Source organism: Streptomyces sp. NPDC003379, from assembly GCF_053589195.1.
This window is the reverse complement of record NZ_JBSFRK010000040.1, coordinates 1-57,671: the sequence shown is the minus strand read 5'-3', so window position 1 is coordinate 57,671 and position 57,671 is coordinate 1. Positions and strand designations below refer to the sequence as shown.

Annotated in this window: 35 protein-coding genes and 1 pseudogene (1 of these 36 running past the window's edge); 15 read left to right on the top strand and 21 right to left on the bottom strand. The window is 73.1% G+C overall.

Translation table 11 applies throughout. The features are described from left to right. A protein-coding gene (locus ACWDVB_RS31020) for a PucR family transcriptional regulator (protein ID WP_451517717.1) crosses the window boundary here: on the top strand, nucleotides 1-237 show its 3' portion. Its footprint begins 1,005 nt before the window's first position; only the last 237 of its 1,242 coding nucleotides appear in the window; its start codon lies beyond the left edge, outside the window; the stop codon is at nucleotides 235-237. Between the two features lie 24 nt (nucleotides 238-261). Here ACWDVB_RS31020 and ACWDVB_RS31015 read toward each other — a convergent pair whose 3' ends face one another. Then, nucleotides 262-1,227 carry a pirin family protein gene (locus ACWDVB_RS31015; RefSeq protein WP_451517718.1) on the bottom strand — a complete coding sequence of 322 codons (966 nt, stop codon included), beginning with the start codon at nucleotides 1,225-1,227 and terminating at the stop codon, nucleotides 262-264. A 150-nt stretch (nucleotides 1,228-1,377) separates the two neighbouring features. Here ACWDVB_RS31015 and ACWDVB_RS31010 point away from each other — a divergent pair, with 150 nt between their 5' ends. Genes ACWDVB_RS31010 through ACWDVB_RS31000 form a run of 3 tightly spaced genes read left to right on the top strand, consistent with a single transcriptional unit; the run spans nucleotide 1,378 to nucleotide 3,030 of the window. Beyond that, nucleotides 1,378-1,725 (top strand): tetratricopeptide repeat protein, encoded by a 348-nt coding sequence (locus tag ACWDVB_RS31010; RefSeq protein ID WP_451517752.1) that lies wholly within the window; start codon nucleotides 1,378-1,380, stop codon nucleotides 1,723-1,725. Beyond that, a complete protein-coding gene (locus ACWDVB_RS31005; protein ID WP_451517719.1) occupies nucleotides 1,722-1,973 on the top strand; it encodes a hypothetical protein in 252 nt (83 codons plus the stop codon). The genes ACWDVB_RS31010 and ACWDVB_RS31005 overlap by 4 nt, the downstream gene beginning before the upstream one ends. Before the next feature lie 28 nt (nucleotides 1,974-2,001). After that, nucleotides 2,002-3,030 carry a glycosyl hydrolase family 18 protein gene (locus ACWDVB_RS31000; protein WP_451517720.1) on the top strand — a complete coding sequence of 343 codons (1,029 nt, stop codon included), beginning with the start codon at nucleotides 2,002-2,004 and terminating at the stop codon, nucleotides 3,028-3,030. On the opposite strand, the gene crcB (ACWDVB_RS30995) is transcribed toward ACWDVB_RS31000, so the two are convergent. The 3 genes from crcB (ACWDVB_RS30995) to ACWDVB_RS30985 all read right to left on the bottom strand — a co-directional run bounded on the left by crcB (ACWDVB_RS30995) (nucleotide 3,025) and on the right by ACWDVB_RS30985 (nucleotide 5,046). Next, the gene (crcB, locus tag ACWDVB_RS30995) at nucleotides 3,025-3,399 is read right to left on the bottom strand and encodes a fluoride efflux transporter CrcB (protein WP_451517721.1); all 375 of its coding nucleotides are present in this window, start codon (nucleotides 3,397-3,399) and stop codon (nucleotides 3,025-3,027) included. The two genes, ACWDVB_RS31000 and crcB (ACWDVB_RS30995), sit on opposite strands and share 6 nt — an antisense overlap. Continuing rightward, complete coding sequence (crcB, locus tag ACWDVB_RS30990; RefSeq protein WP_451517722.1) at nucleotides 3,396-3,935, bottom strand: fluoride efflux transporter CrcB; 540 nt, start codon at nucleotides 3,933-3,935, stop codon at nucleotides 3,396-3,398. The genes crcB (ACWDVB_RS30995) and crcB (ACWDVB_RS30990) overlap by 4 nt, the downstream gene beginning before the upstream one ends. 289 nt (nucleotides 3,936-4,224) lie before the next feature. Further along, nucleotides 4,225-5,046 carry a PAS domain-containing protein gene (locus ACWDVB_RS30985; protein ID WP_451612007.1) on the bottom strand — a complete coding sequence of 274 codons (822 nt, stop codon included), beginning with the start codon at nucleotides 5,044-5,046 and terminating at the stop codon, nucleotides 4,225-4,227. 185 nt (nucleotides 5,047-5,231) lie between these two features. Between ACWDVB_RS30985 and ACWDVB_RS30980 the strand changes: the two genes are divergently transcribed. Beyond that, nucleotides 5,232-8,501 (top strand): bifunctional cytochrome P450/NADPH--P450 reductase, encoded by a 3,270-nt coding sequence (locus ACWDVB_RS30980; RefSeq protein WP_451517724.1) that lies wholly within the window; start codon nucleotides 5,232-5,234, stop codon nucleotides 8,499-8,501. Here ACWDVB_RS30980 and ACWDVB_RS30975 read toward each other — a convergent pair. From ACWDVB_RS30975 to ACWDVB_RS30965, 3 genes are all read right to left on the bottom strand, one after another. Further along, nucleotides 8,486-8,671, bottom strand: a complete 186-nt coding sequence (locus tag ACWDVB_RS30975) for a hypothetical protein (protein ID WP_451517725.1) — start codon at nucleotides 8,669-8,671, stop codon at nucleotides 8,486-8,488. The two genes, ACWDVB_RS30980 and ACWDVB_RS30975, sit on opposite strands and share 16 nt — an antisense overlap. A 242-nt stretch (nucleotides 8,672-8,913) precedes the next feature. Further along, the gene (locus tag ACWDVB_RS30970) at nucleotides 8,914-9,408 is read right to left on the bottom strand and encodes a pyridoxamine 5'-phosphate oxidase family protein (RefSeq protein WP_451517726.1); all 495 of its coding nucleotides are present in this window, start codon (nucleotides 9,406-9,408) and stop codon (nucleotides 8,914-8,916) included. Between the two features lie 395 nt (nucleotides 9,409-9,803). After that, nucleotides 9,804-11,231, bottom strand: coding sequence for a dihydrolipoyl dehydrogenase family protein (locus ACWDVB_RS30965; RefSeq protein ID WP_451517727.1), 1,428 nt, complete (start codon nucleotides 11,229-11,231; stop codon nucleotides 9,804-9,806). A gap of 165 nt (nucleotides 11,232-11,396) precedes the next feature. On the opposite strand from ACWDVB_RS30965, the gene trxA reads away from it, so the two are divergent. Beyond that, the gene (trxA, locus tag ACWDVB_RS30960) at nucleotides 11,397-11,792 is read left to right on the top strand and encodes a thioredoxin (RefSeq protein WP_451517728.1); all 396 of its coding nucleotides are present in this window, start codon (nucleotides 11,397-11,399) and stop codon (nucleotides 11,790-11,792) included. A gap of 25 nt (nucleotides 11,793-11,817) precedes the next feature. Here trxA and ACWDVB_RS30955 read toward each other — a convergent pair whose 3' ends face one another. After that, complete coding sequence (locus ACWDVB_RS30955) at nucleotides 11,818-12,852, bottom strand: LacI family DNA-binding transcriptional regulator (protein WP_451517729.1); 1,035 nt, start codon at nucleotides 12,850-12,852, stop codon at nucleotides 11,818-11,820. A 176-nt stretch (nucleotides 12,853-13,028) separates the two neighbouring features. Here ACWDVB_RS30955 and ACWDVB_RS30950 point away from each other — a divergent pair, with 176 nt between their 5' ends. The 5 genes from ACWDVB_RS30950 to egtD all read left to right on the top strand — a co-directional run bounded on the left by ACWDVB_RS30950 (nucleotide 13,029) and on the right by egtD (nucleotide 19,030). Then, the gene (locus ACWDVB_RS30950) at nucleotides 13,029-14,459 is read left to right on the top strand and encodes an amidase (protein WP_451517730.1); all 1,431 of its coding nucleotides are present in this window, start codon (nucleotides 13,029-13,031) and stop codon (nucleotides 14,457-14,459) included. A gap of 164 nt (nucleotides 14,460-14,623) precedes the next feature. Next, entirely contained in the window at nucleotides 14,624-15,973 is a 1,350-nt protein-coding gene (gene egtA, locus ACWDVB_RS30945; protein WP_451517731.1) for an ergothioneine biosynthesis glutamate--cysteine ligase EgtA, read from the top strand. Next, the gene (gene egtB, locus ACWDVB_RS30940) at nucleotides 15,970-17,316 is read left to right on the top strand and encodes an ergothioneine biosynthesis protein EgtB (protein WP_451517732.1); all 1,347 of its coding nucleotides are present in this window, start codon (nucleotides 15,970-15,972) and stop codon (nucleotides 17,314-17,316) included. Before egtA ends, egtB begins: the two co-directional genes overlap by 4 nt. Continuing rightward, the gene (gene egtC, locus ACWDVB_RS30935; protein ID WP_451517733.1) at nucleotides 17,316-18,071 is read left to right on the top strand and encodes an ergothioneine biosynthesis protein EgtC; all 756 of its coding nucleotides are present in this window, start codon (nucleotides 17,316-17,318) and stop codon (nucleotides 18,069-18,071) included. Before egtB ends, egtC begins: the two co-directional genes overlap by 1 nt. Next, a complete protein-coding gene (egtD, locus tag ACWDVB_RS30930) occupies nucleotides 18,068-19,030 on the top strand; it encodes an L-histidine N(alpha)-methyltransferase (RefSeq protein ID WP_451517734.1) in 963 nt (320 codons plus the stop codon). Before egtC ends, egtD begins: the two co-directional genes overlap by 4 nt. Before the next feature lie 45 nt (nucleotides 19,031-19,075). Here egtD and ACWDVB_RS30925 read toward each other — a convergent pair whose 3' ends face one another. Continuing rightward, entirely contained in the window at nucleotides 19,076-20,326 is a 1,251-nt protein-coding gene (locus tag ACWDVB_RS30925; RefSeq protein ID WP_451517753.1) for an extracellular solute-binding protein, read from the bottom strand. A 279-nt stretch (nucleotides 20,327-20,605) separates the two neighbouring features. Between ACWDVB_RS30925 and ACWDVB_RS30920 the strand changes: the two genes are divergently transcribed. Next, nucleotides 20,606-20,827 (top strand): dodecin, encoded by a 222-nt coding sequence (locus ACWDVB_RS30920; protein ID WP_451517735.1) that lies wholly within the window; start codon nucleotides 20,606-20,608, stop codon nucleotides 20,825-20,827. 25 nt (nucleotides 20,828-20,852) lie between these two features. Here ACWDVB_RS30920 and ACWDVB_RS30915 read toward each other — a convergent pair whose 3' ends face one another. Then, entirely contained in the window at nucleotides 20,853-22,286 is a 1,434-nt protein-coding gene (locus ACWDVB_RS30915) for an aminotransferase-like domain-containing protein (RefSeq protein WP_451517736.1), read from the bottom strand. On the opposite strand from ACWDVB_RS30915, the gene ACWDVB_RS30910 reads away from it, so the two are divergent. Both ACWDVB_RS30910 and ACWDVB_RS30905 read left to right on the top strand, forming a co-directional pair. Continuing rightward, nucleotides 22,285-23,523 (top strand): aminotransferase class V-fold PLP-dependent enzyme, encoded by a 1,239-nt coding sequence (locus ACWDVB_RS30910; protein ID WP_451517737.1) that lies wholly within the window; start codon nucleotides 22,285-22,287, stop codon nucleotides 23,521-23,523. The genes ACWDVB_RS30915 and ACWDVB_RS30910 overlap by 2 nt on opposite strands. Further along, nucleotides 23,520-24,800, top strand: a complete 1,281-nt coding sequence (locus ACWDVB_RS30905) for an MFS transporter (protein WP_451517738.1) — start codon at nucleotides 23,520-23,522, stop codon at nucleotides 24,798-24,800. Before ACWDVB_RS30910 ends, ACWDVB_RS30905 begins: the two co-directional genes overlap by 4 nt. Nucleotides 24,801-24,810: 10 nt before the next feature. On the opposite strand, the gene ACWDVB_RS30900 is transcribed toward ACWDVB_RS30905, so the two are convergent. After that, the gene (locus tag ACWDVB_RS30900; RefSeq protein ID WP_451517739.1) at nucleotides 24,811-25,299 is read right to left on the bottom strand and encodes a phosphatase domain-containing protein; all 489 of its coding nucleotides are present in this window, start codon (nucleotides 25,297-25,299) and stop codon (nucleotides 24,811-24,813) included. A 77-nt stretch (nucleotides 25,300-25,376) separates the two neighbouring features. Between ACWDVB_RS30900 and ACWDVB_RS30895 the strand changes: the two genes are divergently transcribed. Continuing rightward, nucleotides 25,377-26,384, top strand: a complete 1,008-nt coding sequence (locus tag ACWDVB_RS30895; protein WP_451517740.1) for an LLM class flavin-dependent oxidoreductase — start codon at nucleotides 25,377-25,379, stop codon at nucleotides 26,382-26,384. A gap of 100 nt (nucleotides 26,385-26,484) precedes the next feature. Here the strand turns inward: ACWDVB_RS30895 and ACWDVB_RS30890 are convergent, their stop codons facing one another. The 10 genes and pseudogenes from ACWDVB_RS30890 to ACWDVB_RS30845 form a co-directional block, all read right to left on the bottom strand. Further along, complete coding sequence (locus ACWDVB_RS30890; protein ID WP_451517741.1) at nucleotides 26,485-27,735, bottom strand: ABC transporter permease; 1,251 nt, start codon at nucleotides 27,733-27,735, stop codon at nucleotides 26,485-26,487. After that, a complete protein-coding gene (locus ACWDVB_RS30885) occupies nucleotides 27,732-28,457 on the bottom strand; it encodes an ABC transporter ATP-binding protein (RefSeq protein ID WP_451517742.1) in 726 nt (241 codons plus the stop codon). The genes ACWDVB_RS30890 and ACWDVB_RS30885 overlap by 4 nt, the downstream gene beginning before the upstream one ends. 23 nt (nucleotides 28,458-28,480) lie before the next feature. Beyond that, complete coding sequence (locus tag ACWDVB_RS30880) at nucleotides 28,481-29,848, bottom strand: peptidoglycan-binding protein (RefSeq protein WP_451517743.1); 1,368 nt, start codon at nucleotides 29,846-29,848, stop codon at nucleotides 28,481-28,483. Further along, a complete protein-coding gene (locus ACWDVB_RS30875) occupies nucleotides 29,845-30,441 on the bottom strand; it encodes a hypothetical protein (protein WP_451517744.1) in 597 nt (198 codons plus the stop codon). Before ACWDVB_RS30875 ends, ACWDVB_RS30880 begins: the two co-directional genes overlap by 4 nt. A gap of 158 nt (nucleotides 30,442-30,599) precedes the next feature. Further along, nucleotides 30,600-30,818 (bottom strand): ferredoxin, encoded by a 219-nt coding sequence (locus ACWDVB_RS30870; protein WP_451517745.1) that lies wholly within the window; start codon nucleotides 30,816-30,818, stop codon nucleotides 30,600-30,602. A gap of 25 nt (nucleotides 30,819-30,843) precedes the next feature. Further along, nucleotides 30,844-32,046 (bottom strand): cytochrome P450, encoded by a 1,203-nt coding sequence (locus tag ACWDVB_RS30865; RefSeq protein ID WP_451517746.1) that lies wholly within the window; start codon nucleotides 32,044-32,046, stop codon nucleotides 30,844-30,846. Nucleotides 32,047-32,058: 12 nt separating this feature from the next. Continuing rightward, on the bottom strand, nucleotides 32,059-33,171 hold the full coding sequence (locus ACWDVB_RS30860) for a cytochrome P450 (protein ID WP_451517747.1): 1,113 nt from the start codon (nucleotides 33,169-33,171) through the stop codon (nucleotides 32,059-32,061). A gap of 58 nt (nucleotides 33,172-33,229) precedes the next feature. Further along, complete coding sequence (locus ACWDVB_RS30855) at nucleotides 33,230-34,438, bottom strand: cytochrome P450 (RefSeq protein ID WP_451517748.1); 1,209 nt, start codon at nucleotides 34,436-34,438, stop codon at nucleotides 33,230-33,232. Nucleotides 34,439-34,488: 50 nt separating this feature from the next. Beyond that, nucleotides 34,489-45,825: an amino acid adenylation domain-containing protein gene (locus ACWDVB_RS30850; RefSeq protein WP_451517749.1), complete on the bottom strand. Its 11,337-nt coding sequence runs from the start codon at nucleotides 45,823-45,825 to the stop codon at nucleotides 34,489-34,491. Nucleotides 45,826-45,860: 35 nt separating this feature from the next. Then, nucleotides 45,861-57,644 (bottom strand): annotated as a pseudogene (locus ACWDVB_RS30845) (amino acid adenylation domain-containing protein); the annotation flags it as partial. Nucleotides 57,645-57,671: the final 27 nt, after the last annotated feature.

Below are 57,671 nucleotides of genomic sequence, written 5' to 3'. Positions count from 1 at the left end.
GACACCCTGAGGGCGTGGCTCGACACCCGGGGCAACGCCGTACAGATGGCCGAGCTGCTCCATCTGCACCCGCAGACGGTCCGCTACCGGCTGCGCAACCTGGAGAAGGCCTTCGGCGACCTGCTGGCCTCGCCGGACCACCGCTTCGCCATCGAACTGGTCCTGCGCGCCCTGGCGCTGCGCTCCCGCCGCACCGGCACGACGCACCGGCCACGCCTGTCCGCCGTCACGGGCTGACCCCCTCGACCGGCCGCAGCGCCCTCAGAGCACCCGCCCCCGCGGTTTCAGCGCCACCGGCGGCAGCTCCGGCGCGGGCAGCGCGGGGCCGTCGTAGCCCTTCACCTCGCCGAAGCGGTTGCCCTGCGTCCAGTCCCTCCGCGCCTCCTCGATGTCCTCCTGGGAGCGGCCCACGAAGTTCCACCACATCACCAATTCCTCCTCGAACGGTTCGCCGCCCAGGAGCATCAGGGACGCGTCCGACTCGGCGCGCAGCGGGAGGTCGGTGCGGCCGCAGCCCAGGTAGAGCATGGAGCCCGGGAGTACCGGGACGCCGTCGACGTGGGCCTCGCCGGACATGGAGAGGACCGCGTACTCGAAGTCCCGTTCCAGCGGGAGGCTTACGTCCGTGCCGGGGGCCAGGGTGAGGTCCGCGCCGACGATCGGGGTGTACGTCGTGCCGGGCGAGCTCGCCCCGTCCAGGCCGCCCAGGATCAGCGTCGCGGTCAGGCCGGACGCGGTGATCCGGGGCAGCTCCGCGTGGTGCTCGAAGTGCGGCGCCGTGTGGCGGTCGGCGTCGGGCAGGGCGACCCACAGCTGCGCGCCGTGCAGGAGGCGCGCGTGCGGCTTCGGGCTCTCCTCGGAGTGCGAGATGGCCCGGCCCGACGTCATCAGGCCCAGCTCGCGGGGGCGGATGGTCTGGAGGCTGCCGGTGGAGTCGCGGTGCAGGACCTCCCCGTCGTGCAGCCAGCTGACCGTCTGGAGGCCCATGTGCGGGTGGGGCGGCACCTGCATGCCGGGCTCGTCCGCGATGTCGTCGGGGCCGTAGTGGTCGACGAAGCACCAGGCGCCGATCATGCGGCGCCCGAGGTTGGGCAGCAGGCGCCGGACTTCGGTGGACTCGCCGAGCTTGACGCGCCGGGGGCTGAGGAGTTCCCGTACCGGTTCGGCGACGACGAATCCCCGGCCGCCGCACCGGCTCGGAACCGCCTCGCGATCAAGATTGCTCATGCCGCACAACCTAGCCCCGGGGACGCCGCGCGTCAGTCACCCGCCGGTGCCTCGCACGTGGCCGCCCCAGTCCAGCCATTCCATGTAGTGGAATATTGAACCACAGGGGGTCGTTGCAGCGTCCGAAGGAGGCGGACAGTGGAGCAGACAGTGGAAATGACCTATTACGACCACGGAAACGCGGCGGAGCGCTGGGAGCGCGCGCGGCAGTTCTTCGACGCCAAGGAGTACGCCACGGCGGCCAGGATCCTCGCCGCCCTGGCCGACGAGGTGCCCGAGCAGGTCGCCCCGCGCCTGCTGCTCGCCCGCGCCTACTACCACTCGGCCCAACTGCTGCGCGCCGAGGCCGAATTGCGTAAGGTCGTCGAACTCGACCCGGTCGAGGGCTACGCCCGGCTGATGCTGGGGCGCACGCTGGAGCGGCAGGGCAGGGCGGCCGACGCCGCACCGCATCTGCGGATGGCCGCCGCGCTGAGCGGGGACTTCACCCAGGCGTGATCTCCTCCCGAAGCGACACACCGCCCCGACGACGGCCACCGTGCCGCGCCGAACACCGTGAGGACCGCCATGCGAAAGACCATCTGAATGATGTCGATTGGCCGACCGTCTCGCGCACCCTGCGGGAGGCGGACTGGAACATCACCATCCTGCGCGAGGTGGCGCCCGAGGAGATCCTGGCACTCAAGGAGCAGGCGGCGTCGTACAGCTCCGCCACGAGCTCACCGAGTCACCGGCTCACTAACTAATGCGCATTAGCTTCTCCTCACCCTAGCGATGCGCCGCAACGCCCGTAAGAATTGCGGCGACTTCGACCCCAGGGGAGAGATGAGCATGAAGAGGCGCAGCGTTCTGCTCGCGGCACTGGCGTTCACCGCCGCGTCGGGCGGTACGGCGATGGCGGCGAGAAACCCGGCCGCGAAGGGAAAGCGCGTGGTCGTCTATTACCAGACGCAGTACGCGAATGGCACGTATGTGTCACCGCTCGCGCTCACCGAGCACAACACCGGCGTGACGGATGTACTGGTGGCCGCGGTGCACCTCAATGACCTCAACGGCCCTTACGCACCGGTGCATTTGAACGACGATCCGCCGAGCGCGGCCAAGTTCGACCGGATGTGGCGCGACCTGAAGACCCTGCGCGGCCAGGGCGTACACGTGCTCGCGATGGTCGGCGGGGCGGCGCCCGGCAGCTTCACCCGGCTCGACAACGAATTCGACACGTATTACCCGCTGCTGCGGGACTTCATCCGGCGGTACCAGCTCGACGGCGTCGACCTCGATGTCGAGGAGCAGATGTCGCTGGGCGGAATCGAGCGCGTCATCAGCGCGCTGCGCGCCGACTTCGGCGCGGATTTCCTCATTACGCTCGCGCCGGTGGGCAGCGCGCTCAGCGGCAGCGGAAATCTCTCCGGTTTCGACTACGACGACCTTTACCGCAGCCGGGGCGGTGACATCGCGTGGTTCAACGCCCAGTTCTACAACGGCTGGGGCAGTATGGGGTCCACGGCCGATTATGACGAGATCATCGCTCGGGGGCTGATTCCCGCGTCCAAGGTGGTCGCCGGCACGCTCACCTCACCGGCCAACGGCGGCAGCGGCTACGTCGGCATGACCACGCTCAAGTCGACGCTCCGCGCGCTCGCCTCGAAGCATCGGGGCTTCGGCGGGGTGGCCGGCTGGGAGTACTTCAACTCCCGGCCCGGTGGGACGGCGGCGCCCTGGCGGTGGGCGGCCGAGGTCTCCTCCGTACTGAAGCGCCGAAGTACTGAAGCGCCTAAGCCTTCAGCGCGTAAGGCGTCATAGCCAGACGGCCTCGGCGACGGCCACCCCCGCGAAGGCCGCGCCGAGGCCCGCGACGACGCTGCCCAGCGCGTTGGCCACCGCGTAGAACCGCGCCCCCTCTTCAGCGAGCCGCAGCGTCTCGTAGGAGAAGGTCGAGTACGTGGTCAGGGCCCCACACAGCCCTGTGCCGAGGAAGAGCTTCGTGGCGGAGGACGCGGCGCCCGCCGTGACGGCACCGGTGAGCACGCCGAGGATCAGGCAGCCGACGACGTTGACGGTGAAGGTCCCCCAGGGGAAGACCGTGCCATGGCGTGTCTGCACGGCGCGGTCGGTCAGATAGCGCAGCGGCGCGCCGATCATGCCTCCGGCGATCACGAGCAGCCAGTTCACCGGCCCTCCGTACGTCGCGTCATGCGCCGCCTCCACGCCACCAGGCGGCGCGTCGTCCACGCCGCGCTCCACACTGCCGCGAGCGCCGCGAGCAGGGTCAGTGCGAGATACGCGAGGCCCGTGCGGGCGTGGCCGCCGCTCACGAGGCGTTCGATGTCCACCGCGTACGTCGAGAAGGTGGTGAAGCCGCCGAGCACGCCCGTGCCGAAGAACGGCCGCATCAGGCGGTGCGCCGCCCACACCTTGGTGATCAGCACCATGAAGACGCCGATCACCGCGCATCCGACGGCGTTCACCGCCAGCGTCGACCAGGGGAAGCCGTCGGCGGCGACCGGCCAGACGAGGGACGCGCCGTAACGTGCCGCCGCCCCGATGCCGCCGCCCACGGCCACCGCCGCGAGGATCTGCCCCTGGCCGCGCGTCAGCTCACCGCGCCCCGCGGACACGGGCGCGGGCACAGGCGCGGGCGCTGAGAAATCGATGTCGGGGTCCGTGGGTTCGTCGACCGCTTCGGACCGCCGGGGCTTCCTCGGCATGCGCCTCCTACTCGCCGTCGCCTGTCGTGGGCGCGCTCGATCGCAAGTAGGGACCGTTGGCGGCATCCTTCGCCGCGGTTCGGGTACGGCGGGCCCCACCGCCGCGCGGCGCCCGGAGGGCCGGGGAGGCCCGGCGGACCCGGGAAAGATCGCCGCTGACACCAGGCTAACCGCCGGGGCGCGGCCCCGCGTCACCGGGCCGTGCCGGGCCCGCCCGCCCCGAGCTCGCGGCACGGTGGTGGCGGTCTCGCCGCCCTCCGTCGATCGACGTACGGGACCGTCGAACGCCTCACGCTCGACGAGGCCTGGGCGGGCGGACCACCTGGGACATCCGGGATACCTGGGACACCTGGGACACCTGGGAAATCTGGCGTGCGGTGGGCACGGTCACCTCAGGTGGCCACGCCGTCGCGTCGAGGAGGCCCAGTACGTAGGCGCGGGCCACCAGCGCCGTCCGGTTCGGCACCCGTAGTCGACGGCACAGGCGGGTGAGGTGGTAGTTGACGCCGTCGACGCCGATTCCGACGGCGCGGGCCACGACCGCCGTCGTGGCGCCGCCCGCGACGAGCCGCAGGATACGAGCCTCCTGCGCGCTCAGCGCCGGGTGCGCGGACTCCTCGCCCACGTCGTCGGGTCGCGTCGTCGCGGCTCCGGGCCGCGCCCGCTCCTCCTGGGCCACGCGCAACGTCACCAACAGGGGCGGCGTGTCCTCCAGCGGGTCGGTGACCGGCTCGACGGTCAGCTGTCCGTGGTGGGACGTGTCCCCCGCCGTCCAGCTGACTTCGACCGGGTAGCGGGACCGGCGGCCGGAGCGCATGGCCTCGTCGAGTTTGCGGAGCTGCTGCCTGTTGGTGGGCGTGAGCAGGTCGAGCAGCCGCCGGTTCGCGACGCGGCCCGGCCGGAGTCCCAGGGCTCCGGCGAAGGCCGGGTTGGCGACCGCGACCATCCCGTCACTGCTGCTGATGGCGGTCGGCGCCGGTGAGCGGTCGAGCAGGCTCAGGAACCTGCCACGCCAGACGGTAGCGTCCGCCACCTTCGGCCTGTCCGGGCCCGAGCCCGAGCCCGGGCCCGCGCCCGTGGCACTCGGCGGTCCACCCTCCGACCGGGCCACGCCTCCACCTCCTCCGCACCCTCACCCACGTCGTCCCCGCCCGCGCAAGCGACGGCGGGGAAAAGCCTCCTACAAGATTACGTAGTTCTCGCGGCGGGCCGTCGGCCGGGGCGCGCGACGGTGGAGGCGGCGCCCAGCGCACCGGGCGCTCAACTCCCCTGCACCCTTGGGAAGAGGCACTGGACATGAGCGAATCCCCCACCGTCGAGGCCCGCGGTCCCCGGAACCACCCGGACCCCGGACTCCCCACCGTCGATGTCACGGCGACCGGCCTGACGAGCACCCCCGTTCAGCAGGCCGTGGAGCTCGCGCGTCGGCACGGCCCGCTCTACGTCCGCCGCTACCACGGGCGGGACAGCGTCTGGGCGTCCTCCCTGGAGCTGGTCGAGGAGCTCTCCGACGAGACGCGGTTCGCCAAGGGCGTCGGACCGGCCCTGGAGAACGTCCGCGGCATCGCCGGTGACGGTCTGTTCACGGCGTACGACGACGAGCCCAACTGGGCCAAGGCGCACGACATCCTGCTCCCCGCCTTCGCCATGAACTCGATGCGTACGTACCACCCGCACATGCTGCGCGTGGCCCGGCGCCTCATCGCCTCCTGGGACGCCCGGTTCGCGCCGGGCGCGGCCGAGTCCGCGCCGGTGGGCGTCTCGGAGGACATGACCAGGATGACGCTGGACACCATCGGCCTGTCCGGCTTCGGCTACGACTTCCAATCCTTCGGCCGCACCGATCCCCACCCCTTCGTCGATGCGCTCGTACGGTCGCTGGGACACAGTCAGGCGAAGCTGGCGCGGGTGCCCGGCGGGGACTACGCCGCCGAGGACGCGGAGTTCACCGCCGACGCCGCCTTCCTGGCGCGGGTCGTCGACGAGGTGATCGAGACCCGCAAGGCGGCGGGCGACGCCTCCACCGACGATCTGCTCGGCCTGATGCTCAACTCCCCGCACCCGGGCAGCGGAGAGATGCTGGACGAGGCGAACATCCGCAATCAGGTCATCACCTTCCTGATCGCCGGGCACGAGACGACCTCGGGCACGCTCGCCTTCGCCCTCTACCACCTCCTCAAGAACCCGGCGGCCCTGCACCGCGCCCAGGCCGAGGTGGACGCCCTGTGGGGCGACGCCCCGGACCCCGAGCCGTCGTACGAGGACGTGGGCAGGCTGCGTTACGTACGCCAGGTCCTCAACGAAGCGCTGCGGCTGTGGCCCACCGCCCCCGCGTTCCAGCGCCGGGCCCGCGTCGACACGACGATCGGCGGACGCCACCCGGTCAGGGCCGGCGAGTACGTGGTGGTGCTCACCCCGATGCTGCACCGTGATCCGGTGTGGGGCGACAACGTCGAGGAGTTCGACCCGGAACGCTTCGCCCCCGAGGCCGAGGCGGCCCGCTCCCCGCACGCGTACAAGCCGTTCGGCACCGGCGAACGGGCCTGCATCGGCAGGCAGTTCGCGCTGCACGAGGCCACGATGCTGCTCGGCATGCTGGTGCACCGCTACCGGTTCGTCGACCACGCCCGCTACGAGCTGAAGGTCAAGGAGACCCTCACTCTCAAGCCCGACGGGTTCAGCATGACGCTGGCCGCCCGCAGGCCCGAGGACCGCGAACGAAGCCGGTCCGCGCTGCGCGAGCTGACCGCCCTCACGGGCCCGGCCGGTTCCGCGGACGGGGCGGGCGCGGCCGACCGGCCGCGGGACGGTCTGCCGACCCGGGCCCCGGCCGGGACCGCGCTGACCTTGCTGCACGGCTCCAACTTCGGGACCTGCCGCGCGTACGCGGAGCAACTCGGCGAGCAGGCGGCCGACCTCGGCTTCGACGTGCGTGTCGCGCCCCTGGACGAGGCCGCCGGGGCGCTGTCCGCCGACGCGCCGGTGGTGATCGTCGCCGCCTCCTACAACGGCCAACCCACCGACGACGCGCGGGAGTTCGTCTCCTGGCTGACGGAGGCCGGGCCGGGCGCCGCCGCCGGAGTGCGGTACGCGGTCCTCGGTGTCGGCGACCGGAACTGGGCGGCCACCTACCAGCGGGTGCCCACCCTCATCGACGAGGCGCTCGCCGCGGCGGGTGCGCGCCGCCTCCTGGAGCGCGCCGAAGCCGATGCCTCCGGGGACCTGGCCGGTTCGGTGCGGCGCTTCGCCTCGGCGCTGCGGCACACACTGCTGGAGCGGTACGGCGACCCGCGGAGCGTCGGGGCCGCCGACACCGCTCCCCCGGCCGGCACCTACGACGTCGTGGAGGTCACCGGCGGGCCGCTGGACGCGCTGGCCGCCCGGCACGGCACGGTGGCGATGACCGTCGTGGAGAGCGCCGACCTCGTCGACATGACGCACCCGCTCGCCCGCCCGAAGCGGTTCCTGCGCGTCGCGCTCCCCGACGGCGTGACCTACCGGACCGCCGACCACCTGAGCGTCCTCCCGGTCAACGAACCGGAGTCGGTCGAGCGCGCGGCGGCGGTGCTCGGTGTCGACCTGGGCGCGGTCCTGAACATCCGGGCGCACAAGCCCGGACGGACCACCCTGCCGCTGGACCGCCCGGTCGCCGTACGCGAACTCCTCCGCCGATACGTCGAGTTGCGCGACGCGCCGACCGCCGAGCAGGTCGCCCTGCTCGCCGCACACAACGAGTGCCCACCCGAGCGAATCGCTCTGGAGCAACTGGCGGCGGACCAGGCGGCGTTGGCGGCGCGGCCCGGCAGCCTGCTCGACCTGATCGAGGACCATCCGGCGCTGCGGGGGCGGCGGCCCTGGCCCGTGCTGCTCGACCTGCTGCCGCCCATCCGGACCCGCCACTACTCGATCTCGTCGTCGCCCGCCGCCTCGCCGGGCCACGCCGAGCTGATGGTCTCGCTCCTGTCGGCGCCGGACCGCTCCGGCCGCGGGACCTTCCGCGGCACGGGCTCCTCGTACCTCCACCGCGTACGGGCCGGGGACACCCTCCACGCGCGCGTGCAGCCCTGCCGGGACTCCTTCCGCATGCCCGGCGACCCGCGGACGCCGGTCATCATGGTCGGCGCGGGCACGGGCCTCGCCCCCTTCCGCGGAGCGATCGCCGACCGCCTGGAGCTGCTGCGCGGCGGCACCGTACTCGCCCCCGCGCTCTGCTACTTCGGCTGCGACCACCCCGACGTCGACTATCTCCACCGCGCGGAACTGGAGCACGCGGAACGCGCGGGCGCGGTGTCCATGCGCCCCACGTACTCCAGGGCCCCCGAGGGCGAGCTGCTCTTCGTCCAGCACCGGATCGCGGCCGAGGCCGAGGAGGTCTGGCGCCTGCTGGAGGCCGGAGCGGCGGTCCTCGTCTGCGGTGACGGCTCCCGGATGGCCCCCGGCGTGCGCGAGGCGTTCCAGCGCATACGTACGAAGTACGCGGGAGGCGACGCCGAGGCCGCCGAGGACTGGTGGCGGAGCCTGGTCGCCGAAGGGCGCTACGTCGAGGACGTCTACGCGAGCAGCTGACGCGCCCCCGCCCCGCCCTCGGCGCTCACCGTCACCGGCCTGGAACCGAAGGGCGACAACGGCAGTATGACCGGCTCCTGGAGGGCGGCCAGGGTGATCGGGCGCTGGCCCGTGGCCATGACCTGCGCGGCCCTGGTGGGCACGCCGGCCGCGAACTGCTTGCGGAACACTGCCTCGCACGGCCGTGGGTCAGCGGGTGGCCCGGACCGCGTCGAGGATCAGGTCGGCGACGGCGTGGCGAAGCCCCGGCTGGGCGCCACCGCGGCCACCGTGAGCCTGCCTATCCACGTACTTGTGCCGTCCTTTTCGGCATGCGGGATATGACCGAACTGGTCATATGAGGTGGGGCGTGCGGCGCGGGCCGGGACGAGCGGCTGGCCGAGGGAGGTCCAGGCGTCCGCCATACGACACTTCAGCCGGCGGCCGGGGGCCGCTCCAGCCACGTCCCGTCCCGCATGATGACCCTGCCGCGCAGCTCCGGTTCGCCGCGCCAGGCGAGCACGGTCCTCGGCGTCACGCGGATGTACAGATAGGGACTGTGCTCCGCACGCGGGTCCCACCCGAACTTCGCGGTGAACGCCGCCGCGGCGTTCTCCGGCATCTCCCCGGCCGAGAAGCACTCCGCCGTCCCGCGCAGGAGCACCACGTCGAAGGCGTCCGGCAACGCCAGGCGTACACGGGGCTCCTCGCGCACGTTGCGGGCCGTCGCGGAGGTCGCGCCGGTGCACATCCACACGGCCTCCCCGTCCCAACGGAACCAGAGGGGGATCTGGTGCGGGCCGTGGTCGGGGTGAGCTGTCGACACCCAGATGTCCCGCTCGCGGGCGAGCCGTCCGAGAGTGTCGCGCGTGCGCTCCGGTACATCGCGGCGAGCGTTCTGCCGGGCCGGTATTTCCCTGGGCTGCATGGGAGTTGACCCTAATCAGCGGTGCCGGGGCGCGCATGAGGCGATGGTCCTACTCCCCGGGACCGAGGCCGCGCGTCGGCGGCCGCCCCGAAAAGCGTTCTCCCTCAGGCAATGCTCCGTGCATTTCTCGGCAAGCCGTATTTGTCTCCGACTCCGGGGCGTAGCGGCGGGTCAGGAGCCACTGGCCGCCGACCGTCCGCATCCAGCTGCCGACGTTCGAGACGAGGCGGTACTCATGTGGGTGCCTACCGGGGGGAGAGCGCGGGCGCCGAGGCGGACTGTCCCGCCGAGGCCGGAAGCGGCGGCGGGGTCGCACTCGCCCGTCGGCGCACGGGGGCTTGCCTGAGAGTGAACGCCTCGGGGCAGACGTCTCGGGGCAGCCCCCGCCGCCGTGCTCAGCCGCGGTACGTCTCCAGGAGCCGCAGCCACACCTCGCTGATCGTGGGGTAGGCCGGGACCGCGTGCCACAGGCGGTTCAGGGGGATCTCGCCCGCCACCGCCATCGTCGCCGAGTGGATCAGCTCGCCGACGCCCGGGCCGACGAAGGTGACGCCGAGGAGGATCTCGCGGTCCAGGTCGACGACCATGCGGGCGCGGCCGCGGTAGCCGTCGGCGTAGAGGCCCGCGCCCGCGACGCCCGACATGTCGTAGTCGACGGCGCGGACGCGGTGGCCCGCGGCCTCCGCCTCGGCGAGGGTCAGGCCCGCCGAGGCCGCCTCGGGGTCGGTGAAGACGACCTGGGGGACGGCGGCGTGGTCGGCGGTGGCGGAGTGGGCGCCCCAGCGGTCGGTCTCCAGGAGGGGGACGCCCTGGGCGCGGGCGGCGATGGCCGCGCCCGCGACGCGGGCCTGGTACTTGCCCTGGTGGGTGAGGAGCGCGCGGTGGTTGGCGTCGCCGACGGCGTACAGCCAGTCGCTGCCCTTGACCCGCAGGCTCTCGTCGACCGGCAGCCACGAGCCGGGCTCAAGGCCCACCGTCTCCAGGCCGATGTCGTCCGTGCGGGGGGCGCGGCCCGTGGCGAAGAGGATCTCGTCGGCCTGGAGGGCCGAGCCGTCGTCCAGGGTCGCCGTGACGGTGCCGTTCTCGCGTTTCACGGCGGTGACCGAGACTCCGGAGCGGACTTCGGCGCCCGCCTCCGTCAGGGCTTCCTGGACCAGCTCGCCCGCGAAGGGCTCCATACGGGGCAGCAGGCCCCCGTCGCCCCGCACCAGCATGGTCACGCCGGACCCGAGCGCCTGCCAGGCGGTGGCCATCTCCACGGCGACGACGCCGCCGCCGACCACCAGGAGGCGGCCCGGCACGTGGTCGGCGGCGGTCGCCTCACGGCTCGTCCACGGCTTGGCGTCGGCGAGGCCCGGCAGGTCGGGCAGGGCCGCGCGGGTGCCGGTGCAGACGGCGACGGCGTGGCGGGCCTTGAGCAGGCTCTCGGTGCCGTCCGTACCGGTGACGGTGACCTCGCGGGGTCCCGTGATGCGGCCGTGGCCGCGGTACAGGTCGACGCCGACGCCCTCCAGCCAGCCGACCTGGCCATCGTCCTTCCAGTGCGAGGTGTAGTCGTCGCGGTGCGCGAGGACGGCCGCGGTGTCCAGCGGCCCCTGCACGGACGGGCTCAGCCCGGGGACGCGGCGGGCGTCCGCGCGTGCGATGACGGGGCGGAGCAGGGCCTTGCTGGGCATGCACGCCCAATAGGAGCATTCGCCCCCGACGAGTTCACTCTCCACGATCGCGGCGCTCAGGCCCGCCGCGCGGGCCCGGTCCGCGACGTTCTCCCCCACGGGACCTGCACCGATGACTACTACGTCGTACGTCTTGGCATCCGTCATGAGGACAGTCTGTCGGCAGGTGTGCGCGGTGGCCACATGGGTACGCGCGCGGGACACGCCTGTACACGCGGGGAACAGCTCCGTGCGCGTGACGGGCGGAATACGTTCGCACCATCGGCCGTTGTGCACAGCGGCTACGCCCCATAGAGGAAGTAGGGACACACCATGAGCAGCGCGACGCTGGAGCTCACCAAGGAGAACTTCGACCAGACGGTCACGGACAACGAGTTCGTTCTGATCGACTTCTGGGCTTCGTGGTGTGGTCCTTGCCGGCAGTTCGCCCCGGTCTACGAGAACGCCGCCGAGGCAAATCCCGACCTGGTCTTCGCCAAGGTCGACACGGAGGCCCAGCCGGAGCTGGCCGCCGCCTTCGATATCCAGTCCATCCCGACCCTGATGATCGTCCGCGATCAGGTGGCGGTCTTCGCCCAGCCGGGCGCGCTGCCCGAGGCGGCGCTCACCGACGTCATCGGCCAGGCCAGGAAGCTGGACATGGACGAGGTGCGCAGGCAGGTCGCCGAGGAGCAGGCCAAGGAGCAGGGCGGGCAGCAGGAGCAGTGAGCCTGCGGTAGTCAGCCTGCGCCGCTCAGCTGGACTCGCGGTGTACGACGTCCGCTCCGAGCACGTCGTGCACCTCGGGTGCGGCGCCCGGGTCGCGCACCACGCGGTCGACGAGTTCCGCGAGGCCGCGGCCGGACGGCAGCTCGATGCGGACGGTGCTGAGCCGGGGCCTCAGCAGTCTGCCGAGCACCAGGTCGTCGGAGCCGACGACGGCCGCCTCGTCCGGTATCGCGATGCCCTCGTCCTGGAGGGCCCGCATCAGCAGCATCGCGTACTCGTCGTTGTACGCGAAGACGCCGTCCAGGCCCAGTGAGCGCCAGCGCGCCGCGAGCCGGGCGGCGGATTCCTCTTCGTAGGCGAGGGGCAGTTCCGTGACCGAGGCGCCGGCGACGCGCGCGGTGTCGACCGCTTCGCGGAGTCCCTCGACGCGGGGCCGCGAGAAGATCTCCAGGCCGGGCCCGTCGGGGACGATCGCGCCGATCCGGTGCCGCCCGCGGGCCAGCAGGTGCAGGGCCGCGGCCTCTCCCACCCGGCGTCCGTCCATCAGGAGCGCGTGCGCGCCCTCGACGCGGTGCGGTCCGAGCGTGAAGACGGCCTTGGCGCCGGAACGCTTCAGGACCGTCACGCCGCGCGGTCCGAGCGCGGAGGCGTCAGGGGCCAGGACGGCCACGGGCCGCAGCTCGGCCCAGGCCCGTGCGGCGTCCTCGCCGGTCATGCCGAGGCTCGCGTACTGCACGACGGTGTAGTCGAGGCGGCTCAGCGCCCACTGCAGTTCGTTGAAGAACCGGCCGAAGAGCGGGCCCATCGGTATCTCCGACGTGGGCATGAGGACCATGCGGCTGTGTCCGGCGCGCAGGCTGCGGGCGGCGGCGTGCGGGACGTAGCCGAGCTCCCTCGCGGCCTCGTGGACGCGGCGGCGTGTGGGCTCGCTGATCCGCACGGCACTCGTGTTGTTGAGGACGTAACTGACCGTCGCGCGGGAGACGCCCGCCAGGCGAGCGACGTCGGCGCTCGTCGGCACGGGGCGCTGCGCGGGCTGCTGGTTCGGTATCTGCACCATGACATCGGCATCCTCGCAGACGGTGGCGCGGCCCCGGCAGGCGGGCGCCGGAGCGCGGCCGGGCGCTCTTGAACTTCTCTGCTCCTGTTGCGTCTTGACTCATCCGCTGTCGTTCCGCGGCCGCCTACTCGCCGGTTAACGTGCGGGCACGTGTCCTCGACCGAAGGTGCCTCCACATGACTGCCGACCGTGCCGAAGGCCTGGCGCGCACCGCTCGCGCGCTGGCCTCGGGAGAGGTGTCCTCGCGTGCGCTGACCGAGCGGACGCTGGCCGGGATCGAGGCGGCGCAGCCCGTCCTGAACGCGTTCAAGCGGGTGCGGGCCGATGCCGCGCTCGCCGAAGCGGACGCCGCCGACCGGGAGTTGGCGGCGGGCGGGCCTTTCGATGGTCGGCCGCTGCTGGGGGTGCCGCTGGCCGTCAAGGACGACATGGACATCGCGGGTGAGCCGACCGCGTTCGGCTGCCGGGGCGACTTCCCGGCCAAGTCCGAGGACTGCGAGGCGGTGCGGCGGCTGCGGGCGTCCGGCGCCGTGATCGTCGGCAAGACCAACACGTGCGAGCTGGGGCAGTGGCCCTTCACGGAGGGGCCCGGCTTTGGCGACACGCGCAATCCGTGGAACACCGGGCATACGCCGGGCGGTTCGTCGGGCGGCTCGGCGGCCGCGGTCGCCGCGGGCCTGGTCCCCGCCGCGCTCGGCTCGGACGGCGCGGGGTCGGTGCGCATCCCCGCGGCCTGGACGCATCTGGTCGGCATCAAGCCGCAGCGCGGCCGGATATCGACGTGGCCGTGGCCCGAGGCGTTCCAGGGCATCACCGTGAACGGCCCGCTCGCCAGGACCGTCGCCGACGCCGCGCTGCTCCTCGACGCGGCGAGCGGCAGCCACGCGGGCGACCTGCACCGCCCACGCGCCGTGCGCGCCGCCGACGCGGCGACCCGTGACCCGGGGCGGCTGCGGATCGCGCTCTCCCTGCGCATGCCGTTCACGGCGACGTCCAAGCGGCTGCATCCGGTGGTGCGGCAGCGGGTCGTCGCACTGGCGGACCGGCTCGCCGCGCTCGGGCACGACGTGGAGGAGGCCGATCCGGATTACGGCCGGATCGGCCTGGCGTTCGTGCCGCGGGCCACGGCGGGCATCGCGGAGTGGGCACGGCACGTCCCCGACACGGCGCTCCTGGACCGGCGTACGCGCGAGGCGGCGCGCATGGGACGGCTGCTGAGCGGCACACCGCTGCGGCTCGCGCGGCGCTCGGAGGCCGCGCTGCACCGTCGGGTGGGCGCGGTCTTCTCGACGTACGACGTGGTGATCGCGCCGACGACGGCCACTCCCCCGCCCCGGATCGGCACGCTGGCCGCCATGAGCGGCTGGCGCACCGACCAGGCGATGATCGCCGCCTGCCCCTACGCCTGGCCGTGGAACGTCCTCGGCTGGCCGGGCGTCAACGTCCCCGCCGGGCATGTCACGGGCGGCCTCCCCGTCGGCGCGCAACTGCTCGGGCCCGCGGGCAGCGAGCCGCTCCTGGTCTCCCTGGCCGCCCAGTTGGAGGCGGACCAGCGGTGGTACGAGCGGTGGCCCGCGCCGGTCCCGGACGCGCGACCGGCACCGTAGGCGTCACGACAGCGTCAGGGTCCGCCACAGCGCCTACGTGGGGGCCCCGGCCCGTACACGCAACAGAAATTCCCGGTGCGAGAACAGCTTCAAGGGCACTCTTGTGCGAACGCCCTTGAGGGTTTTGGGTGTGACGAGCACTCTCGACTGGAAGGATCCCCCGCATGTCCGAGGGAGACTGTACGCAACACCGCACTCCGCCCGACACGAAGGCACCGGACACGGTGACCGAGGCGGAAGTGGAGGCCCTGGTCCGCGGCATCTGCTTCAAGACAGGACCGCCCCGCATCACCGGTGTCGAACTGGAATGGCTCGTCCACGAGCCCGGACTGGCCCATCTGCCCGTCCCCGCCGCCCGCCTCGAAGCGGCCTACGCCGCACTGCGGGCCCTGCCCCTGAACGCGTCGCTCACCGTCGAACCCGGCGGCCAGCTGGAGCTCAGCTCGCTGCCCGCCGCTTCCCTGACGGAGTGCGTGTCGGCCATGCGAGCCGACCTCGACCTCGTCCGTGACGTGTTGGGCTCCCACCGCCTCACCCTCAGCGGGGTCGGCGCCGACCCGTGGCGCCCGCCGTCGCGGATCCTGCGCGAGCCGCGCTATGACGCGCTGGAGGCCTCCCTCGACCGCGGCGGCCCCGCCGGGCGCCGCATGATGTGCTCGACGGCGTCCGTGCAGGTCTGTCTGGACGCCGGGTACGAGGAGCCGGGCCCGCTCGGCTACGCGCGCCGCTGGCGCCTCGCCCATCTGCTGGGGCCGGTCCTGGTCGCCGCGTTCGCCAACTCCCCGCTCCAGGACGGCCGTCCCACCGGCTGGCGGTCCACCCGGCAGGCCGTGTGGGCGGGCATCGAGCCCGGCAGATCCGGCGCCCCGCCGCTCGACGGGGAAGCGCGCGAGACCTGGACACGGCACGCCCTGGACGCGCCGGTGATGTGTGTCAAGGGCGCGCCGGGCGAGGGCCCTTGGACCGTCCCGGAAGGGCTCACCTTCCGCGCCTGGACCCGTTCGCGCCTGCCCCGGCCGCCGACCCGCGACGATCTCGACTACCACCTCACCACGCTGTTCCCGCCGGTACGCCCGCGCGGCCACCTGGAGCTGCGCATGGTCGACGCCCAGCCGGGCGAGGACGGCTGGATCGTGCCGCTCGCCGTGACGAGCGCGCTGTTCGACGACCCGCAGGCGTCCGAGACCGCCTACCGGGCCGTCAAGCCGCTCGCCGAGCGGGACGGGCAGGACGGGCGGCAGGGTTCCGCCACAGCGCCGCACAGCACGCTCTGGCTGGACGCGGCGCGCCACGGCCCGGCCGACGCCGAGCTGCGCGAGGCCGCCGTCACCTGCTTCGCCGCCGCCGTCGACGCGCTGCCCCGGATGGGCGCGGACGCATCGATGAGGGACGCCGTCGCGACGTACGCCGAGCAGTATGTCGCGCGGGGCCGCTGCCCGGCGGACGACCTGCTGGACGGCCTGGGCGACGCACTTCGACACCAGGACACCACGGGGAAGGACGCCCGCCGATGAACGGCTCCACCACCGACCCGGAAGCCCTGCGCGAGCGCGCGCTCGCCGCGCTCCTCGCCGCCCGGGACCGCACCACCCTGCTCACCACATGTGTCGAGGACGCCGAACTGACGGCGCAGCACTCGCCGTTGATGTCGCCGCTGGTCTGGGACCTCGCGCACATAGGCAACCAGGAGGAGCAGTGGCTGCTGCGCGCGGTCGCGGGCCGCGACGCCATGCGGCCCGAGATCGACTCGCTCTACGACGCCTTCGAGCATCCCCGCGCCGAGCGGCCGAGCCTCCCGCTGCTCGCGCCCGCCGAGGCCCGCGGCTACGCGGCCGAGGTGCGGGGCCGCGCGCTCGACGTGCTGGAGAGGACGCCGCTGCGCGGCAGCGCGCTCACCGACGCCGGTTTCGCGTTCGGGATGATCGCGCAGCACGAGCAGCAGCACGACGAGACCATGCTCATCACGCACCAGCTGCGCTCGGGCCCCGCCGCGCTCACCGCGCCGGACCCGGAGCCCGGCCCGCCCTTCACCGGGCCGGACGAGGTCCTCGTACCGGGCGGCCCGTTCACGATGGGCACCTCCACCGAGCCGTGGGCCCTGGACAACGAACGCCCCGCGCACCGCCGCACGGTCCCACCGTTCCTCATCGACACCACGCCGGTGACGAACGCCGCGTACCAGCGTTTCATCGACGACGGCGGCTATGAGGAGATGCGCTGGTGGGCTCCGGCGGGCTGGGCGACGGTCCGCCAGAACGGGCTCCGCGCCCCGCTGTTCTGGCGTCGCGAGGGCGGGCAGTGGCTGCGGCGTCACTTCGGGACGGTCGAGCCGGTGCCCGCCGACGAGCCGGTGCTGCATGTCAGCTGGTACGAGGCCGACGCGTACGCGCGCTGGGCGGGCCGGCGCCTGCCCAGCGAGGTGGAGTGGGAGAAGGCCGCCCGGCACGATCCGGTGGCCGACCGCTCCACGCGCTACCCGTGGGGCGACGCGGATCCCACGCCCGAGCGGGCGAACCTGGGGCAGCGGCATCTGCGTCCGGCCCCCGCGGGCAGCTATCCGGCGGGCGAGTCACCGTTCGGTGTGCGGCAGTTGATCGGTGACGTGTGGGAGTGGACGTCCAGCGACTTCCTGCCCTACCCCGGCTTCGCCGCCTTCCCCTACCGCGAGTACTCGGACGTCTTCTTCGGCGGCGACTACAAGGTGCTGCGCGGCGGGGCGTTCTCCGTGGACGCGGTGGCCTGCCGGGGCACGTTCCGCAACTGGGACCACCCGGTGCGGCGGCAGATCTTCTCCGGGTTCCGCACGGCGCGGGACGCGGGACCGTCCGAGGCGGTTCCGGCCCCGGAGGCTTCCTGATGTGCCGCCACTTCGCCTATCTCGGCCCGCCGGTGGCGCTGGGAAGCCTTCTCGTGGAGCCCGCGCACGGCCTGTACCGCCAGTCGTGGGCGCCGCGCCGCCAGCGTTACGGCACGGTCAACGCCGACGGCTTCGGAGTGGGCTGGTACGCGGACGGGGACCCCGCTCCCGCCCGCTACCGCCGCACCGGGCCGATCTGGGGCGACCAGTCCTTCGCCGACCTCGCCCGGGTCGTGCGCTCCGGGGCGCTGCTCGCGGCGGTGCGCGACGCCACGCTGGCGGGCGCGGACGGGGAGGCCGCGGCCGCGCCGTTCTCCGCCGGGCCCTGGCTGTTCAGCCACAACGGCGCGGTGACGGGCTGGCCCCGCTCGCTCGCCGCGCTCGCCGAGGGCCTGCCGCCCGCCGAGCTGCTCTCGATGGAGGCGCGCTGCGACTCCGCGCTGGTGTGGGCGCTCGTCCTGCACCGGCTGCGGCGCGGCGACGAGGCCGGGCAGGCCCTGGCCGACACCGTCCTTGAGGTCGCCGAGGCGGCCCCCGCATCGCGCCTGAACCTTCTCCTGACCGACGGCGACACGATCACCGCGACCACCTGGGGCGACACGCTCTGGTATCTCGCGGAGCCCGGCCGCCGCACCGTGGTCGCCTCCGAGCCCTACGACGACGACCCGCACTGGTGCGAGGTGCCCGACCGCACCCTGCTCGCCGCAAGCCACACCGACGTACTGCTGACACCGCTCAAGGAGCCACCCGCGTGAGCCCGTTCCTGCTGACCCGTACCCTGCCCGAGGACGCCACCGGCGCCGCACTGCGCGCCGACGTACTGCACGGCCTGACCCGCACCCCGAAGTCGCTGCCGCCCAAGTGGTTCTACGACGCGCGCGGCAGCGCCCTCTTCGAGGAGATCACCACCCTTCCCGAGTACTACCCGACCCGCGCCGAGCGCGAGATCCTGGTCTCCCGTGCCGCCGAGATCGCCGGGATCACCGGTGCGCGCACCCTGATCGAGCTGGGCTCGGGTTCCTCGGAGAAGACCCGCCACCTGATCGACGCCATGACCACCCTGCACACCTACGTCCCCGTGGACGTCAGCGAGAGCGCGCTGACCGGCGCGGCCAACACCCTGCTCGCTCAGCGGCCCTCGCTCGACGTGCACGCCCTGATCGCCGACTTCACGCGGGGTCTGGCGCTGCCGGGCACGCCGGGGCCGCGCCTGGTCGCGTTCCTCGGCGGCACGATCGGCAATCTGCTGCCCACCGAACGCGCGGCGTTCCTCTCCTCGGTGCGCGACCTCCTCTCCCCCGGTGACGCGCTGCTCCTCGGCACGGACCTGGTGAAGGACGAGTCGGTGCTCGTCTCGGCGTACGACGACGCGTCGGGTGTGACGGCCTCGTTCAACAAGAACGTCCTGTCGGTGATCAACCGCGAGCTGGGCGCGGACTTCGACCCGGCGGCCTTCGAGCATGTCGCTGTCTGGGACCGCGGACGGGAGTGGATCGAGATGCGGCTGCGTTCCACGGCCGACCAGACGGTGAAGGTTCCCGCACTCGATCTGGCCGTCGACTTCGCCGCCGGTGAGGAGACGCGCACGGAGATCTCGGCGAAGTTCAGGCAGGACGGCGTGCGGGCCGAACTGGCGGGCGCCGCTCTGGACCTGACGCACTGGTGGACGGACGAGCGGGGCCGCTTCGCGCTGTCGCTGAGCACGCCGGTGTGAGGCGGGCCCGGCGCCGTACGAACGTGTACGGCGCCGGGCCGTCCGTCACAGCCCGCCGATGCTCAGCGCCTTGGTGATCTCGCGGGAGGCCTTGCGGGCCTCGGTCTCCGGGTCGCCGCCCGTCAGGACCGCGGTCATATAGCCCTTGATGGGGTTGTCGGCCTCGACGGCCGCCCAGCGCGGGGAGTTCGGGGTCGCCCGGCCGTTGGCCGCGCCGACGGCCATCGCCGCGGCGCCCTCCTCGCCCGCGACGGCCGGGGCCAGCTTCGCCTTGTTGGGTACGTAGTTCATGGTCCTGGCCAGATCGGTCTGCCACTTCTCGCCCGCCAGGGCCTCGATCACCTCGACGGCGCCCTCGTGGTCGTCACTGTGCTCGGGCACGACGAGGTCGGAGCCCCCGGTGAAGACGGCGCCGGGCTTGCCCGCCGTTTTGCCGGGGATCGGGAAGTAGCCGAGCTTGCCCTTCAGGTCGGGGTTCTTCTCCTCGATGGCCCGCGCCGCGCCGGGCACCGCGACGATCTGGGCGACGTCACCGCCCGCGAACACGCCGGCCTGCGCCGGATGCTCCTCGTCGGCGTCGCGCGGGCCCTGGCCGAGTGCCTGGAGGCGCTGGTAGAACGCCATGCCGCGCAGCGCCGCCGCCGAATGGAGGCTGCCGCGCCAGTCGCCGGAGGACTCCTTGGTCTCCTTGGCGAGGTCGCCGCCCTCGTCCCAGATGAACCCGGCGAGCGTGTACCAGTCCTGGCCCGCGAGGTAGATGCCCTGGTTCCCGCCGGTGTTGAGCTTCTCGGTGTCCGCCGTCCACTCCTCGCGGGTGCGGGGCGGCCGCTTGATGCCCGCCTTCGCGAAGAGGTCCTTGTTGTAGATGACGACGCGGTTGGCGGCGTACCAGGGGATGCCGTACTGGGCGCCGTTGTAGCGGCCCGGCTCGGCGAGGCCCGGCAGCCAGTCGTCCATGCCGAGGTCGCGCGCGGACTCCAGGGTGAGGTCGTACAGGCCGCCCTCGTCGACGTACTGGGCGACCTGGGTGTTGCCGACCTCGATGACGTCGGGTCCCTCGCCGTCCTTCTCCTTGAGCACCTTCTTGACCTTGGCGCCGATGCCCGTCCACTCCTGGACCCGGATGTCCAGGTCGATGGCGTCGTGCTCCTTCTCGAACTCCTCGGTGAAGCGCTCGACGAACTCCGGTGAGGCGCTGCCCCGCATCAGCCAGACGGTGACGGTCCTGCGCTCGTCTCCCCCGGGCAGCAGGCCGCACCCGGCGAGCAGGACGGCGGAGGAGAGGGCGAGCGCCATGGGTATGACGGCGCGGCGGTGCGGCTTCACGTGGGTCACTTTCTGCCTGCGGACAGGGGAAGGTCAGCCCGACGCGGGGGGTGAGCAGGTGGCTCGAACGGGTACTGGCTGGATTTTGGTCCGTACCAATGGACTGGTCAAGGGGGTGAGCCCACAGACACGCCGACGGACACGCCGACGGTCATCCGTTGGATACGCCATCTCGCGCGCGGGCGCGCGCTGGTGCACCGTGGAGTGACGCACTCCACGATGTCACCCACGGCCGGGAGGAACCCCCTCATGTCGGACCACACGTACCGCGTCACCGAGATCGTCGGCACCTCGCACGAGGGCGTCGACCAGGCGATCCGCAACGGCATCGCGCGGGCCTCGCAGACGCTTCGCTCCCTGGACTGGTTCGAGGTCACGCAGGTGCGGGGGCACATCGAGGACGGACAGATCCAGCATTACCAGGTGGGGCTGAAGGTCGGGTTCCGCCTGGAGGACGGCGACGAGGCGTAGGCGCTGCGCGGAACCGGGCCCCCGCTCACCCCTCCTGCGGACCGAGGTCGAGGTCCGTGAACGCGGCTCCCAGCCGACGTGCGCCCTCCTTCAGTTCGGCGTGGTCGGCGGCCGCGGCGAACCCGATCCGCAGGTGAGCCGCCGGCGGCTCGGCGGCGAAGTAGTGGCCGCCGGCGCTGACGGTGACGCCGCGCTGCCGGGCGGCGCCGGTGAGGACGGTGTCGTCCACGCCCGACGGCAGGCGAACCCACAGGTGCAACCCGCCCGCCGGCAGCCCGGTCAGGGTCGCGCCGGGCATCTCCTGGGTGAGCGCGGCGGCCAGCACCGCGCACCGCTCCCGCAGTGCCGTACCGAGAGAGCGGACGTGCCGGTCCCAGGACGGGGAGCTGAGCACCTCAAGCGCGGCTTCCTGGAGCGGGCGGGTGACGAAGAAGTCGTCGACCAGGCGCACCGCCCGCATGCGCTCCATGACCGGCCCGCGGGCCACCAGCGCCCCGATCCGCAGGCTCGGCGCGGCGGGCTTGGTGAGTGAGGTGACGTGGACGACCGTGCCGTCGCGGTCGTCGGCGACCAGCGGGCGCGGCACGGCGCGGCCGTGTCCCAGGTGCCGCGCGAAGTCGTCCTCCAGCACGAACGCGCCCGAGGCGCGCGCCACATCGAGGATCTGGCGGCGCCGGTCGGGCGCCAGCACGGTACCGGTCGGGTTCTGGAACGTCGGCTGGCAGTACAGCAGCCGCGCGCCGGTCATCGCGAACGCGTCGGCCAGCATGTCCGGCCGCAGGCCGTCGGCGTCGAGCGGCACCGGAACAGGCCGCAGCCCCGCGGCGCGGGCGGCGGCCAGGGCCCGGGGATAGGTGGGGGACTCCACCAGGACCGGGCTGCCGGGCCCGGCGATACCCCGGAACGCGATCGACAGGGCGCTCTGCCCGCCGGCGGTGACCAGCACGTCCCCGGGTGCCACGCTGCCGCCGACGATCCGGGCGAGCACGGTGCGCAGCGCCATCAGACCGCCGGAGGGGGCCCTGTCCCAGGCGTCCGGACGGCGTGCCGCGCGCGCCAGCGCCGCGCCCAGGACCCGGGTGGGCTGGAGCGAGCGGTGCACATAGCCGCCGTCCATGGTGATCGTCCCGGCCGGTGGCGGGCCGAGCGGGTCGGCGATCAGGTGGGTGTCGACGGTGCGGTCGGTGAGGGCGACCGTCTGCCAGCCGGTATCCGTGCCGCCGCTGGCGGCTTCGCCCCCGAGCCGGTTGCGCGGCGCCGCGAACGTCCCGCTGCCCGGGCGGGTCACCACCGCGCCCTCGGCGGCCAGTGCGGCGATGGCCCGCGCCACCGTCGCGGGGCCGACCCGGTACTCCTTGATCAGCTCCCGGCTGCTCGGCAGCCGGTCGCCCGGCGACAGCCGGGAGAGCAGCAGACGGAGACTGTCGGCCAACTCATCAGAAGTGCTACTGTCATTCATGAGAGATCACAATAGCGCTACTGAGTCGGGTCGGGAAGCACTTCAGCTGGACGTCGCCGCACTGCGGTCCGACACTCCGGGGTGCCGCCAGGTCATCCACTTCAACAACGCGGGCTGCGGACTGCCGCCCACGCCCGTGACCGACGCGATGGTCGGCCATCTGAACCTCGAGGCGCGGATCGGTGGTTACGAGGCGTCGGCCGCCCGAGCCGCCGAAGTCCGCGAGTTCTACACGGAGATCGCCGCCCTCATCAACACCACGCCCGACAACATCGCCTTCGCGGGCAGCGCCACCCACGCCTACGCCAACGCCCTGTCCTCGATCCCGTTCGAGCCCGACGACACCATCCTCACCACCCGCGACGACTTCGTCTCCAACCAGATCGCCTTCCTCTCCCTGCGCAAGCGGTTCGGCGTACGTGTCATCCACGCGCCCAACACCCCGGAGGGCGGGGTCGACGTGGAGGCGATGGCCGCGCTGATGCGGACCCACCGCCCCCGCCTGGTGTCCGCCACCCATGTCCCCACCAACTCGGGCCTCGTCTCGCCCGTCGCCGAAATCGGCCGCCACTGCCGCGAGTCGGAGCTGCTCTACCTGGTCGACGCCTGCCAGTCGGTGGGCCAGTTCGTCATCGACGTGGAGGAGATCGGCTGCGACCTCCTCACCGCCACCTGCCGCAAATTCCTGCGTGGTCCGCGCGGTTCCGGATTCCTGTACGTGTCCGACCGCGTCCTGCGCGCGGGGTACGAACCGCTGTTCATCGACATGCACGGCGCCCGCTGGACCGAGCCGGGCCGCTACGAACCCGTGCGGACGGCGGCCCGGTTCGAGGAGTGGGAGGTCCCCTATGCCACGGTCCTCGGCAGCGCCGCCGCCACGCGCTATGCCCGCGAGGTCGGTATCGAGGCCATAGAGCGGCGCACCCCGGCGCTCGCGGCCCGGCTGCGCGAGCGGCTCGCACCGATCCCCGGGGTGCGGGTGCTGGACCGCGGCCCGCTCCTCGCCGCGCTCGTCACCTTCGCCGTGGCGGACCGGCAGCCGCGGCCGTTCAAGGCGGCCATGGACGCCCGCGGCATCAACTCGGCGCTCAGCTTCCGTGAGTTCGCCCAGTTCGACTTCGGGGACAAGAACGTCGACTGGTGCCTGCGCCTGTCGCCGCACTACTACAACACCGAGGAAGAGGTGGACCACGTCGCCGACGCGGTCGCGGAGCTCGTCGGCCGGGGACGGCGATGACGGCCACCACGACGCACACCCCGGAGGCACACCCGGAAAGCCTCTGGCGCAACGGCGACTTCCTCAAGTTCTGGCTCGGCGAGACTCTCTCGCTCCTCGGCACCCAGGTCACGAACCTCGCCCTGCCGCTGACCGCGATCATCGCCTTCGACGCCACCGACGAGCAGGTCGGTGTCCTGCGGTTCCTGCAACTCGTCCCGTATCTCGGTCTCGCCCTGGTCTTCGGGGTGTGGGTGGACCGGGCCCGGCGGCGGCGCATCATGCTCGGCGCCAACCTCGTCCGGATGCTCCTGCTGGCGCTCGTGCCCGTCCTGTACTGGACGGACGCGCTCAGCATGGTCTCGCTGCTGGCGATCGCCTGCGCGGTCGGCGTCGCCTCGGTGCTGTTCGACGTGAGCTGGATGTCGTACGTACCCACGCTCGTACGCGACCCGAAGCACTATGTCGAAGCCGGCGCCAAGATGGGGGTCAGCTCATCGGCGGCCGATGTGGCGGGGCCCGGACTCGCCGGTGTCCTGGTCGGCGCCCTGACCGCGCCCGTGGCACTGATCCTCGACGCCTTCTCCTATCTGGTGTCCCTGATCTCGCTGCTGCTCATCCGCACGGCCGAGCCCCGTCCCGAGGCGCCGCCCGTACGACGGCACTGGCCGACCGAGCTGCGGGACGGCCTGCGCTGGGTGCTGAAGAACCCGGTCCTGCGGTCGCTGGCCCTGATCGGCTTCTGCTGCAACTTCTCCATGGTGACCGTGTGGACCATGTTCCTGCTGTACGGGACGCATGACCTGCATCTGGACTCGACAGCCCTCGGCGGCATCTTCGCCACCGCCTCCGTGGGCGGCCTCATCGGCGCGGCGATCTCCCGCAGGGTCATCCGGCGCTTCCGGCTCGGTCTTGTCTACCTCGTCGCCCAGTCGGCCCTTCTCATCGGCCCGACGCTGATCGTCCTGGCCGCCGGCCCACGTCCGGTGATGGTGGGGATGTTCGTCCTGTCCTTCTTCACCACCTACCTCGGACTCGGCGTCGCCGGCGTCATCATCGTCAGCCTGCGCCAGTCCAGTACCCCGCAGTCGATGATGGGCCGGATGACGGCGGTCTTCCGCACCCTGCTGTTCGGCGGCGGCGCACTCGGCGGCCTGTTCGCGGGCCTGCTGTCCGGCCGGATCGGCGCCCATGGCGCGCTGACCGTGGCGGCGACCGGTTCCGCCGCCGTGGTGATCGCGCTGTTCCTGTCCCCGGTGAGCCGACTCCGTGGCCTGCCGTCGGTACCGGACGGATGAAGTCGAGCTCTCAGGTGCGGCCCTCTCGTTCCTGGGCGTCCTTCAGGGCCTCGGACGTGTCCGCCCAGTCGGCCCGTACGACCCTGAAACCCGCGCGCCTCGCCTCGGCGCAGACCAGTTCGTCGTCGTCCACGAGCATGCGGACCTCGCGGTCGCGGGCCATGTTCCGCAGGATCTGCAGCTTTGTGTGGCGGGCGGGGCGCCGGTCGTTGTCACGGCGCATCCAGACGCGCCCGGCCGGCAGGCCGTGGCGCTCCAGCCAGGATTCAGTGTCCGCGCGGCAGCGCTCGGGGCGGCCGGTGAGGTAGACGACCTCGCACTCCTGCGCGCTCTCCAGGGCCAGCGTGACACCGCGCGCCAGCGGCGGGTCCTGGGGCGCCGCGGCGAAGAAGGCGTTCCAGTCGCGGGGCCCGCGCTCCAGGTAGCGCTGCCGGTGGGCGGTGTCCGCGAGGGTGTTGTCCAGGTCGAACACGGCCAGAGGTCTGCTGTCGTCGCTCACGTCATCAGCGTAATCAGGGCAACAGGAATCGAGGGGGTCGACGGGAATCATGGCGGCCGGCGGACGTTGAAGCTGGTGTGAGCTCAGTGATCGCGGCAACCCGGTTCTCCGTCCTCGACCGTTCGCGCACCCGTGAGGGGCACGACGGTCCCGAGGCCCTGCGCGACACCGTGCGCCTGGCCCAGGAGCTGGAGGCGCTGGGCTACCACCGCTTCTGGGTCTCCGAGCACCACGGCGTGCCGGGCGTCGCGGGCTCGGCGCCCACGGTCCTCGCCTCGGCGGTCGCGGCGGCCACCCGCACCATCCGGGTCGGCACGGGCGGCGTGATGCTGCCGAACCACCGGTCGCTGGTCGTGGCGGAGCAGTTCGGGGTCCTGGAGTCGCTCTTCCCGGGGCGGATCGACATGGGGCTCGGCCGTTCCGTGGGGTTCACCGACGGCGTGCGCAAGGCGCTGGGGCGCGACAAGCACGACGCGGAGGACTTCGCCGCGCAACTGACCGAGCTGCTCGGCTGGTTCCGCGGCACGTCCGGGACCGGTGTGCGCGCCCGTCCGGCGGAGGGGCTCACCGTCCCGCCGTACGTCCTCGCCGTCGGCGAAGGCGCCGCGATCGCCGCCGACGCGGGTCTCCCGCTGGTCATCGGGGACATCAGGGGCCGCGAGAAGATGCTGCGCGGCATCGACGCGTACCGCGCCTCGTTCCGTCCCTCGCCGTGGCTGGCGCAGCCGTATGTCGTGATCGCGGGCACGGTCGCCGTCGCCGGGAGCGAGGAGGCGGCGCGCCGGCTGCTGATACCGGAGGCCTGGTCGATGGCGTACTCCCGTACGCACGGGACGTTCCCGCCGCTTCCGCCGGCCGAGCGCGTGGAGTCGCTGACGATGACGGAGAAGGAGCGCGGTTTCTACGAGTCGGGGCTGCGCGGCCATGTGTACGGCACGCGCGAGCAGGTCGCCGACGAGCTGGAGCGCGTGATCGAGGAGAGCGGCGCGCAGGAGGTGCTGGTGACGACCAGTGCGTACGACCGTGAGGGCCTCCTGGACTCCTTCCGGGGCCTGGCCGAGGTCGCCGGGCTGACGTCGGCCTGAGGTCCCGTCCGCGCCGCCGGCCGGGATCGGCCCGGGGTGACACGGACGGGCGCGGTGCCCCCCTGGCACGGGGGACGGTTCCAGCGGAAGCACCGCGGTCTCAGGTGGTGGCCAGCGCCTCGGTCGGGGGGAGCCGGGCGGCTCGTACGGCCGGGTAGAACCCGGCGAGGCCGCCGATGACCAGCGTGGCGCCCACGCCGCCCGCCATCGCCCAGAGCGGGACGACCGACGGCCAGCCCTGGTAGGAGGCGTATCCGCCGGTGACGGCTATGCCGAGGAGGACGCCGCCGAGGCCGCCGAGGGCGGACAGCAGCAGGGCCTCGGCCAGGAACTGGGTGCGGATCTGGCCACGGGTCGCGCCCTGCGAGCGGCGCAGGCCGATCTCGGAGCGGCGTTCGAGCACGGAGATGACCATGGTGTTGGCCACCCCGACACCGCCCACGAGGAGGGCCACACCGCCGAGGCCGAGCAGGAGTCCGCTCAGGGCGTCGTCGGTGGCTTCCTTGGCGGCCAGCGCGTCGGAGGGCCGGGAGACGGTGGTCTCGCTGGGGGTCTCCGGGTTGGCGGTGGCGCCCAGGACGCTCTGGACGTCGCCCACGGCGGATTCCTCGGCGCGGGTGTAGATGCTGGTCGGGTAACCGTCGAAGTCCAGTTGCTCCTCCGCGGTCTCCCAGCCGACCAGGACCGAGGAGTCCAGCGAGGGCACCAGTTCGTTGGCGGCGAGCAGGCCGACGACGGTGTACCAGCGACCGTCGAGCCATACCTTCACGTCCGGCCCGGCCCGGTGCACACCGAGCTGCTCGGCGGCCTTCGGGCCGAGGACGGCGGCGGGGTAGCGGCTGTTGGCGGCGTTCAGCCAGCGGCCGTCGACGATCTCCGCGCCGACGGACTTCGGCAGGTCGGTGCGGGCGGCGGCGACGGAGAGGCCGCCGGTCTCCTGCTTGGGAGTGTGGTCGTTGCGGTAGACCTTCGCACTGGTCTTGCCGATGGCGGAGACCGACTCCACGTCCTTCATGTTGCCGATCATCTCGACCGACTCGGCGGGCAGATGCGCCGCGTCGCCCGCGAAGGACTGACCGGGCGTAACGGTCAGGAGGTTGGTTCCGAGCGCCTGGAGGCGACGGTCGAGGTCCTCGGTGGAGGAGGTGGAAATGCCGACCACGCCGACCATGGCGGCGATGCCGATGGCGATGCCGAGCGCCGAGAGGAAGACCCGCATCGGGCGCGAGCGCAGTCCGGAGCCGCCGACCCGCAGCACGTCCGCCGGGCTCATCCGGGCCGGCCTGGGCCGCCGTGGCGGCTCGGGGCTGACCGGCCGCTCCAGCTCCCCGATCGTGTTCGTCGCGCTCATCGCACGGCCTCCTGGGGCACGAGGGAAGTGGAGGATCCGCCACCGGTGCCGCCCGAGTCGTGCTCGATGCGGCCGTCCTTGACCCGCACCTCGCGGGGCAGGGTCGAGGCGATGTCCCGGTCGTGCGTGATGACGACCACCGTCGTCCCCGCCTCGTGCAGTTCGTGCAGCAGTTCGATGACGACCGCGCCGGAGCGCGAGTCGAGCGCCCCGGTGGGCTCGTCGGCAAGGAGCAGCGGTGGGTCGCCGAGCACGGCCCGCGCGATCGCCACGCGCTGCTTCTCGCCGCCGGAGAGCTGGTGCGGCTGGTGGTAGAGGCGGTGGCCGAGGCCGACCCGGCGCAGCGCCCGCTCGGCGAGGCGACGCCGTACGCCGCGCGGCCTGCCGCTGTACAGCAGCCCGTCCGCCACGCTGTCCAGCGCCGGTACGCCGGAGGAGAGATGGAACTGCTGGAAGACGAAGCCGATGGTGCCGGCCCGCAGCGCGGACAGCTCCCGGTCGCTCAGCTCGGCCACGTCGTGCCCGTCGATGTGCACCATGCCCGCCGAGGGGCGGTCCAGGGTGCCCATGATGTTGAGCATGGTGGACTTGCCCGACCCCGAGGGGCCGACGATGGCGAGGAGTTCACCGCGCCCGATGACCAGGTCGGCGCCGCGCAGCGCGGCGACGTCCCCGTACGTCTTGGAGACCCCGGCCAGTTCGACCACGGGGCGGGTGGCCATGGGCGACTCCGGTTGCGGTGCGGTCACTTGGGGACCCCCACGACGGTGCCTTCCTTGATGCCGGGCCCGGACACCTCGACCTTGCTGTCGGCGAACATGCCGAGCTCGACCGGGCGGTACTCGGTGCCGTCCGCCGTGACGACCTCCAGGGCGTAGCCGCCTCCCTGCCGCGCCACCAGGGCGTTGACGGGCACCACGAGTACGTCCTTGCGGGTCTCGTCCTTCAGGGTGACCTCGACGGCGGCGGCCTGGTACCGGCCGAGCCCCTTCTGGTCCTTCACCGTCAGCTCGACGGGCAGGGTGGGGTCTTCGTTGCCGCCCGACCCGCCGGAGTCGGACTCGCCCGATCCGCTCTCGGAGTCCTCGCCGGTGGAGGTCGAGGGTGTGCCGACGTCCGTCACCTCGGCCTGGACCGTGCTGTCGTCCGGGAGCCTGACCGTGGCCTTGGTGCCGTTGTCGACCAGGTCCTCGAACTGCACGTCGAGGTCGACGCTGACGGTGCGTTCGGTGCCGGTCCAGGAGAGCAGGTTCCCGCTCAGCGCGGCGCCGGGGGTGGCGTTGGTCTTCGCGACGCGCCGGGCGTCCGGGGCCACGAGGGCGTCGCCGGTTCGGACCGTGCCGGTCTCCTCGCGATTGAGGTCGTCCTGCCACCTCCGCACGGCCTCCGCCGTGGCGGAGTCGTACGTGTCGTCGACGGTGAAGCCGGTGTAGTCGAGGGCGCGGAGGTTCTTCTCCAGCATCTCGACGTCGGCGCCCTCGGTGCCCGGCTCCAGGGTCCGGTAGAGCGGGAAGGAGCCGTACAGGAGCGGGACCTTCTGCTGGTCGACGCGGTAGACGGTGTCGCCGCGTTTGATGACCTTGCCCTCTTCGGGGAGCCAGGTGAGGATGCCGTCGCCCCCGTCCCCGCCCGAGGTGCCGTCCTGTCCGGAGCGGTCGGTTCCGGTGTCGGTGTCGGCCGAGGTGGCCGGGGCCTGCACGGTCTGCGCGTCGCCGTAGCCGAGGTTGCCGTCCACGGTCTCGGAGTCGGTCAGCGTGGTCCGCTCCACCTTCGTGGTGGCGGGCGGCCCGGCGGGGGCGGCGCTCGCGGAGCCCTCGCCGTCGCCGCCGAGGGTCCCGGTGGCGGCGATGCCCGCGGCTGCGGCGACGGCTGTCGCCGCGAGCACGATCAGTGAGGTGCGCAGCGGGCGGCGCCTGCGGGTGCCGCCCCGCGCCTCCGCGTCCTTGGCCGGGTCCTCCTGGACGGCCGGGTCGAGCTCCTTGGCGGGCTCTTCCTCGACGGCCGTGTCGAGGTCCTTGGCCGTCTTGGTCGACACCTGGCCGGAGGTGTGGCGCTCCAACGCCCCGGGGGACCGGCCCGGCGCGGCCAGCTCGTCGGTCTCGTCCGGAGTCACTGGCCACCCCCGGCGGGCCCGAACATGACGCCCCCGCCCGGGTACTTGCTCTGGCAGGTCTGCATGGCTTCGGTGAACTCGGAGCTCTGCGGGTCGACGCCGGCGGCGACGAGGTCGATGTTCATGCTGGAACCGTTGATCTCGGGGTCGGGGAACTTCGGTACGCCGTTCTTGCGCAGGCACTTCGCCCAGGCCGCGACCTTGGCGGAGTCGATGGTGTCCCCGCCGCCTCCGCCACCCCCGCCGACGCCCTGCGGCGCCTTGTCCTTGCATGCCTCCTGCGCCTTCTTGAACGCGTCGGAGTTCGGGTCGGCACCGCCGTCCGGTGTGAGCTTGACGCCGCCGCTGTCCTGCTGCGGGTCCGGGAAGTCGGGGACTCCGTTGCCCCGCATGCACTCCGAGTAGGCGAGTGCCCGGTCGAAGGCGCTCGTAGGTGACGGCTCCTTCTCCGACGACGCGGCGGAGGAGTCTCCGGAGCAGCCTGTCAGGGCGGCGCCGGTGACGAGGACGGAGGCGGCCAGGAGGGCGGGGGCGATGATTCGCTTGGATGCGACTCGGCTGTGCGCGGTCGCTCGCTTGTGTGTGAGGAACATGGACCAAACTTCTACGCGGCGGGCGGTCACACGGCGGGCACAGAGACGGGCGTACGCACAGTGCGCTCACCACCGGCGGTTTCGCGGGCGGGCATGCCGGACGGCCACGTGCCGATGGCGCGTGGCCGTCACTGCTCCGGGGTGTGGTCCCCGGTGTCCTACGCGTCCTGCGCGTCCCGCGCGTGCAGGGTGATCGCGCCGGTCGGGCACCTCGCGACCACGCCGCGCACCGCCCCCGCCGCGTCGGCGCCGGGCAGCGGTGTCCTGAGCAGCACCTTGCCGTCGTCGTCCGACTGGTCGAAGACATCGGGCAGGTAGCTCATGCACAGACCGGAACCGGCACAGCGGTCTCGGTCCACCCGTATTTCCCTCTCCATCCCGTCTCTCCCTCCTCTTACCGGTTCACCAGGTGACCGGCAGCCGCTCCACCCCGTAGGCGGTCGACCGGATCCTGAACGCCACGTCCTCGGCAGGTGTCGCGAGGCGCAGACCGGGGAAGCGGCGCAGCAGCTCCCCGTAGCCGATGCGCAGTTCCATGCGGGCCAGCGCCGCGCCGAGGCAGTGGTGAATGCCGTGTCCGAACGCGACGTGCGGCACGGGATCGCGGGTGACGTCGAGCCGGTCGGGCCCGTCGATGAGCGCCGGGTCGCGGTTGGCCAGCGGGATCGAGCAGACGAGGGTGTCACCGGCTCTGATCCGCTTGCCGCCGAGCTCCATGTCCTCCAGCGCGGTGCGGGGCGTGGGGGCGTGCGGCACGGACAGATAGCGCAGCAGCTCCTCGATGCCCCGGTCGAGGGCCGCGGGGTCGTCGCGGACCAGGGCGAGCTGGCCGGGGTTCTCCAGGAGCGCCAGCGCGCCCAGACCCAGCATGCCGGAGATGTTGTCGAGGCCCGCGAGCATCAACAGCACGCAGATTCCCCGGAGTTCCTTGTCGGTGAACTCGTCGCCGTGGTCGCGCACCAGCATGCCGAGGAAACCCTCGTCGGGGTCCTTGCGCTGGCGGGCCACGAGCGCGGCAAGGTAGCGGGTGAACGCCGTCCCGGCGGCCGCCCGCTCCCCGCGTGCCTTTCCGGTCTCCAGGTGGGCGTGGCAGCGGCGCAGGAAGTCGTCGCGGTCGTCGCGCGGTACTCCGATCAGCTCGCACAGCACGGGGCCCGGGACGGCGGACGCGAACAGCTCGACGAGGTCGGCGGGTTGCCCGGCACGTTCCACGGCGTCGAGGCATTCCGTGACGATGGCCTCGATCCGGGGCTGGAGTCTGCGCATCCGCCGGACGGTGAACTCGGGCGTCAGCATCTTCCGCAGCCGGGTGTGCTCGGGCGGGTCGTAGTCCATGAGCAGCCCGATGCCGTCGTCGGGCCGCCGGGCCGCGGCCCGTCCCGGTGTCCGGGCGCCGAAGCGGCTGGTCGAGAACCGGACCTGGTCACCGAGGACCTGGCGCACCTCGTCGTAGCCGGTGACCAGCCACAGGGGGCGGTCCCCGGTGCCGGGTGCCAGGCTGACCCTGGTGACGGGGCCATCGGCCGACAGCCGGCGCAGTTCGTCGGCCGGATCGAAACGGGTGCGGCGGGTGTGCAGAGGGACGGGCGCTGGCTCGTGCGGCATGTGACTCCTCCCCTACCAGGCCACCGGGAGCGTCTCCACGGTCCTGGCCGTGAAGCGGAGCTCGTCGCGCTCCACCGCGAGCCGCACCTTGGGGAAGCGGCGCAGCAGCTCCGAGATGGCTATCCGCAGCTCCATGCGGGCCAGTGACGCGCCCATGCAGTAGTGGAGGCCGTGGCCGAAGGCCATGTGGTGGCTGTTGTCGCGGGTGATGTCGAGGGTGTCCTGCGGCTCTCCGGGCAGCCGGGTTCCGTTGGCCTCCAGCAGGGAACACGCCACGAACTCACCGGACCTGATCACATGGTCCCCGACGGTCACGTCCTGCGTGGCGGTGCGGGGCGAGGCGTGCGGGATGATCGACACGCTGCGGATCACTTCCTCCACCGCGTGGTCGATCAGTTCGGGGCGTTCGATGAGCAGGGCGAGCTGGTCCGGGTTCTCCAGGAGCCCTACGAGGCCCAGGCCCAGGGTGCCGCCGGTGATCGGGACGAGGGAGGCCAGGAGGGTCGCGGCGGTGCCGGTCAGCTCCGCGTCGGTGAGGCTCGCCCCGTGGTCGCGGATCAGCCTGCCGAGCAGGTCGTCGCCGGGGTTGCGGCGCCTCTGCCGCATGAGCTTGTCCAGGTAGGCCAGGTAGGCGGTCCCCGCCATGTCCCGCTGTTCCCGGTCGGGGTTGTCGAGGCGGTTGGTGTCGAGGTGGCGGACCAGCTCCGCCTGGTCGTCGCGCGGGATGCCGAGCAGGCCGCAGCCGATCAGGCTGGTGGTCGGCCAGACGAAGTGGGCCACGAGGTCGACCGGCTGCCCGGCGCCTTCCATGGCGTCCAGGCGGTCCTTCACGACGCCCTCGACGAGGGGTTCGAGAGCGCGGACCCGCCGGAGTGTGAACTCCCCGGTCAGCATCCTGCGCAGCCGGGTGTGCTCGGGCGGGTCGTACTGGAGGAGATTGCCGGGCTGGATCAGCCGCCGGGAGGCCTCGGGGGTCTTCGCGGGCGGCATGGTGCTGAACCTGTCGTCACTGAGGATCGCCCGCACCTCGTCGTAGCCGTTGGCGATCCAGGCACGGTCCGAGGTCCCCGGCACGACGGTCCTGACGAGCGGCGCTTGATCGGGGCCCTTCAACGGCTTGGGCATGGACGGCTTTCCCTTCTTGCACGAGTCCTGCTTGCACGAGTCCTGTAGGGGCCTGTGTTCACCAGGCCACCGGCAGCTCTTCCACTCCGTAGTTGGGCGTCCAGGTCCGGTAGCGGACCTCCTCGGGCGGCACGGCGAGCCGGAGTTTGGGGAACCTGCGCAGCAGGGCCGGAAGCCCGATCCGCAGCTCCATCCTGGCCAGCGACGCGCCCAGGCAGTGGTGGATGCCGTGCCCGAAGGCCATGTGGCCGCTGTTCTCGCGGGTGATGTCGAGGGTGTCCCTCGGCACCCCGGGCAGCTGGGAGCGGTTGACCGCGAGCAGGGAGCACATCACGAGTTCGCCCGTCCTGATCAGCTGCCCGCCGACGCGGAGGTTCTCGCTGGCATAGCGGGGGATGGAGTTCGGTACGGACGAGAGGTAGCGGATCAGTTCGTCGACCGCCCTGTCGATCAGTTCCGGCCGGTCCAGGAGGAGGGCGAGCTGGTCGGGGTACTGGAACAGGGCGAGAGGGGCCAGCCCCAGCATGCCGCCGACGTTCTCGATGCCGGACCCCATGAGGGTCGCGGCGGTGCCCGTCAGTTCCTCGTCGGTGATGTCCGCGCCGTGGTCACGGATCAGCATGCTGAGCAGGTCGTCACCGGGAGCGCGGCGCTTCTGCCGGACGAGCCTCCTCATGTACGTCACGAACGCGTTGCCCGCCGACCGCTGCCGCTCCCGTTCGCGGTCGTCGATGCGGTTGCCGAAGTTGGCGACGGCGCGGCTGGAGTTGAAGTTGCGCGCCAGGTCGGCCGCGTCGTCGCGGGGCACGCCGAGCAGGGCGCAGCCGACCAGGCCGGGGATGGGCACCGCGAAGGTGCGCATCAGGTCGCCGGGTTGCCCGGCGCTCTCCAGGGCGTCCAGGCAGTCCGACGCGATCTCCGCCACGAAGGGTTCGAGGCGGCGTATCCGCCGGAGCGTGAACTCGGGCGTCAGCATCTTCCGCAGCCGGGTGTGGTCGGGCGGGTCGTACTGGAGGAGATTGCCGACCTCGACCTGTCCTCCGCCGCCGAGCTTTGCCTGCGCGGGCGGCAGCATCTTGAACCTGTTGTCGCCGAGGATCGCCCGCACCTCGTCGTAGCCGGTGGCGAGCCAGTGCCGGCCCGAGAACAGCAGTCCTTCGGCCTCCACCTGCACGATCGGCGTCCGCTCGCTGATGTCCGCCAGTTCGGGCGGGGGTTCGATGCCGTTCCGGCGTATGTGCGCGGCGGTGTTCAGTGGCTTGGACATTCAGGGGTTCCTTTCGCCGTCCGTGTTCCGCGTCAGGGGCATGTGCGGACTCACTCCTCTCCGGTGTCGTCGGCCCGGAGCTTCGCCGTGAGGATGTCCCCGATGTGCGACGACGGCACGGGCTGGAGCATCGTGAAGTGGCTCGCGGCGATCTCGTGCGACTCGACGTCCCCCTCGACGAAGGGCTCCCAGCTCTCGCGGGCGGCCGACGCGGGCCGTTCCGCGGACCGGTCCTCGGCCGCGATGAAGAGCAGCAGATCGCCCCGGAAGCGGCGTGGCGTGTGGTGCGGGGTGAAGCGGCCCATGTTGTCGATCACGTCGCGCATGTTCGACCGGACGCCTTCGTCCATGCCCTCGCCGACGTCCTGGCTCATCGGCATCCGCCGGTCTCCCGGCTTCGGCGTGAACTCGCCGTCCTGGGCGGCCCCGGGTGACACGTCGCGGTAGTCGGCTCCGCCGGTTCCTTCGGGATAGCCGTCGACCACCGCGAGCAGCCGTACCTCCGCGCCCTCCTCTTCGAGGTGGGTGGCGACCGCTTGTGCGATCAGTCCGCCGAGGGACCATCCGAGGAGGTGGTAGGGGCCGGTGGACTGCACGGACCTGATCTGCTCGGCGTAGTCGGCCGCCATCTCCTCCATGCTCTGCGGCATGGGCTCCGGTCCCGCGAGACCGCGCGCCTGTACGCCGTGGACGGGCAGGTCCTGGGGCAGGTGCCGCAGGAGCGCCGCGTAGGCCCAGCTCAGTCCCGTACCGGTGTGGAGGCAGAACAGCGGGGGGCGGCTGCCCGTCGGACGCAGCGGCAGCAGGATCTCCAGGTCGCCGTGGTCCCCGCCGGCGCGGCGGACCGTACGGGCGCCTTGCTTCCCGGCGTCGCTCTTGCCGCGCAGGGCGAGCAGGCCCGTGGCCGTACGCCTCGCCCGCTCGCCGGTACGGAGCATCCGCTGTCCGTCGGCGCCGAAGGGGCAGGCGACGAACCGTTCACCGGTCGGGCCCGGACCGTCCGCGTACCCGCGCGCCAGCGAGGATCCCGCGACGTACAGGTCGCCGGTGCCGCCCGGCGGGACCGGGCGCAGGAAGTCGTCCAGGACGAAGGCCCGGGTGTGGGGCACCGGACTGCCGGCGGGTGCCTGGGCGGGGAGAGGTTCGCCGGGCGCGGTCCTGTGGTCGAGCCACGCCCCGGCGGTCTCGGCCGTGCCGTGGACGCTGATCAGCGCGGCCATCGGGTGGCGGCCCAGCCAGTCCCGGGTCTCGGCCACGGTGGTCGCTCCGGTGTCGTCCACGACCATGACGGCGGCGAACGGCGGTTGACCGGCCGCCGGTCCGGGGACCGTCGGCAGCAGCTCGCCGGCGGTGACGAGCAGCGGTGTGCCGTCCGTCGCCGCTGCCGTCGTCATGTCCCCGCTCACGCCGAGCCGGACGCTGCCGCCCTCGCACAAGGCGGAGAGCAGCGGTGTCAGGAGGGCGGAGACGGGGGCGCGTACGTCGAGCACGGTCATCCCGTGCCCGGTCGGCGAGACGCGCATCCGGTGCGCCACCTGACCGAGCAGCGTGCGGTGCTCGATGACCGCTCCCGCGACGGAACCGACGGTGCCGTCGGGTGCCGTGGTGTTCAGCACGAGCGCCGCCTGTCCGGGCAGCGGCAGCCGCCCGCTCGCCCCGGTCGGGAGGCCCGCGTCGGTCAGGGGATTCGCGCCGTTCAAGGGGTTCGCGCCGTTCAAGGGGTTCCCGCCGTTGACCACGGCCGTCTTCGTGTCGTCGAGCGGCACCATCGGCACCGTGATGCCGTCGGCGAGCAGCGGGGCCATGGCCGCGTCGCAGACCAGCGCGGCCGGGGTGGCCCGGCGCAGGCCGGAGGCGATGTCCTCCATGGGCCGGTTCGGGTCGGCGAAGAGGCAGGCGGCACCGGCCCTGAGCACACCGAGCAGCGCGACGACGAGTCCGGCCGTGGGCGGCAGCGCCACGAGGACCACGTCCTCCGCGCCGACCCCCTGCTCGGTGAGCCGGCGGGCGAGCCGCCCGGCCGCGGCGTCCAGCGCTCCGTGCGTGAGCGGACCGTTCCGGTCCACCACCGCCGGCGCGTCGGGACGCAGTGCGGCCTGCTCGGCGAGGAGTGCGACGACGGTGCCGTCCGACACCTCCGCCGCCGTGTCGTCCGCGGCCTCAAGGACCTGGTGGCGCTCGGCCGGGTCGAGGAAGACGTCCACCTCGCTCAGGTGCAGCCCCGGGTCGGCCGCGACCTGCTCCAGGACGCGGCCGAGCCGCCGCGCGAGCGCGGTGACGGTGGACCGGTCGAACAGCTCGGTCGCGTAGCGGATGGTGCCGTCGACGCCGTTCAGGCTGCCCCCGGACCCGTGCCGCTCGGTGAGGCCGAACACCAGGTCGAGTTCGCCGGCCGGTTCACCCACCGGCAGGCGGGTGGTGCTCAGGCCCGGCAGCTCCGGCGACTCCCACACCTGGGCGGCGTCACTGTGGAGATCGAGCAGGACCTGGAACAGGGGGTGCCGCGTCGCGGAGGGCGGCGGCGACAGGACGTCCACGAGGCGTGCGAACGGTACGTCCGGATTCTGCACCGCCCGCTGGAAGGTGTCCCGTGCCCGCACGAGGAGCTCGCGGAAGGTGGGGTCGCCGGAGACGTCCGTACGCAGGATCATCGGGCCGGCGAAGGGACCCACCAGGCCGTCCAGGTCACCTTCCTCGTCGCGGTGCGGCAGCACGGTGCCGAGGGTGACGTCGGGGCCGGCGCCGAGCGTTGACAGGAGCAGCGTGAGCGCCGCCTGTACGACCGCGAAGAGCGTCGCTCCGTCGGCTTCGGCGGCCTCCATCAGCCGGGCGTGCGTGTCGGTGTCGATGGCCAGCGGCACGGAGCCGGTGCGGTGCGAGGCGACCGGTGGCCGCGGCCTGTCGGCCGGCAGCTCCAGCTCCGCGCCCGCGTCCGCCAGGGCCTTCTTCCAGTAGGAGAACTGCTCGCCGATCAGGCTGTCCGGGTCCTGCTCGTCCTGGAGCATCTCGCGTTCCCAGAGCGCGTAGTCGGCGAACTGCAGGGGCAGCGGGGCGCGTTCGGGGGCCCGTCCCTCCCGTCGTGCCCCGTAGGCCGCCGCCAGGTCGCGGACCAGGACGATCAGTGACGCGTCGTCCGTCGCGATCCGGTGCGCCACCATCAGCAGCACGTGCTCGGTGTCGGAGAGCGCGAACAGGCGGCACGTCCACGGCGTCTCCCGGGTGAGGTCGAACTCGTACCCGGCGTGGTCGGCGAGGAGGCCCGGCAGCTCCTCCTCGGTCGCCGGTGTCACCGGCAGCGCGGGCCGGGCCGCGTCGATGTCCAGGACGTGCTGGTACAGCTCACCGCCCTCGGAGCAGGCGAAGGTCGTACGCAGCATGTCGTGCCGTGCGGCCACGTCGCCGAGGGCCGCCTGAAGTGCCTCGCGGTCCAGTGTGCCGCGCAGGCGCAGCGCGATCGGGGCCCGCCGGACCGCCGAGCCGGGGTTCTCCCGCTCAAGGCGCCAGGTGCGTGTCTGGCTCGCCGTGGCGGGGATCTCGTCGGGGTGGTCGACCGGCCGCAGCTCCGGCAGCTCCTTCGACGTCAGCAGCCTGGCGACGCCGAGGGGGGTGGAGGAGCCGAAGAAGCGCCGCATGCTCAGCTCGATGCCGAACTCCTCGCGGATCCGCGCGGCGAGCCGCATCGCGAGGCCCGAGTCGCCGCCGAGGTCGAAGAAGTTGTCGTCGACGCCCACGCGTTCGAGGTCCAGGATCTCGGCGAACAGCGCGCAGAGGGTCGCCTGCGTCTCGTTCTCCGGTTCCCGTCCCGAGACCCGTCCCGCGAAGTCCGGGACGGGCAGCGCCCTGCGGTTCACCTTGCCGTTGCGTGTGAGCGGCAGCTTCTCCAGGACCACCACCGAGGCGGGGACCATGTACTCCGGCAGGGAGCGGGCCAGGTACGCGCGGACCGCCTCCACGTCCATGTCGACGTTCGTGTCCTTGGCGTTCTCGGCGTCCTTGGCGTCCTTGTCCTTGGCGTCCGGGGTGGTCGGAACGGCGTAGCCGACGAGGCGCTTGTCCCCGGGCCGGTCCTCGCGGAGCACCACCACGGCCTGCCGGACCTCCGGATGGGAGGCGAGCACGGCCTCGATCTCGCCCAGCTCGACACGGAATCCGCGGATCTTGACCTGCTCGTCCGCGCGTCCCACGAACAGCAGCTGCCCGTCGGTCGTCCAGCGGGCCAGGTCCCCGGTCCGGTACATCCGTGCGGCGTCACCGAACGGGCAGGCCACGAACCGCTCGGCGGTCAGGTCGTGGCGCCCGACGTAGCCGCGCGCCACGCCCGGACCCGCGATGTACACCTCGCCGGCGACGCCCGGCGGCACCGGGTGGAGGAAACCGTCGAGGACGTACGTCCCGATGTTGCCCAGCGGGCGGCCGATCGGCGGGGGCCCGTCGTTCGACCTGATCTCCTCGTCCACGGGCCCGGCGGTGGCCATCACGGTCGCCTCGGTGGGGCCGTAGGTGTTCCACACCCGTGCCTGGGGGGTCCAGCGGCTCGCCAGGTCGGCGGTCAGCAGCTCGGCGCCGAGGACCCAGTTGTCCACGCCGGTGACCGCGTCGGGATCCAGCAGGTTCAGCAGCGACGGCACCACGCTCGCCGTGCTGACACCCGAGTCCTGGATCATCTCGGCCAGCGCTCCCGGCTCGGCCCGCTCCTGCCCCGAGGCGATGACCAGTGTGCCGCCGCCCGCCAGGGTGACCGCCACGTCGAGGACCGCCGCGTCGAAGCTGAACGACGCGAACTGCAGAACGGCCACGCCCTCGGCGACGCCCAGTGCGGGCCGCATCACCTCGGCCAGGTTCGCCACGCCGCCGTGCGCCACGGCCACGCCCTTGGGGCGGCCTGTCGAGCCGGAGGTGTAGATGACGTAGGCGAGTTGATGGGGTGTCACGACCGTGCCGAGCGGTTCGGCGGACTCCGCCGCGAGCGCCCGCGCGGTCTCCACCTGGTCGAGCAGGACCGCCCGCGCCGCTCCCAGCGACAGGCCGTCCAGGGTGTCGCCGGAGCCCAGCACGGCCTGCGCGCCGCTGTCGTCGATCACATAGTCAAGACGGTCCGCCGGATACTCCGGGTCCAGCGGCACGAAGGCGCCGCCCGCCTTCCAGACCGCCAGCTCGCCGACGACCATGTCGATTCCGCGCGGCAGGCACAGGCCCACCAGCGACTCACGACGCACACCGCGCCCGGCCAGATAGCGGGCCAGCCGGTTCGCTCGGGCCTCCAACTCCCCGTACGACAGCACGTCGTCGCCGCACCGCACCGCCACCGCGTCCGGCGCACGCTCCGCCCATACCCGGACCAGCTCCGGCACCAGCGCGTCCGGTACCGCCACCGCCGACGCGTTCCACCGCTCGGTCACCAGGGACCGCTCGGCGTCGTCCGAGAGCTCGATCCGGCCGACGGGCAGCCCGGGGTCCGCGGCCATCTGCCGCAGGGCCCGCACCAGGCGGTCGAGCAGGGCGCGGGCGGCCGGCTCCTCGAAGGCGTCCGACCGGTAGGTGAGCCGCATCCGCAGCCCGCCGAGCGGGTCCACCACGAGGCCGAGCGGGTAGTTGATCGACTCGCGCATCGCGGCCTCGGTGAAGTTCAGCCCGGCCGGTGCGGCCTCCCGGGAACCCTCGCCGGACTCCGTCGGCGCGTCCATCCCGGTGGGGAAGCTCTCGAACGCCATGAGGGAGTCGAAGGTCGCTCCCGGTCCGGCGATCCGCTGGATGTCTCCCAGGCTCAGATACTGATGGTCCATCAGAGCCGACTGCCTGGCCTGCGTGTCGGCGAGGACCTCGGCGACGGTCCGCGCCGGTTCGCAGCGCACGCGTACGGGCACGGTGTTGATGAACAGGCCCAGCATGTTCTCCATGCCCGGCAGTTCGGCGGGCCGGCCCGCGACGGACGCGCCGAACACCACGTCCTTGCGCCCCGCCAGCTGGCCGATGACCAGCGCCCACGCGGCCTGGACCACCGTGTTCAGCGTCACGTCGTGGGCGCGGGTCAGCTCGCCGAGCGCGGCGTCCAGCGCCTCGCCCGCGACCGCGAAGACCTCGCCCGACGCGCCGGCCGCCTCGACCGTCGCGCCCGGGGTCACGGGCACGACCAGCGTCGGCTCCTCCGCGCCGGACAGCTCCGTCCCCCACGCTTCCTGCGCCGCCTCCTTGTCCTGGCGCCCCAGCCAGGACAGGAACTCGGAGTAGGGGGTCACCGGAGGCAGGCCGTCGGCGGTGCTCCCGGCTTCGTAGCAGGCCCACAGCTCGCGCCGCAGCACCGGCAACGACCAGCCGTCGAGGACGATGTGATGGAGCGTCACCATCATCCGGTACCGCTCGTGGCCCGTCTTGACGAGCAGCACCTTCAGCAGCGGCGGCTTCTCCAGCTCGAAGCCCTTGTCCCGTTCCTCCGCCCCGATCCGGTCCGACTCCTCCTTGGCCGCGTCCGCGTCGAGTGCCGACAGGTCCTCTTCGCGCCACGGCAGGACGACCCGCTCCATGACGATCTGGACGGCCTGTCCGGACCCCGCCACCTGCCGGAAGCCCACGCGCAGGCTCGCGTGCCGGTCGAGGACCGACTGCCAGGAGGCCCTGAGGACCTCGGCGTCCAGCGGCCCTTCGAGGCCTACGATCATCTGCTCCACGTACACGTCCGGGCCCTCGTCCGCGAACATCGAGTGGAACAGCAGGCCCTCCTGGAGCGGCGAGAGCGGCCAGATGTCCGCCAGGCCCGGCGCCGCCTCCTCCAGCTTCTCGACCTGCGCCTGAGCGAGCGTGACCAGCGGGAAGTCGGAGGGGGTGTGGCCGCCCGCTGCGGGGTCGGCGGCGTGGGTGGCCAGGCCGGTCAGCATCGCCGCCCAGCTCTCGACCAGGGCGCGCGCCGCCGTCTCCGCCAGGAGGTGTTCCGGGCAGGCCAGGCTCAGCGTGAGCCGCGGTCCCTCAGCGAGGTCGTGGACGACGCCGACGACCTCCAGGGGGTGGGTGACCGGGAGCTGTCCGTCCGCCCGCTCCCCCGCCGTCGCCCGGTCGTCGTCCGCCGGGGCACCGGGAACGCGGCCCAGGTAGGTGAAGCCGACCCGGGCGGCGGGCAGGGCCGTGAGCTCCTGGGCGGTCTCGGCGTTGAGGTGGCGCAGCAGGCCGTAGCCGAGTCCGTCGCCCGGCACCGCGCGCAGTTGTTCCTTGACGCGCTTGACGGCTCCGCCTGCGGCCGGGCCGCCGGACCGGATGTCGTCGAGGTCGGCCGTGCCCGCGTCGAGCCGCACCGGGTGGGTGCCGGTGAACCAGCCGACCGTGCGTGACAGGTCCATGCCTTCGGAGAGCGGAACCCGGCCGTGGCCCTCCACGTCGACCAGGAAGCCGCCGGTCGGGTCGTCGCCGTCGGCGTCGCGCCACTGGGCGACCGCCGCGGCCAGGCCGGTCAGGAGTACGTCGTCGATGCCCGCGTGGAACGCCGCGGGGACACCGGTCAGCAGGGCCGACGTCACCTCGGCGGGCACGGTCACCGAGACCCGCCGGACCGTGGCGGCCACGTCGCGCGACGGGTCGGCCGGCACCGCGGTCAGCTGGGGGTCGGGCCCCTGGAGCAGCTGTGTCCACTCGGGCAGCTCCGCCACCCGTGCCGCGCTGCCCGCCTGCTCGGCCAGCGCACGCGCCCAGTGCCGGAACGACGTGGGGACCGGCTCCAGTTCGGGTTTGCGGGCGGCGGCGAGTGCCGCGCACGCCTGCTCCAGGTCGGGCAGCAGGATCCGCCACGACACCGCGTCCATCACGAGGTGGTCGACGACCAGCAGCAGCCGTCCCTCGGTGTCCGGGCCGAGGTCGAGCCAGACCACCTGCAGCATGACGCCGGACCTCGGATCGAGCCGCGCCACCGCCGCCCGCGTCTGCTCGGCGACCGTCCGCGGCAGGTCTTCGGAGGCCACCGCGGTCGCGTCGAAGCGGCGTACGAGCGTTTTGGCGGGCAGCGTGCCGGGTGCGGTGATCAGGAGGCGCCGTTCCGGTTCCGTCTCGAACCGTGCGCGCAGCACGTCGTGGTGGTCCACGACCGCCTGCACGGCGTCGGCCAGGGTGTCGGACCGCAGCCCTGCCGGGGCGGCCACCACGGCGGACTGGACGACGCGGCCCACCATGTCGGGGCCGACGCGTTCGACCAGTTCGTGCATCACCGGCGTCAGCGGCACGTCTCCTACTCCGGAGTCGCCGACGGCGACGGCCGCGCCGTCCGTCGGAACGGCCACCAGTGCCAGGGCCGCCGGGGTGCGCTGCTCGAAGACCTGACGAGCGGTGATCCGGAGGCCGGCGCGCCGGGCTCCGGAGACCAGCATCATCGACAGGATCGAGTCACCGCCGAGGGCGAAGAACGAGTCGTCGGCGCCGACCCGGTCGACGCCGAGCGCCTCGGCGAACACCTCGCACAGGAGCGCCTCGACGGGCGTCTCGGCGTCCCGGCCGCCCGCGACGGCCAGCTCGGGCGCGGGCAGGGCGGTCCGGTCGAGCTTGCCGTTCACGGTGAGCGGCAGGGCGTCGAGTGCGACCACGGTGGCCGGGACCATGTACTCGGGGAGCCGGGCGGCGGCGTACGCGCGCAGCGCTGCGGCGTCGATGCCGCCTTCGCTGTCCGCGCCGCTCGCGCCGTCCGCCGCGTCCTGGGTGGGAACGGCGTAGGCGACCAGGCGCTTGTCGCCGGGGCGGTCCTCGCGCGCGATCACCGCCACCTGGGCCACCGACGCGTGTCCGGCGAGCACCGCCTCGACCTCACCCGGCTCCACGCGGAATCCGCGCAGTTTCACCTGGTCGTCGGCGCGCCCGGCGAACACAAGACGGCCGTCGTCCGTCCACCGGGCCAGGTCCCCGGTCCGGTACATCCGTCCGCCGTCGCCGAACGGGCAGGCCACGAACCGCTCCGCCGTCAGGTCGGGCCGTCCGGTGTAGCCCCGTGCCACGCCGGGCCCGGCGACGTACAGCTCGCCGGTGATCCCGGGCGGCACCGGACGCAGGAAGCCGTCGAGCACGTACGTCCGCATGTTGGCGAGCGGACGCCCGATCGACGGCGGCTCGTCCTGCGCCCCGATGCCGGAGTCCACCGGGCCGACCGTGGCCATCACGGTCGCCTCGGTGGGTCCGTACGTGTTCCACACGTGTGCCCGTGAGCTCCAACGGGCGGCGAGGTCAGCGGTGAGCAGTTCGCCGCCGAGCACCCAGTTCCGTACGCCGGGCACGTCGGCCGGGTCCAGGACGCGCAGCACGGACGGCACGACGCTGGCCGCGTCGACGCCCGCGTCGCGGATCATCCCGGTCAGCGCGGCAGGCTCGGTGCGCTCCTCGGCCGACGCGACGGCCAGGGTGCCGCCGGCCGCCAGGGTGACCGCCACGTCGAGGACGGACCCGTCGAAGCTGAACGACGCGAACTGCAGCATGACGGCGCCCTCGTGGAGGCCGAGCGCCGGGCGCATCGCCTCCGCGAGGTTCGCCACGCCGTGGTGCGCGACGGCCACGCCCTTGGGGTGGCCGGTCGACCCGGAAGTGTAGATGACGTACGCGAGTTGGTCCGGCAGGACGGTCACGCCCAGGGGCTCGGCGGACCGGTCGGCGATGGCCCGCGCGGTCTCCGGCTCGTCGACGCGCACGGCACGCGCCGTTCCGACCGGTACTCCGGTCAGCGACTGGTCGGTGCCGAGCACCACGTCCGCGCCGCTGTCCGCGATCATGTGGCCGAGCCGGTCCGCCGGGTACTCCGGGTCCAGCGGGACGAAGGCCCCGCCCGCCTTCCACACCGCCAGCTCCGCCACGACCATGTCGATGCCGCGCGGCAGGCACAGGCCGACCTTGCGTTCGCGGCCGACGCCGAGACCGGCCAGGTGCCGGGCCAGGCGGTTGGCGCGCGCGTCCATCTCGCCGTACGACACGGCGTCGGCGCCGCACCGTACCGCCACCGTGTCGGGCGAGCCGAGCGCCCACTCCTCGAACGCCGCCACGACGGAGCCCGTCGACACGGCATGGCCGGTGGCGTTCCACCGCTCCACCACCCGCGTCCGCTCGGCGGGGTCCAGGACGTCGATGTCGCCGATCCGCGCCGACGGATCGGCCGCGACGCGCTCCAGGACCCGTAGGAACCGCTGGACGATCGACTCCGCGGTGGCGTGGTCGAACAGGTCCGGCCGGTAGTCCAGCTTGAACCGCATCCGGTCGCCGCCCGGGACGGCGACCAGCGTGAGCGGGTAGTGGGAGGCGTCGCGCGACGCCCCCGCCGGGCTGAGGGAGACGGTGTCGGGGCCGGGGGCGGGCCCGGCGGGCGGCAGCGGGTAGTTCTCGTACAGCACGAGGGTGTCGAAGACGGCCGCGGCCCCCGCGAGCTTCTGGACTTCGGCGAGCCCCACGTGCTGGTGGGCGATGAGTGCGGACTGGCGCTCCTGGAGCCGCGTCAGCATCTGGTCCACCGACTGCCCGCCGTCGAGGCGCACGCGCACCGGCAGCGTGTTGATGAACAGGCCGACCATCGACTCCACACCGGGCAGTTCGGCGGGCCGTCCCGCGACGGTCGCGCCGAACACCACGTCCGTACGCCCCGCGAGCCGCGCCAGGACCAGCGCCCACGCGCCCTGCACCACCGTGTTGAGCGTCAGGCCCTTGCCGCGGGCCAACTCGGCGAGGGAGTCGGTGAGTTCCTTGGGGGCGGACATGTGTACCTGGTCGGGCAGCAGAGGGGTGCGGCCGGGGCCGGCCGGTGCCACGAGCGTCGAGCCGTCGACGCCGGCCAGCTCCGCCCGCCACGCGGCCGAGGCCGCCTCCTTGTCCTGGCGGCCCAGCCAGGCCACGTACTCGCCGTACGGCGCCACGCGTTTGAGCGCGGAGGTGTCGCCGCCCGCCGCGTACGTCGCCGACAGCTCACCCAGCAGGACGGGCATCGACCAGCCGTCCAGCAGGATGTGATGGAGCGTCATGACGAGGCGGTGCCGGTTCTCGCCGAGCCTGACCAGCAGGAGCCGCAGCAGCGGCGGGACCGCGAGGTCGAAGCGCTCCGCCCGCTCCCGCGCCGAGAGCCGGTCGATCTCCGTGAGGGCCTCGGCCTCCGCGAGGCCGGAGACGTCCGCCTCCTGCCAGGGCAGCACGACCTCGCGCGGGATGACCTGCACCATGTGCGCACCGGTGACCGGCCTGAAGCAGGCCCGCAGCGCGGCGTGCCGGGTCAGCAGGGCCTGCCACGAAGCCCGCAGCCGATCCGGGTCCAGGGGGCCGTTGACGTCCACTGCCGACTGCACGGTGTAGACGTCCGGACCCTGGTCGTCGAAGGAGGCGTGGAAGAGCATCCCCTCCTGCAACGGCGAGAGGGGCCACACATCCTCGACGAGGGATCGGGGTCGGGTCATCGTTCTCTCTCCTCACAACGGCTTGTGCCTGACGGTTACGGCTTGTCGCCGGTGAATCCGGCTTCGAGTTCGTCGATCTGGTGTTGTGCGAGGTCGAGGAGGTGGAAGTCGGACGGGGTGTGTCCGCCTGCCGTGGGGTCGGCGGTGTGGGCGGCGAGGCCGTCCAGCATCCTCAGCCAGGTGTCGCCGAGCCGCTGCGCGTCGGCCTCCTCCAGCAGCCGGCTCGCCCAGCTCAGGGTGATCGTCAGTTCGGGCCCGTCGGCGGTGTCCCGGACCACCGCGCCCGCGTCCAGCACATGTGTGGCGGGCATGCCCGGGTCGACCGAGCCGCCGATCGCGGTCTCGCCGGCCAGGTGCCACGGCCCGACCGGGCCCGTGCCGCCGCCCGCCGCGAACCGGCCCAGGTAGTTGAAGCCGATCTGCGCGGTCGGCGCGGCCTGGAGGACCGGTCCCGCCACGGGGTTGAGATGACGCAGCAGCTCGTGACCGAGGCCGTCGCCGGGCACCGCACGAGCCTGTTCCTTGACGGCCTTCACCAAGCTACCGGCAGCCCTGCCACCGGCCATAGCGCCGTCCAACTGCGCACCGCTCACGTCGAGGCGCACCGGTCGCACGCTGGTGAACCAGCCGACCGTCCGCAGCAGATCAACGCCTTCCAGGGGCTCGCGGCCGTGTCCCTCGATGTCGACGAGGAGCCCCGACGCGTTGCCCGGCCGCCAGTGCCCGACGGCGCCCGCCAAGGCCGCGAGGAGCACGTCGTCGACTCCGCAGTGGAAGGCGACGGGGGCCCGGCCCACGAGGGTGGCCGCCTGCTCCTGCGGGACCACCCACGTGCGGTGGAGCAGGGTGCGTACGGTGTCGACATCCCGGTCCAACTCCCGCTGCCCAAGAGTGGGTTGCGGTTTGTCGAGCAGGGCAAGCCAGTCGTCCAGTTCGGCGGCCCGCTCCTCGCCGGTCGCCTGCGCCGCCAGGAGTTCCGCCCAGCGCCGGAACGACGTCCCCACCGGTTCCAGCTCCGGTGCGCGCCCGGCGGCCACCGCCTCGCAGGCGGCCCGCAGGTCCGGCACGAGCACGCGCCAGGACACTCCGTCCACCACCAAGTGGTGCACCACGAGCACGACGCGCCCCGTGCGACCGGCGCCCGCGTCGACCCAGACGGCCCGCGCGAGGGCGCCGGATGCCGGATCGAGGTGCTCCACGGCCTCGCGCGCCGCCCGCCCCGCGATCTCGTCCAGGTCCGCGTCGGTGTCCGCGTGCGCCGCGTCCACGCGTGCGACCAGGCTCCCGGCGTCGACCGATCCCCGCTCGCCGACGATGAGCTTCGGCTCGCCGGGGACCGTGCGGGCCCGCAGCATGTCGTGGGTGTCGAGTACGGCGCCGAGACCGGCCGCCAGTGTCTCAAGGCCGAGCCCGGCGGGGGCGCCGAGGACCATCCACTGCGCGAACCCGGGACGCGCGGCCCGCTCCCCGAGCGCCCGCATCACCGGCGTCCACGGCACCTCGCCGACACCCACGTCGTCGACGGCCGCCTCGGGCTCGGCGGCCTGCGCCACCTGCGCGAGACGTTCGGGGGTCTTCTCCTCGAAGACCTGGCGCGACGTGAGCAGGAGCCCTGCCCTGCGCGCCCGGGACGCGAGCTGCATCGACATGATCGAGTCGCCGCCCAGCTCGAAGAAGCCGTCCGCGACACCGACCGCCTCCAGGCCGAGCACCTCGGCGAACAGGTCGCACAGGACCCGCTCGGTCTCCGTGCGCGGTCCCCCGTCCGTGACCCGCTCGGCGAAGTCGGGGGCGGGCAGCGCGGCCCGGTCCACCTTGCCGTTGGGGGTCAGCGGCAGCCGGTCGAGCGGCACGAACACCGTCGGCACCATGTGGTCCGGCAGTCGCTCGCGCACGTACGCGGGGAGCGCGCCGTCGCTCTGCCGCGGGGAGGCCGCGGCGGTGTACACGACGTACGCGACGAGGCGGCTGCCGTCGGCGTGGTCCTTGCGCGCGACGACCACGGCCTGCACGACGTCGGGGTGACCGGTCAGGACCGCTTCGATCTCGCCGGGCTCGATCCGGTGTCCGCGGACCTTGATCTGGTCGTCGGCTCGGCCGACGAAGAGGAGTTCACCCTCGCTCGTCCACCGCACCACGTCCCCGGTGCGGTACATCCGCTCGCCCGCGCCGAACGGGCAGGCCACGAACCGCTCCGCCGACAGTGCCGCACGCCCCAGATAGCCGCGCGCGAGCCCGGCACCGGCGACGTACAGCTCACCGGCCACGCCGGGCGGCGCGGGCAGCAGGAACTCGTCCAGGACGTACACCCGTACGCCGGTCATCGGCCGGCCCATGGGCACCATGTCGCGGCCCGGTGACAGCGGCTCGCTCATCGCCGCGCAGACCGTCGTCTCCGTGGGTCCGTACGCGTTCACCATCCGCCGCCCCGGTGACCACCGGTCCACGAGTCCCGGCGGGCACGCCTCGCCCGCCACGACCAGGGTCTCCAGCGTCCGGGGCAGTTCCTCCTCGGCCGCGAGGACGCTCGGCGGCACGGTCACATGGCTGGCCCGCGCCCGGCGCACGGCCTCGTCGAGCGACACGCGCGGCGGCAGTCCGTCCGGGTCCGCCACCACCAGTGACGCGCCGGACAGAAGGGCCATGCACAGTTCGGAGACGGCCGCGTCGAAGCTCAGCGACGCGAACTGCAGCACCCGCGAGTCCGCCCGCACGCCGAAGCGGTCGATCTGCGCCCGCGCGAGGTTGCCCAGTCCCGCGTGGGTGACCACGACGCCCTTGGGGGTCCCCGTCGACCCCGATGTGTAGATGACGTACGCGGCGTTGACCGCCCCCAGGCGCACCGGCCGCTCCTCGTCGCGGACCGGGCCGCCCGCGCACCGCCGCACCTCGTCCGCCACGTGCGGGTCGTCCGTCACCACGACCCGGCCGGGGAACCCGGCGGGCACCACGCCCCGCGACTCCTCGGTGCAGACGACCACTGCCGGAGCCGCGTCGGCCAGCACATACGCGATGCGCTCCGCCGGATAGCCCGCGTCCACCGGGACGAACACGCCACCGGCCATCGACACCGCGAGGAGCGACCGCACCATGGCCGCCGACCGCTCCCCGACCACGGCCACCCGGCACTCCGGGCCGACCCCGGCCCGCGCCAGATACCGCGCGAGCCGCCCGGCGTCCTGCGCCAACTCCGCGTACGTCAGCGTCTGGTCGCCCGAGGTGAGCGCCACCGCGTCGGGTGACCGCCGCGCCTGCCGCGCGAACAGCTCGGGCAACGGCTCCGCGCCGGCCGCCGGTCGGCGCGTCCGGTTCCACTCCCGTACGACGAGGTCGCGTCCGGCGGCGGCCACGGCGTCCACCCGGCCCACGGGCGCCGACGGGTCCGCGACCAGCTGTTCGAGGATCCGCACCAGTGACGCGACCAGGCTCTCGGCGCGGGCGCGGTCGCACACGTCCGGCCGGTAGACGAAGTCGCCGTGCATGCGCTCGCCGGGCGACACGACGAAGGTCAGCGGGTAGTGGCCCATGTCCTGCGGGGTCCCGTCGGGGCGGATGCGCAGGGAGCCGGGGGCCTTCGCCGCGGAGGGAGGGTGGGGATAGTTCTCGTAGACGACGAGCGTGTCGAAGGCCGCGCCGGGCCCCGCGAGTTGGTAGATGTCGGACAGCCCCATGTGCTGATGGGCCATCAACGCAACCTGGCGTTCCTGCAGTTCGGCGAGCATCTCGGCGACCGGCTGTCCGGCCTTCAGGGGCACGCGTACGGGCAGGGTGTTGATGAACAGGCCGATCGCGGACTCCGCGCCGGGCAGATCCGGGGGCCGGCCCGCCACGGTGGCACCGAACACCACGTCCGTACGCCCGGCCAGCCGCGCCAGGAGCAGCGCCCACGCGCCCTGCACCACGGTGTTGACCGTGAGGCCGTGGCTGCGGGCCAGCGCCGCGACGCCGTGCGACACGTCCTCGGAGAACGCGAACCGGATCCGGTCCGGTACCACCGGCACCCGCACGGAGTCCGCGGGCACCACCAGCGTCGGCTCGTCGAGGCCGGCCAGCTCCGCCCGCCAGGCGTCCCGAGCCACCTCCTTGTCCTGCCGGCGCAGCCACGCCAGGTAGTCCCGGTAGGACGTCACCGACGGCGGGTTCGGCTGAGGGGCCCGCGCGTCGTCACCGGCGGTGTGCGCCTCGTACGCCGCCTGGAGGTCTCCGATGAGGACCGGCAGGGACCAGCCGTCCATCGTGATGTGGTGGCTCGTGATGACCAGTCGGTGCAGCTTCTCGCCGAGGCGGATGAGGAGCAGCCGCAGCAGCGGGGCCCGCGTCACGTCGATGCGTTCCGCCCGCTCGTCCTCGGCCAGGCGCCGGGCCTCGGCCAGTGCCGCGTCCGGCGTGAGACCGCTCACATCGGCCTCCCGCCAGGGCAGTTCGACGTCCCGCGCCACGACCTGCACGGCTTCGCCCGACGCGAGGCGATGGAAACTCGCCCGCAGGATCGGATGCCTGCGCAGGACCGTCTCCCATGCCGCGCGCAGCCCGCCCGCGTCCAGCGCCCCTTCCAGGGCCAGGGACCGCTGGCCCTCGTAGACGTCCGGCGCGGCCTCGTCGAAGGTGGCGTGGAAGAGCATGCCTTCCTGTAGCGGCGACAGCGGCCATACGTCGGTCAGGCTCGGGACCGTCGACTCCAGCTCCTCGACGCCGTCCTGCGACAGGGTGTCCAGGAGGGGGAAGTCGGAGGGGGTGTGGCCGCCGGTGCCGGGTTCGGCGGTGTGCGCGGCCAGGCCGCCGAGCAGCGCGGTCCAGGTCCGGCCCAGCTGCTCGGCGTCGGCCTCCGTCACCAGCAGGCCGGGCCGGCTCAGGGTGATCGTCAGCTCGGGTCCCTCCGGGGTGTCCCGCACCGCCGCCACCGCTTCGACGACGTGGGTGGCGGGCATGTCGGGGTCGACGGAGCCGCCGATCGCGGTCTCGCCGGCCGGCTGCCACGGGGCGGCCTCAGCGGGGTTGGTGTCAGTGCCGCTGCCGGCGGGGAAGCGGCCGAGGTAGTTGAAGCCGATCTGCGGGGTGGGCGCGGCTTCGAGGGCGGGGCCGGTTTCGGGGTTGAGGTGGCGCAGCAGTCCGTGGCCGAGGCCGTCGCCGGGCACCGCACGTGCCTGCTCCTTGACCGCCTTCAGCAGCGCACCGGCGGCGGGGCCACCGGCCTGCGCCTGGGCGAGATCCACTCCCGTCGTGCTCAGTCTCACCGGGCGGGCGCTGGTGAACCAGCCCACCGTGCGCGACAGGTCCACGCCGTCCAGCGGCTCCCGGCCGTGCCCTTCGATGTCGACCAGGAGCGCTGAGGCGGCACTCGGCCGCCACAGCGCGATTGCGCCCGCCAGCGCGGCCAGCAGTACGTCGTCCACGCCGCAGTGGAAGGCGGCCGGGGCCCGGCCCACCAGCGCGGCCGCCTGCTCCGGCGGCACCACCCACGACGTGCGCCGCAGGGTCCGCGCGGTGTCCACCTCGGGGTCCAACGGGCGACGCGCCAAAGGCGCTTGTCCCTCTCCCAGCAGGGCCAGCCAGTCGTCCATTTCGGTGACCCGCTGCTCGTCGGTGGCCTGCGCGGACAGCAGCTCCGCCCAGCGGCGGAATGACGTGCCCACCGGGTCGAGCACCGGGTCGCGTCCGGCGGCCACCGCGTCGCACGCGGCCCGGAGGTCGGGGAGCAGGACCCGCCAGGACACTCCGTCCACGGCCAAGTGGTGGGCGACCAGGACCAGTTGACCTGGCCGGTCCGGTCCGGCGTCCACCCACACCGCGCGCACCATCACGCCGGAGGCCGGGTCGAGGCGCCCCGCGGCCTCCCGCGCAGCCCGCTCCGCGACTTCGGCGACCTCGCCGGCCGCCGCTTCGACACGGGACACCAGCGCCGACGCGTCCACCGACCCCGGTTCGCCGACGATCAGCTTCGGCTCGCCGGGGACCGTGCGGGCCCGCAGCATGTCGTGGGTGTCGAGTACGGCGCCGAGACCGGCCGCCAGTGTCTCAAGGCCGAGCCCGGCGGGAGCGCCGAGGACCATCCACTGCGCGAACCCGGCGCCCGTGGCGCGGTCGCCGAACGCCCGCATCACCGGCGTCCACGGCACCTCGCCGACACCCACGTCGACCGTCGCGGCCTCCTGACCGACCGCCGCCACGACCTGCGCGAGCCGCTCCGGTGTCTTCTCCTCGAAGACCTGCCGGGGCGTCAGTACCAGGCCCGCCTGCCGCGCCCGCGAGGCGAGCTGCATGGAGCTGATCGAGTCGCCGCCCAGCTCGAAGAAGCCGTCCTCCGCGCCGACCTGCTCCAGGCCGAGCACCTCGGCGAAGAGGGCGCACAGGGTCCGCTCGGTCTCGGTGCGCGGCTCGCGTCCGGAGACCCGGGCGGCGAAGTCGGGCGCGGGAAGCGCGCCGCGGTCCACCTTGCCGTTGACGGTCAGCGGCAGCGCGTCCAGGCAGACGACTGCCGCCGGGACCATGTACTCCGGCAACCGGTTGGTGACGTACGCACGTAGCTGCCTCGGATCGACGTCCTGCACGTCCGCGTCCGCGTCTGGGTCCACGTCCGTGTCCGTGTCCGCGACCGTGTTCGTGTCCGCGACCACGTAGCCGATCAGCCGCTTGTCGCCGGGGCCGTCCTGACGGGCGACCACCACGGCCTGGGCGACCGCCGGGTGTGCGGCCAGGACCGCCTCGACCTCGCCCAGCTCCACGCGGAAGCCGCGGACCTTGACCTGCTCGTCCGCCCGCCCGGCGAACAGCAGCTGTCCGTCGGGCGTCCACCGGGCCAGGTCGCCCGTGCGGTACATCCGGCCCGTGCCGCCGCCCGGGGTGCGGAAGGGGCTGGCCACGAACCGCTGTGCCGTCAGGTCCGGCCGGTGGAGGTACCCGCGCGCCAAGCCGGGACCGACGACGTACAGTTCGCCGACCGTGCCGGGGGCGACCGGTTGCAGGAAGTCGTCCAGAACGTAGGCCCGGCTGTTGATCAGCGGACGGCCGACGGGCACGGGGCCTTCCGCCGCGTGACCCTTCCCCGCATGGCTCTTCGCCGCACGGCGCAGCGGCTCGCTCATCGCGGCGCAGACGGTCACCTCCGTCGGGCCGTACGCGTTGACGAGGCGGCGGTCCGACCAGCGCTCGGCCAGCCACGGCGGGCACTCCTCACCGGCCACGATCAGCGTTTCCACGGCGTCCGGCAGCGCGTCCACCGTCGCGAGGACCGACGGCGGCACCGTCATGTGCGTCACCCCGAACTCGGCGGCGACGTCCGCGAGCGAGCCGTGCGGGGGCAGCCTGTCCCCGGCCGCCACCACGAGTGCCGCGCCCGAGAGAAGCGCCATGCACATCTCGGAGACCGCGGCGTCGAAGCTCCAGGACGCCAGTTGCAGGACGCGCGAGTCCGCTCGTACGGCGAACCGCTCGATCTGACCGGTTGCCAGATTGCCGATGCCGCCGTGGGTGACCACGACGCCCTTCGGTGCTCCCGTCGAACCGGACGTGTAGATCACATACGCCGGGTCGGCGACGCGACTCCTGCCGTTGTCGGCCTGGTGGGTCCATTTCGTGAGGGCGGGGGGTGCGGGGGGTGCCGTGGGCGTGGTGGGTACGGGGGGTGCCGTGGGCGCGGCGGGCGCGGCGGGCGCAGTCGGCACGACAGGTGCGGCGGGCGCGGCAGGCGCGGCGGGCGCAGTGGGCGCGGCAGGCACGGCAGGCACGGCGGGCGCAGTGGGCACGGCGGGCGCGGCAGGCACGGCGGGCGCAGTGGGCACGGCGGGCGTCTCGGGCGCAGTGGGCGCGGCAGGCACGGCGGGCGCGGCAGGCACGGCGGGCGCAGTGGGCACGGCGGGCGTCTCGGGCGCAGTGGGCACGACAGGTGCGGCGGGCGCAGCGGGCGTGGCGGGCGCAGTCGGCACGACAGGTGCGGCGGGCGCGGCAAGTGCGGCAGGCGCGGTGGGCGCAGTGGGCGCAGTCGGCACGACAGGTGCAGCAGGCGCAGTGGGCGTGGCGGGCACGGCAGGTGCAGCGGGCGCAGTGGACGCGGCGGGCACGGTCGGCGCAGTCGGCAGGGTGGGTACGGCGGACGCGGTCGGCACAGTCGGTGCCGTCGGCGCAGTCGGCGCAGTCGGCGCGGTGGGTGCCGTGAGTGTCTCGGGGGCGTCGTGTAGCCACCGGGGCACGCCCGCCGGGATCGCCCGTTCGGTCGTGGCCGTGCAGACCACGAGCGCGGGGGCGGCGTCGGCCAGCACGTGTGCGATCCGCTCCGCGGGATACGCCGGGTCCACCGGCACGAAGGCCGCTCCGGCCTTGGCCACGCCCAGCAGGACCGCGACCACGTCGGCCGAGCGTTCCATCACGACGCCGACCAGGTCCCCGCGGCGCACTCCGCGCCCCAGCAACTCGTACGCCACGCGGTCGGCGGCCCGGTCCAGCTCGGCGTACGACCACCGCCGGTCCGCCGCGAGCACGGCCATCGCGTCCGGGGAGCGGCGCGCCTGCGCCTCGAACAGTTCCGCCAGCGTGCCGGTGGGAACGGGCCGGTCGGTGGCGTTCCACCGCTCGACCACCGAGCTGCGCTCGGCCGTCTCCAGCACGTCGATGTCGCCGACCCTGAGCGCGGGGTCGGCCACGAGCCGGTCCAGGACGCGCGCCAGCTGCCTGCCGATCTGGAGGACCCTCCGCTCGTCGAACACGTCCGGCCGGTAGGTCAGACGGACTCCGAGACGGTCGTCGGGGACGACGCCGACGGCCAGCGGATAGTGGGTCCCGAGCCGGCTGCCCACCTGGGCGATCGCGACTCCCCCACCGTCCTCCTGGACGGAGCCGGACCCGGAGCCGGAGCCGGAGAGCAGCGGCGCGTTCCGCGGGTAGTTCTCGAACATCAGCATGGTGTCGAAGGTCGCGCCCGCCCCGCCGACGCCCTGGATCTCGGTCAGACCGGTGTGCTGATGCGCCATCAACGCGGTCTGGCGCTCCTGAAGCCGCGTCAGCATGGCGAGCACCGGCTCCCGGGCGTCGAGTCGTACCCGCACCGGCAGGGTGTTGATGAACAGGCCGATCATCGACTCGACGCCGGGGATCTCGGGGGGCCGCCCGGCCACGGTGGTGCCGAAGACCACGTCCGTGCGCCGGGCGAGGCGCGCGAGGACCAGCGCCCACGCGCCCTGGAGGACCGTGTTCACGGTCAGGCCGTGGGCGCGGGCGAGTTCGGTGACGGCGCGCGTCGTCTTCCTGGAGAGGCGCAGCGAGCGTTCCTCGGGCAGGACGAGCGCGCCGCCCAGGTCCGCCGGGGCGACGAGGGTCGGCTCGTCGGCCCCCGCGAGCTCGGCCCGCCAGGCGTCGCGGGCGGCCTCCTTGTCCTGCCGGTCGAGCCACGCCAGGTAGTCCCCGTACGAGGCCGCCCGCGTAGGCACGGAGGCGCCGCCGTCGGCCACGTACGCCTCGGACACCTCGTTGAGCAGGACCGGTGTCGACCAGCCGTCCGCCACGATGTGGTGGCTGGTGACGACCAGGTGGTGCCGCTCCTTGCCGAGGCGGATCAGGAGCAGCCGCAGGAGCGGCGCCGCCGACAGGTCGAGGCGCTCCGCCGCATCGCACGCGGCGAGCCGCTCCGCCTCGGCAACGGCCTCCGCCTCCGTACGGTCCGACAGGTCGACCTCGCGCCACGGGAGTTCCACGTCGCGCGCCACGACCTGCACGGCCTCACCCGAGGACAGTCGGTGGAAGCTCGCCCGCAGCGCGTCGTGCCGCGCCAGCAGCCGCTGCCACGACGCGCGCAGCCGGTCCGCGTCCAGCGGCCCGTCCACGGCGAGCACGCGTTGGCTCTGGTACGCGTCCGGGACCTCGCCGTCGAAGGTAGCGTGGAACAGCATGCCTTCCTGTAGCGGTGACAACGGCCATACGTCGGTCAAGCCGGGGACCGTCGACTCCAACCGTTCGACGCTGTTCCCCGTCAGGCCGTTCACGAGCGGGAAGTCGGAGGGCGTGTGTCCGCCGGCGCCGGGGGCCGTGGTGTGCGCGGCCAGCCCGCCGAGCATCGCCACCCAGTCACTGCCGAGCTGCTCGACCTGCGCTTCCTCCAGCAGGTGGCCGGGCCAGCTCAGCCTGATCTCCAGTTCGGGGCCGTCCGCCGTGTCCCGGACGGTGACGTTCGCTTCCAGGGCGTGCGGCAGGGGCATGTCGGGGTCGACGGAGCCGCCGATCGCGGTCTCACCGGCTGTCTGCCAGGGGGCGGCCTCAGCGGGGTTGGTGGGGGCGCCGCTGCCGGCGGGGAAGCGGCCGAGGTAGTTGAAGCCGATCTGCGGGGTGGGCGCGGCTTCGAGGGCCGGGCCGGTGTCGGGGTTGAGGTGGCGCAGCAGTCCGTGACCGAGGCCGTCGCCGGGCACCGCGCGCGCCTGCTCCTTGACCGCCTTCAGCAGCGCACCGGCGGCGGGGCCACCGATCAGTGCCTGGGCGAGATCCACCCCTGTCGTGCTCAATCGAACGGGGCGGGCACTGGTGAACCAGCCCACCGTGCGCGACAGATCCACACCATCCAGCGGCTCCCGGCCGTGCCCTTCGATGTCGACCAGCACATCAGCGTGGGCGTCGGTGCCAATTCCGATGTCGGTGTCGGCGTCTGTGTCGGCGTCTGTGTCGGTACCCGTGTCGGTGGCTTTGTGGCGGCGCGCGACCGCACCCGCCAGGGTCGAGAGCAGGATGTCGTCGACGCCGCAGTGGTACGCGGTCGGCGTCCGGCCCACCAGCGTGGCCGCCTGCTCCGGCGGCACCACCCAGGACCGCTGGCGCAGGGTCCGAGCGGTGTCGACCGCCGGGTCCAACGCCCTTTCTCCCAGGGGCGTTTGCCCTTCACCGACAAGCGCCAGCCAGTCCGCCAGCTCGCCGCCCTGCTGCTCGCCGGTCGCCTGCGCGGACAGCAGCTCCGCCCAGCGGCGGAACGACGTCCCCACCGGTTCCAGCCGCGGCCTGCGCCCGGTGGCCGCCGCCTCGCACGCGGCCCGCAGGTCCGGCACAAGCACCCGCCAGGACACCCCGTCCACCACCAAGTGGTGTGCCACGAACACCAGTCGTCCCACTCGCCCCGGCCCGGCGTCCACCCACACCGCCCGGGTCATCACCCCGGAGGCCGGGTCGAGCCTCTCCGAGGCGTCCTGTGCCGCCCGTCCCGCGATCTCGTCCAAGGCGTCGTCCGACGCGTGCACCGCGTCCACGCGCGAGACCAGCTCGCCCGCATCGACCGAACCTCGTCCGCCCACCCGGAACTTCGGCTCGCCGGGGATCGTGCGGGCCCGCAGCATGTCGTGGGTGTCGAGTACGGCATCAAGTCCGGCCGTCAGCACATCGATCCCGAGCCCGGCCGGAGCACCGACCACCACCCACTGCGCGAACCCTGGCCGCGCGGCCCACTCGCCCAGCGCCCGCATCACCGGCGTCCAGTTCACTTCCCCCACGCCGACATCGCGCTTCGTAGCCGCCTCCCCGGCGACCTCCGCCACCGTGGCAAGGCGCTCCGGGGTCTTCTCCTCGAAGACCTGCCGGGGTGTCACCACCAGACCGGAACGGCGGGCCCGCGAGGCCAGTTGCATGGAGCTGATGGAGTCACCGCCCAGCTCGAAGAAGCCGTCCTCGACACCGACACGGTCAAGCCCGAGAACCTCGGCGAACACATCACACAAGACCCGCTCGGCCTCCGTGCGCGGCTCCCGCCCGGTCGTCCGGGCGGCGAAGTCCGGCGCGGGAAGCCCGCCACGGTCCACCTTGCCGTTCACGGTCAGCGGCAGCGCATCCAGGACGAGTATCGCCGCGGGAACCATGTACTCCGGCAACCGGTCCGCCACATA

Coding starts and splice junctions, on each gene's coding strand:
- ACWDVB_RS31015 (WP_451517718.1), bottom strand. CDS start 1,227: ATGAGCAATCTTGATCGCGAGGCGGTTCCGAGCCGGTGCGGCGGCCGG.
- ACWDVB_RS31000 (WP_451517720.1), top strand. CDS start 2,002: ATGCGCCGCAACGCCCGTAAGAATTGCGGCGACTTCGACCCCAGGGGA.
- crcB (WP_451517722.1), bottom strand. CDS start 3,935: ATGCCGAGGAAGCCCCGGCGGTCCGAAGCGGTCGACGAACCCACGGAC.
- ACWDVB_RS30980 (WP_451517724.1), top strand. CDS start 5,232: ATGAGCGAATCCCCCACCGTCGAGGCCCGCGGTCCCCGGAACCACCCG.
- ACWDVB_RS30970 (WP_451517726.1), bottom strand. CDS start 9,408: ATGCAGCCCAGGGAAATACCGGCCCGGCAGAACGCTCGCCGCGATGTA.
- ACWDVB_RS30965 (WP_451517727.1), bottom strand. CDS start 11,231: ATGACGGATGCCAAGACGTACGACGTAGTAGTCATCGGTGCAGGTCCC.
- trxA (WP_451517728.1), top strand. CDS start 11,397: ATGAGCAGCGCGACGCTGGAGCTCACCAAGGAGAACTTCGACCAGACG.
- ACWDVB_RS30955 (WP_451517729.1), bottom strand. CDS start 12,852: ATGGTGCAGATACCGAACCAGCAGCCCGCGCAGCGCCCCGTGCCGACG.
- ACWDVB_RS30950 (WP_451517730.1), top strand. CDS start 13,029: ATGACTGCCGACCGTGCCGAAGGCCTGGCGCGCACCGCTCGCGCGCTG.
- egtA (WP_451517731.1), top strand. CDS start 14,624: ATGTCCGAGGGAGACTGTACGCAACACCGCACTCCGCCCGACACGAAG.
- egtB (WP_451517732.1), top strand. CDS start 15,970: ATGAACGGCTCCACCACCGACCCGGAAGCCCTGCGCGAGCGCGCGCTC.
- egtC (WP_451517733.1), top strand. CDS start 17,316: ATGTGCCGCCACTTCGCCTATCTCGGCCCGCCGGTGGCGCTGGGAAGC.
- ACWDVB_RS30925 (WP_451517753.1), bottom strand. CDS start 20,326: ATGGCGCTCGCCCTCTCCTCCGCCGTCCTGCTCGCCGGGTGCGGCCTG.
- ACWDVB_RS30920 (WP_451517735.1), top strand. CDS start 20,606: ATGTCGGACCACACGTACCGCGTCACCGAGATCGTCGGCACCTCGCAC.
- ACWDVB_RS30910 (WP_451517737.1), top strand. CDS start 22,285: ATGAGAGATCACAATAGCGCTACTGAGTCGGGTCGGGAAGCACTTCAG.
- ACWDVB_RS30915 (WP_451517736.1), bottom strand. CDS start 22,286: ATGAATGACAGTAGCACTTCTGATGAGTTGGCCGACAGTCTCCGTCTG.
- ACWDVB_RS30905 (WP_451517738.1), top strand. CDS start 23,520: ATGACGGCCACCACGACGCACACCCCGGAGGCACACCCGGAAAGCCTC.
- ACWDVB_RS30890 (WP_451517741.1), bottom strand. CDS start 27,735: ATGAGCGCGACGAACACGATCGGGGAGCTGGAGCGGCCGGTCAGCCCC.
- ACWDVB_RS30885 (WP_451517742.1), bottom strand. CDS start 28,457: ATGGCCACCCGCCCCGTGGTCGAACTGGCCGGGGTCTCCAAGACGTAC.
- ACWDVB_RS30875 (WP_451517744.1), bottom strand. CDS start 30,441: ATGTTCCTCACACACAAGCGAGCGACCGCGCACAGCCGAGTCGCATCC.
- ACWDVB_RS30870 (WP_451517745.1), bottom strand. CDS start 30,818: ATGGAGAGGGAAATACGGGTGGACCGAGACCGCTGTGCCGGTTCCGGT.
- ACWDVB_RS30865 (WP_451517746.1), bottom strand. CDS start 32,046: ATGCCGCACGAGCCAGCGCCCGTCCCTCTGCACACCCGCCGCACCCGT.
- ACWDVB_RS30860 (WP_451517747.1), bottom strand. CDS start 33,171: ATGCCCAAGCCGTTGAAGGGCCCCGATCAAGCGCCGCTCGTCAGGACC.
- ACWDVB_RS30855 (WP_451517748.1), bottom strand. CDS start 34,438: ATGTCCAAGCCACTGAACACCGCCGCGCACATACGCCGGAACGGCATC.
- ACWDVB_RS30850 (WP_451517749.1), bottom strand. CDS start 45,825: ATGACCCGACCCCGATCCCTCGTCGAGGATGTGTGGCCCCTCTCGCCG.